The 57,671-nt window shown below is 57.6% G+C and carries 47 protein-coding genes, 1 tRNA gene, 1 other RNA gene and 1 pseudogene (1 of these 50 running past the window's edge); 17 read left to right on the plus strand and 33 right to left on the minus strand.

The window, feature by feature from the left end:
• A partial coding sequence (locus THISIDRAFT_RS03100) for a transposase family protein (protein WP_006787806.1) occupies positions 1-408 on the minus strand: 408 nt, incomplete at its 3' end.
• Positions 409-603: 195 nt separating this feature from the next.
• Here THISIDRAFT_RS03100 and THISIDRAFT_RS03105 point away from each other — a divergent pair.
• The 6 genes from THISIDRAFT_RS03105 (at position 604) to THISIDRAFT_RS03130 (ending at position 8,167) form a co-directional block, all read left to right on the plus strand.
• Positions 604-1,362 (plus strand): HesA/MoeB/ThiF family protein, encoded by a 759-nt coding sequence (locus THISIDRAFT_RS03105; RefSeq protein WP_040852578.1) that lies wholly within the window; start codon positions 604-606, stop codon positions 1,360-1,362.
• A gap of 285 nt (positions 1,363-1,647) precedes the next feature.
• Positions 1,648-2,571 (plus strand): ChaN family lipoprotein, encoded by a 924-nt coding sequence (locus tag THISIDRAFT_RS03110; protein ID WP_159098524.1) that lies wholly within the window; start codon positions 1,648-1,650, stop codon positions 2,569-2,571.
• Positions 2,561-3,160, plus strand: a complete 600-nt coding sequence (gene rdgB / locus THISIDRAFT_RS03115) for an RdgB/HAM1 family non-canonical purine NTP pyrophosphatase (protein WP_006787809.1) — start codon at positions 2,561-2,563, stop codon at positions 3,158-3,160. Before THISIDRAFT_RS03110 ends, rdgB begins: the two co-directional genes overlap by 11 nt.
• Complete coding sequence (locus tag THISIDRAFT_RS03120) at positions 3,157-3,780, plus strand: hypothetical protein (RefSeq protein WP_006787810.1); 624 nt, start codon at positions 3,157-3,159, stop codon at positions 3,778-3,780. The genes rdgB and THISIDRAFT_RS03120 overlap by 4 nt, the downstream gene beginning before the upstream one ends.
• A gap of 74 nt (positions 3,781-3,854) precedes the next feature.
• Positions 3,855-7,406, plus strand: a complete 3,552-nt coding sequence (gene mfd, locus THISIDRAFT_RS03125; protein WP_006787811.1) for a transcription-repair coupling factor — start codon at positions 3,855-3,857, stop codon at positions 7,404-7,406.
• 17 nt (positions 7,407-7,423) lie between these two features.
• Positions 7,424-8,167 carry a class I SAM-dependent methyltransferase gene (locus THISIDRAFT_RS03130; protein WP_006787812.1) on the plus strand — a complete coding sequence of 248 codons (744 nt, stop codon included), beginning with the start codon at positions 7,424-7,426 and terminating at the stop codon, positions 8,165-8,167.
• Positions 8,168-8,217: 50 nt separating this feature from the next.
• Here THISIDRAFT_RS03130 and THISIDRAFT_RS03135 read toward each other — a convergent pair whose 3' ends face one another.
• The 7 genes from THISIDRAFT_RS03135 to THISIDRAFT_RS03165 all read right to left on the minus strand — a co-directional run bounded on the left by THISIDRAFT_RS03135 (position 8,218) and on the right by THISIDRAFT_RS03165 (position 13,447).
• Complete coding sequence (locus THISIDRAFT_RS03135) at positions 8,218-8,934, minus strand: SPOR domain-containing protein (protein ID WP_159098525.1); 717 nt, start codon at positions 8,932-8,934, stop codon at positions 8,218-8,220.
• Entirely contained in the window at positions 8,927-9,688 is a 762-nt protein-coding gene (locus THISIDRAFT_RS03140; protein ID WP_006787814.1) for a type III pantothenate kinase, read from the minus strand. The genes THISIDRAFT_RS03135 and THISIDRAFT_RS03140 overlap by 8 nt, the downstream gene beginning before the upstream one ends.
• Before the next feature lie 17 nt (positions 9,689-9,705).
• Complete coding sequence (locus THISIDRAFT_RS03145) at positions 9,706-10,419, minus strand: cysteine hydrolase family protein (protein WP_006787815.1); 714 nt, start codon at positions 10,417-10,419, stop codon at positions 9,706-9,708.
• Positions 10,416-11,888 carry an NADH-quinone oxidoreductase subunit G gene (locus THISIDRAFT_RS03150; protein ID WP_006787816.1) on the minus strand — a complete coding sequence of 491 codons (1,473 nt, stop codon included), beginning with the start codon at positions 11,886-11,888 and terminating at the stop codon, positions 10,416-10,418. The genes THISIDRAFT_RS03145 and THISIDRAFT_RS03150 overlap by 4 nt, the downstream gene beginning before the upstream one ends.
• 17 nt (positions 11,889-11,905) lie before the next feature.
• Positions 11,906-12,328, minus strand: a complete 423-nt coding sequence (locus tag THISIDRAFT_RS03155; RefSeq protein WP_006787817.1) for a flagellar basal body-associated FliL family protein — start codon at positions 12,326-12,328, stop codon at positions 11,906-11,908.
• 81 nt (positions 12,329-12,409) lie between these two features.
• Positions 12,410-12,907 (minus strand): DUF2058 family protein, encoded by a 498-nt coding sequence (locus THISIDRAFT_RS03160; RefSeq protein WP_006787818.1) that lies wholly within the window; start codon positions 12,905-12,907, stop codon positions 12,410-12,412.
• Between the two features lie 39 nt (positions 12,908-12,946).
• Entirely contained in the window at positions 12,947-13,447 is a 501-nt protein-coding gene (locus THISIDRAFT_RS03165) for a hypothetical protein (protein WP_006787819.1), read from the minus strand.
• A 92-nt stretch (positions 13,448-13,539) separates the two neighbouring features.
• On the opposite strand from THISIDRAFT_RS03165, the gene THISIDRAFT_RS03170 reads away from it, so the two are divergent.
• Positions 13,540-13,616, plus strand: a tRNA-Pro gene (locus THISIDRAFT_RS03170).
• A gap of 34 nt (positions 13,617-13,650) precedes the next feature.
• Here the strand turns inward: THISIDRAFT_RS03170 and THISIDRAFT_RS03175 are convergent.
• Entirely contained in the window at positions 13,651-14,793 is a 1,143-nt protein-coding gene (locus THISIDRAFT_RS03175) for a hypothetical protein (RefSeq protein ID WP_217159237.1), read from the minus strand.
• Positions 14,794-15,073: 280 nt separating this feature from the next.
• Between THISIDRAFT_RS03175 and THISIDRAFT_RS03180 the strand changes: the two genes are divergently transcribed.
• The 3 genes from THISIDRAFT_RS03180 (at position 15,074) to THISIDRAFT_RS03190 (ending at position 18,125) form a co-directional block, all read left to right on the plus strand.
• Entirely contained in the window at positions 15,074-16,246 is a 1,173-nt protein-coding gene (locus THISIDRAFT_RS03180; protein WP_221914034.1) for an IS3 family transposase, read from the plus strand.
• Between the two features lie 98 nt (positions 16,247-16,344).
• Positions 16,345-16,584 (plus strand): Uma2 family endonuclease, encoded by a 240-nt coding sequence (locus tag THISIDRAFT_RS15285; protein WP_006787823.1) that lies wholly within the window; start codon positions 16,345-16,347, stop codon positions 16,582-16,584.
• Positions 16,585-16,595: 11 nt separating this feature from the next.
• Positions 16,596-18,125, plus strand: coding sequence for a dynamin family protein (locus THISIDRAFT_RS03190; protein WP_006787824.1), 1,530 nt, complete (start codon positions 16,596-16,598; stop codon positions 18,123-18,125).
• 326 nt (positions 18,126-18,451) lie between these two features.
• Here the strand turns inward: THISIDRAFT_RS03190 and THISIDRAFT_RS03195 are convergent, their stop codons facing one another.
• The gene (locus tag THISIDRAFT_RS03195) at positions 18,452-19,546 is read right to left on the minus strand and encodes a transposase (protein ID WP_246585313.1); all 1,095 of its coding nucleotides are present in this window, start codon (positions 19,544-19,546) and stop codon (positions 18,452-18,454) included.
• Positions 19,547-19,698: 152 nt separating this feature from the next.
• Here THISIDRAFT_RS03195 and THISIDRAFT_RS03200 point away from each other — a divergent pair, with 152 nt between their 5' ends.
• Positions 19,699-20,157, plus strand: a complete 459-nt coding sequence (locus THISIDRAFT_RS03200) for a hypothetical protein (protein ID WP_139064038.1) — start codon at positions 19,699-19,701, stop codon at positions 20,155-20,157.
• The gene (locus tag THISIDRAFT_RS03205; RefSeq protein WP_006787828.1) at positions 20,154-23,075 is read left to right on the plus strand and encodes a hypothetical protein; all 2,922 of its coding nucleotides are present in this window, start codon (positions 20,154-20,156) and stop codon (positions 23,073-23,075) included. Before THISIDRAFT_RS03200 ends, THISIDRAFT_RS03205 begins: the two co-directional genes overlap by 4 nt.
• Before the next feature lie 100 nt (positions 23,076-23,175).
• On the opposite strand, the gene THISIDRAFT_RS03210 is transcribed toward THISIDRAFT_RS03205, so the two are convergent.
• The 20 genes and pseudogenes from THISIDRAFT_RS03210 to THISIDRAFT_RS03305 form a co-directional block, all read right to left on the minus strand.
• Positions 23,176-23,454 (minus strand): heavy-metal-associated domain-containing protein, encoded by a 279-nt coding sequence (locus THISIDRAFT_RS03210; protein ID WP_006787829.1) that lies wholly within the window; start codon positions 23,452-23,454, stop codon positions 23,176-23,178.
• Positions 23,455-23,507: 53 nt separating this feature from the next.
• Entirely contained in the window at positions 23,508-24,953 is a 1,446-nt protein-coding gene (gene tldD, locus THISIDRAFT_RS03215) for a metalloprotease TldD (protein WP_006787830.1), read from the minus strand.
• Between the two features lie 94 nt (positions 24,954-25,047).
• Positions 25,048-25,872: a carbon-nitrogen hydrolase family protein gene (locus THISIDRAFT_RS03220; RefSeq protein WP_006787831.1), complete on the minus strand. Its 825-nt coding sequence runs from the start codon at positions 25,870-25,872 to the stop codon at positions 25,048-25,050.
• Between the two features lie 20 nt (positions 25,873-25,892).
• Positions 25,893-29,321, minus strand: coding sequence for a YhdP family protein (locus THISIDRAFT_RS03225; RefSeq protein ID WP_006787832.1), 3,429 nt, complete (start codon positions 29,319-29,321; stop codon positions 25,893-25,895).
• 60 nt (positions 29,322-29,381) lie between these two features.
• Positions 29,382-32,837, minus strand: coding sequence for a transporter substrate-binding domain-containing protein (locus THISIDRAFT_RS03230; protein ID WP_139064039.1), 3,456 nt, complete (start codon positions 32,835-32,837; stop codon positions 29,382-29,384).
• Positions 32,838-32,887: 50 nt separating this feature from the next.
• Positions 32,888-34,402: a response regulator gene (locus tag THISIDRAFT_RS03235; protein WP_006787834.1), complete on the minus strand. Its 1,515-nt coding sequence runs from the start codon at positions 34,400-34,402 to the stop codon at positions 32,888-32,890.
• 187 nt (positions 34,403-34,589) lie between these two features.
• Entirely contained in the window at positions 34,590-36,488 is a 1,899-nt protein-coding gene (gene mutL / locus THISIDRAFT_RS03240) for a DNA mismatch repair endonuclease MutL (RefSeq protein ID WP_336245394.1), read from the minus strand.
• Positions 36,489-36,503: 15 nt separating this feature from the next.
• On the minus strand, positions 36,504-36,716 hold the full coding sequence (locus THISIDRAFT_RS03245; RefSeq protein ID WP_139064040.1) for a hypothetical protein: 213 nt from the start codon (positions 36,714-36,716) through the stop codon (positions 36,504-36,506).
• Positions 36,717-36,987: 271 nt separating this feature from the next.
• Positions 36,988-38,082, minus strand: a complete 1,095-nt coding sequence (locus tag THISIDRAFT_RS03250; RefSeq protein WP_246585313.1) for a transposase — start codon at positions 38,080-38,082, stop codon at positions 36,988-36,990.
• A gap of 433 nt (positions 38,083-38,515) precedes the next feature.
• A pseudogene (locus THISIDRAFT_RS03255) lies at positions 38,516-40,165 on the minus strand (Rne/Rng family ribonuclease); the annotation flags it as partial.
• Between the two features lie 619 nt (positions 40,166-40,784).
• Positions 40,785-41,573: a sulfite exporter TauE/SafE family protein gene (locus THISIDRAFT_RS03260; RefSeq protein ID WP_006788365.1), complete on the minus strand. Its 789-nt coding sequence runs from the start codon at positions 41,571-41,573 to the stop codon at positions 40,785-40,787.
• Positions 41,574-41,580: 7 nt separating this feature from the next.
• On the minus strand, positions 41,581-42,864 hold the full coding sequence (gene hemL, locus THISIDRAFT_RS03265) for a glutamate-1-semialdehyde 2,1-aminomutase (protein WP_006788366.1): 1,284 nt from the start codon (positions 42,862-42,864) through the stop codon (positions 41,581-41,583).
• A gap of 94 nt (positions 42,865-42,958) precedes the next feature.
• The gene (locus THISIDRAFT_RS03270; protein WP_006788367.1) at positions 42,959-43,423 is read right to left on the minus strand and encodes a PTS sugar transporter subunit IIA; all 465 of its coding nucleotides are present in this window, start codon (positions 43,421-43,423) and stop codon (positions 42,959-42,961) included.
• A 142-nt stretch (positions 43,424-43,565) separates the two neighbouring features.
• Positions 43,566-43,898, minus strand: a complete 333-nt coding sequence (gene hpf / locus THISIDRAFT_RS03275) for a ribosome hibernation-promoting factor, HPF/YfiA family (protein WP_006788368.1) — start codon at positions 43,896-43,898, stop codon at positions 43,566-43,568.
• Positions 43,899-44,071: 173 nt separating this feature from the next.
• On the minus strand, positions 44,072-45,607 hold the full coding sequence (locus THISIDRAFT_RS03280) for an RNA polymerase factor sigma-54 (RefSeq protein WP_040853014.1): 1,536 nt from the start codon (positions 45,605-45,607) through the stop codon (positions 44,072-44,074).
• 199 nt (positions 45,608-45,806) lie between these two features.
• Positions 45,807-46,532 (minus strand): LPS export ABC transporter ATP-binding protein, encoded by a 726-nt coding sequence (gene lptB, locus THISIDRAFT_RS03285; RefSeq protein WP_006788370.1) that lies wholly within the window; start codon positions 46,530-46,532, stop codon positions 45,807-45,809.
• Positions 46,529-46,999: a lipopolysaccharide transport periplasmic protein LptA gene (lptA, locus tag THISIDRAFT_RS03290; protein ID WP_246585314.1), complete on the minus strand. Its 471-nt coding sequence runs from the start codon at positions 46,997-46,999 to the stop codon at positions 46,529-46,531. The genes lptB and lptA overlap by 4 nt, the downstream gene beginning before the upstream one ends.
• Positions 47,000-47,018: 19 nt before the next feature.
• Positions 47,019-47,582, minus strand: coding sequence for an LPS export ABC transporter periplasmic protein LptC (gene lptC / locus THISIDRAFT_RS03295; protein WP_006788372.1), 564 nt, complete (start codon positions 47,580-47,582; stop codon positions 47,019-47,021).
• A gap of 11 nt (positions 47,583-47,593) precedes the next feature.
• Positions 47,594-48,133 (minus strand): KdsC family phosphatase, encoded by a 540-nt coding sequence (locus THISIDRAFT_RS03300; protein ID WP_006788373.1) that lies wholly within the window; start codon positions 48,131-48,133, stop codon positions 47,594-47,596.
• A gap of 2 nt (positions 48,134-48,135) precedes the next feature.
• The gene (locus THISIDRAFT_RS03305) at positions 48,136-48,639 is read right to left on the minus strand and encodes a hypothetical protein (RefSeq protein WP_006788374.1); all 504 of its coding nucleotides are present in this window, start codon (positions 48,637-48,639) and stop codon (positions 48,136-48,138) included.
• A 191-nt stretch (positions 48,640-48,830) separates the two neighbouring features.
• On the opposite strand from THISIDRAFT_RS03305, the gene THISIDRAFT_RS03310 reads away from it, so the two are divergent.
• The 4 genes from THISIDRAFT_RS03310 to phoU all read left to right on the plus strand — a co-directional run bounded on the left by THISIDRAFT_RS03310 (position 48,831) and on the right by phoU (position 54,723).
• Positions 48,831-51,131: an ABC transporter permease subunit gene (locus THISIDRAFT_RS03310; protein ID WP_006788375.1), complete on the plus strand. Its 2,301-nt coding sequence runs from the start codon at positions 48,831-48,833 to the stop codon at positions 51,129-51,131.
• A 39-nt stretch (positions 51,132-51,170) separates the two neighbouring features.
• A complete protein-coding gene (gene pstA / locus THISIDRAFT_RS03315) occupies positions 51,171-52,835 on the plus strand; it encodes a phosphate ABC transporter permease PstA (RefSeq protein WP_040853021.1) in 1,665 nt (554 codons plus the stop codon).
• A gap of 175 nt (positions 52,836-53,010) precedes the next feature.
• The gene (gene pstB, locus THISIDRAFT_RS03320; protein WP_006788377.1) at positions 53,011-53,865 is read left to right on the plus strand and encodes a phosphate ABC transporter ATP-binding protein PstB; all 855 of its coding nucleotides are present in this window, start codon (positions 53,011-53,013) and stop codon (positions 53,863-53,865) included.
• A 96-nt stretch (positions 53,866-53,961) separates the two neighbouring features.
• Positions 53,962-54,723: a phosphate signaling complex protein PhoU gene (gene phoU / locus THISIDRAFT_RS03325; RefSeq protein ID WP_006788378.1), complete on the plus strand. Its 762-nt coding sequence runs from the start codon at positions 53,962-53,964 to the stop codon at positions 54,721-54,723.
• A gap of 59 nt (positions 54,724-54,782) precedes the next feature.
• Here the strand turns inward: phoU and THISIDRAFT_RS03330 are convergent, their stop codons facing one another.
• The 3 genes from THISIDRAFT_RS03330 to rnpB all read right to left on the minus strand — a co-directional run bounded on the left by THISIDRAFT_RS03330 (position 54,783) and on the right by rnpB (position 57,440).
• Positions 54,783-55,034, minus strand: coding sequence for a hypothetical protein (locus THISIDRAFT_RS03330; protein ID WP_006788379.1), 252 nt, complete (start codon positions 55,032-55,034; stop codon positions 54,783-54,785).
• Positions 55,035-55,094: 60 nt separating this feature from the next.
• Positions 55,095-56,933: a Na/Pi cotransporter family protein gene (locus tag THISIDRAFT_RS03335; RefSeq protein ID WP_006788380.1), complete on the minus strand. Its 1,839-nt coding sequence runs from the start codon at positions 56,931-56,933 to the stop codon at positions 55,095-55,097.
• Positions 56,934-57,080: 147 nt separating this feature from the next.
• Positions 57,081-57,440, minus strand: an RNA gene (rnpB, locus tag THISIDRAFT_RS03340) — RNase P RNA component class A.
• Positions 57,441-57,568: 128 nt separating this feature from the next.
• Between rnpB and THISIDRAFT_RS03345 the strand changes: the two genes are divergently transcribed.
• Positions 57,569-57,671, plus strand: partial view of an ISNCY family transposase gene (locus THISIDRAFT_RS03345; RefSeq protein ID WP_246585315.1) — the start only. It continues 1,199 nt past the right edge of the window; only the first 103 of its 1,302 coding nucleotides appear in the window; it begins with the start codon at positions 57,569-57,571; its stop codon lies off the right edge, out of view.

Consider the following 57,671-nt stretch of genomic DNA (forward strand, 5'->3'; position numbering starts at 1 on the left):
GGGGGGGGGGGGGGTTTCAAAACAACCACCACAACCACCCCGGCGCTGCGCGCCACCCCTCCTTGAAAAGGAGGGGAGTTTTTCGTGTCCCAGGGCAATCGCATGAATCTTATCCAAGACCGAGGACTTCAGCGCGATAGGCATCGGATGTTGTGGCGATGAGTTGTTGAACCTTGTGGCCGCCCTTGCATCGGGAGTCGGCATCAATGCCAGCAAAGACCCGGCCAACCCCGTCCAGTTTCTCCTTCCCCACGCCTCAATCTGCACAAAATCGTCAGCACCCGCCAGCACCGCGCTCACGGCAGCAACCAACAACTCCACCAGTTCGTGCTCAACTTTCTTCGCCTGCCTCGGGTCGTGGATCCCAACAAAAACGTCAGCCAGGTACAGCTTGCCTTGCGTCCCCATGGATCGTTCCAAAAAGACACAAAACTACACAGATCAACGCGCTGTGAATGCCCCCTATAAACTATTTATCGTAAAAGCTTATTTCTTGAAGAGGATATGGGCATTCATGCGATTGCCCTGGCCATCGGGTGTTCTCGCCAAGAATTATCCTTTAAACTTGGCGATTTATGCCTTTGCGGCCGTAGGGTGACGCGCTTGAATGATCAGCAATTACTTCGTTATAGCCGCCAGATTCTTTTGCCTCAGATCGGTATTGAGGGGCAGGAGCGCTTGTTTGCCGCCAAGGTGCTGATTATTGGCTTGGGGGGCTTGGGTTCGCCGGTGGCCTTGTATCTTGCAGCGGCGGGGGTGGGGGAGCTGCTGCTGGCGGATTTTGATTGCGTGGATGTGTCCAATCTGCAGCGTCAGATCATCCACAGCAGTCAGGATCATGGCAAGCTTAAGGTGGATTCTGCCGCAGATACGCTAAGACAGCTTAACCCTGAGGTTAAGGTTGAGCGCATTGCGCAGGCGATGGCGGGGACGCAGTTGCAGCAGGCGGTGGCGCACGCGGATCTGGTGATGGATTGCAGCGATAATTTTGCCACGCGCTTTGCGGTCAATCAGGCCTGTGCGCTGGCGCAAAAGCCGTTGATTTCTGCGGCGGTCATCCGCATGGAAGGCCAGCTTGGCGTGTTCTGGCCGGGGCGCAGCGATAGTCCGTGTTATCGCTGTCTGTATCCGGAGGGCGAGGAAGGCGGCGAAAGTTGCAGCCAGACCGGGATTTTGGCCAGTTTGCCCGGCGTGTTGGGGTGTTTGCAGGCCACCGAGGCGCTCAAATTGTTAGCTGGCCTGGCCGTGCCGATAGGGCAGGTGGTGTTGTTTGATGCCTTGAGTTCGCAATGGCGTATGGTTCGTTTGCCCAAAGACCCCGCCTGTCCGATCTGCTCTGATCATGCCTGGTCTGCTCCTTAAATAAATGGAGAATTGAGAATGATCAGAAGTATTAACAGTAGTTACGCCGTTGGAGACGCGAAACATATAAAAAATCATGCTTCATCCTTCGCGGCTTCGCGTGACTGATTAAAGACTGAACACTGAAAACTGCGCCGCAGCCGCCTCTGAAGGGCTGATCTCACGCGAAGACGCGAAAAATATAAAATCGAATCTGGCAAAACCAATCCGCCAGACGCTAACGGCGTAACGCCTAGTATTCATTTTCCATTATTCCTGTCCATGTCAATCATACCGATGAATCTCATGACTTTATTATTACTTTTGCTAATGTCGCCAAGCCTGGCGGCAGCGCCGCCGCACCCTTTGCTGGATACCTTATGGGAGGGTGCATCCAGGCAGCCATTGGTACAGGCGCATTTGCAGCAGCGCGTTTTAGAATCCCGATGGATTTTGCTGGGCGAGGTGCATGGTAATCCGGTGCATCATGCCCGTCAGCTTGAGGTGCTTCAATGGTTACGCGCCAGCGGCCAAACGCCGACGGTGGCTTTTGAGATCTTTGATCAGACGGATCAAGCCGCCATGACTCAGTTTATCGAGACAGGCTCAGGGGATGCGGCGGCGTTGGGTCAGCAACTGGACATGGAGGCACGCGGCTGGCCTTTTGCCAGTTATCAGCCGTTGGTGCAATATGCCCTGGATGAGGGCCTGCCGATTCTGGCGGTGAACCTGTCGCGGGCGCAGGCACAACGGGTTGCCCGCGAAGGGCCGGACGGGCTGGAATCTGTACCGGTGCGCCAGTTGCTGCAACAGCATCCTTTGGCGACCGAGGTACAGGAGGCTTTGTATGCGCATATTTTCGCCGCCCATTGCGAATATCTGCCCAAGGCGCATGTGCCTGCGGTGGCGCTGGCCCAGCAGGCCCGCGATGCCACCATTGCCTGGTTTTTGCAGCAGGCCAGCTCATCTGGCCCGGTGGTATTGATCAGCGGCGCAGGCCATGTGCGCAAGGATTACGGAGTGCCTTTTTATCTGCAGGCCCTGGATCCGGAACATGCGCCACTGAGCGTGGGCTTTATCGAGATTCATTCAGAACGCAGCACGCTTGAGGCCTATCTACACGGCCCGGAAGGCGCGCCCTACGATGTGCTGTGGTTCAGCGCCCGCACCTCACCCGAGGACCCGTGCGTCGCCTTTCGTGAACAGCTGGAGCAAATGCGTGGTGAATAAACTGGTCTTGGCAACCCAAAATCCGGGTAAATTGCGTGAATTATCCGCGCTGCTGGCAGAGATGCCGTGGGAGGTTCAGGCGCTGCCGGCGGATGCCCCCGCCGTGGAAGAGCACGGGCTGACCTTTGTGGAAAATGCCATTCTTAAAGCGCGCAGTGCTGCCGCGTTGATGGGCTGTGCGGCGATTGCAGATGATTCGGGGATTGAGGTGGATGCGCTTAACGGGGCGCCGGGGGTGCATTCCGCGCGGTATGCCGGAAGCCATGGCAATGATGCGGCGAATCTGCGCCGTTTGCTTGATGCGCTTGAGGGGGTCGCCCTGGCGCAGCGCACGGCCCGTTTTCGCTGTGTGATGGTGTATTTGCGCCATGCGCATGACCCCGCGCCGATCATTGCCCAAGGGGTGTGGGAGGGTTTTATTACCACCGCGCCGCTAGGCTCCGGGGGCTTTGGGTATGATCCGGTTTTTGCCTCGGACCTCGACGGCCCGACGGCGGCCCAATTATCCCCTGAGCAGAAAAACACCTTAAGCCATCGAGCCAAGGCTCTGCACGCGCTGGTTGCGCAACTGCAGGCCCAAGCGCAATGAGCTGGCTGCGGCTTCCTGCTTTGGCGAGGCTATTTTGTGGGCTGTGGCTGTTGTGGCTCGGGGTCAGTATATCCACGCTGGCGGCGGCGCAAGGCATTGAGGTTCGCTTTGATGCAGAGCGCATCGAGATCAATCTGGATGTGGTGGTGAATGCTCCCGAACCGCTGGTCTCGCAGATCGTGTATGACTATGATCACTTGGGCAAGGTGTTTCCCTTGGTCTCACGCAGTCATCTGATCCGGGAAATGGGCGATGGGCGGGCGCGGGTGCGGGCTGATCTTAAAGGTTGCATTCTGGGCATCTGTCGCGAGATGCTGCATGTGATGGACGTGGTGCGTACCAACACGGGCTGGAATCAGGGCCGCACAGTGCCCGCTCAGAGCCATGTCCGTGCCAGTGAGATTCAATGGCGCATTGATGGGGTCAACCCGACCCAGACCCGTTTACAATTATCCGGCTGGGTGGAACTGGGCCGGCGTATTCCGCCGTTGATCGGTCGCCCCTTGATGCGCCGCGAGATCCGCCAGCAATTGGCCACCTCCGCTGCCCGCCTGGAAAAGGCCGCGCAGCCGCTCAGACCCCTTTTAATGGAGAATGGAGAATTGCGCGTTGAACATTGAGAATAATCAGACGTTTTATTGCTTTACTTCTCAATTTTCCATTCTCCCTGCATAGACCACTGATTGATTCGTTGATGTCTCACACATATTCCCCCTTTCATCCGCCCTCGACCGCTCAAGCCAAGGCTTTGCAATGCTGGCAGGGGCTGTCGGATACGGCGCTGGCCTTAAGCCTTGCCCGCTCCTTGCAGCTAGCGCCCCGGCCCATGTTGATCATCACCGCTGATGTGCAACGCGCCCAAAGCCTGCAAGAGGCCATGCAATTTTTTCTGGCTGACGATGAAAGCCTGCCCATTGAGCGCCTGGCGGATTGGGAAACCCTCCCCTATGACGTGTTTTCTCCGCATGAAAACATCGTCTCCCAACGTCTGCAATGCCTCTCCCAACTGCGTCATTTTGTCGCCGGGGCCTTGATTGTGCCGGTGAGTACCTTGATGCAGCGCCTGTGTCCGCAGGATTGGCTGCTGGGGCAATGTTTTGCCCTGCACTGTGGTCAGCGACTGGATCAGGGCCGTTTTCGCCATACCCTTACGCAGGCGGGCTATCGCCTGGTGCAGGAGGTCATCGAGCACGGCGAATTTGCGGTGCGGGGCGGGATCTGGGATATCTTTCCGATGGGCTCAGAGCAACCCTTGCGCATTGAATGGCTGGATGATCAGATCGACTCGATGCGCTTTTTTGATCCCCAGACGCAGCGCTCACAGGCACAGACTGCGGGCGCTGGGTCCGCGACGATTGACTCGATCCAATTACTTCCGGCGCATGAGTTTCCGCTCAATAAGGACGCGATTGAGGGCTTTAAGCAGCGTTATCGCCAGCAATTTCCGGGCACTGTACGCGACTGCGTGATCTATCGCGAGGTCAGCGAAGGGCGCGCACCCGCCGGGATTGAATACTATCTGCCCTTGTTTTTTGAGGGGCTGGAGACGCTGTTTGATTATTTGTCGGCGCAGACCGAGATGATCCGCATTGGCGACATCCCCACGGCGGCCCAGGCCTTTGCCGATGAAATCGTGCGGCGCTATGAACAGCGCGCCCATGATCGGCTGCGTCCCCTGCTGGCCCCGGAACAGCTCTACCTCAGCCCCGAGGAACTCAGCAAGGCCCTGCACACGCAGCGAGGTATCTGGATCGAGGCCCCCTCCCCGCCGGGGGATGCCAAGGTTTGCACATTCACGCGCAGTCCTGCCCCAGCGGTGCGCCTGGATCAGCGCCTTAAAAACCCGGCGCAGGCCCTGCATGAATTCCTTGCGCAGACGCCAGGGCGTGTGCTGTTTTGTGCCGCATCCATGGGGCGGCGCGAACAACTGCACATGCTGCTCTCTGGCACCGGCATTGCGACTCAAACCGTTGCCAACTGGCCCGAGTTTCTGCGTGGCTCCGTGCGCTATGGGCTGACCATCGCCCCGCTGGAACAGGCCCTGTCCGTGGCGGCATCTTGCAGAGGCCGCGATGTTGAAGCAACACCTGAAAGGTGTCGCCACGACGCAGACGAAGAAACGCTGACCATTATCACCGAAACCTGCCTGTCCGGTGAGCGGGTCAGCCAGCAACGGCGGCGCTCCCGTCATACCCCCGATGCCGACGCCCTGATCCGCAATCTCAATGACCTGCATCTGCAAGACCCGGTGGTGCATGAGGAATATGGGGTAGGTCGCTATCTGGGCTTGCAAACGCTGGCCATTGGCGGCCAGACCCAGGAATTTCTCACCCTCGCCTATGCCGGGGGTGACAAGATTTATGTGCCGGTCGCTTCGCTGCACCTGATCAGTCGCTACAGCGGCGCCGATCCGGCCCAGGCTCCGCTGCACAAACTCGGCACTGAGCAATGGGTACGCGCCAAACGCAAGGCGGCGGAAAAAGCCTACGATGTGGCTGCTGAACTATTGGCCATCCATGCCAAACGGGCGGCCACTCCGGGCCAAGCCTGCGTACTGGATGCGGATGCTTATCAGCGCTTTGCAGCGGCCTTTCCCTTTGAAGAAACCGCCGATCAACAGCAGGCCATTGAGGCGGTGATGGCCGACCTGACAGCCAAACAACCGATGGATCGAGTGATTTGCGGCGATGTCGGCTTTGGCAAAACCGAGGTGGCGATGCGAGCGGCCTTTATTGCCGTACATGCCGGTCGCCAGGTCGCCGTTTTGGTGCCCACCACCCTGCTGGCAGAACAGCATCAGCAAAATTTTCAGGATCGCTTTGCCGATTGGCCGGTGCGCATTGAGGCCCTGTCGCGTTTTCGCTCCCCCAAACAGCAGCAAAGCATCCTCCAGGCCGTGCAGGAAGGACAGGTTGACATTCTCATCGGTACCCACCGCTTGCTGCAAAAAGATGTGCGCTTCAAACAACTGGGGCTGGTGATTGTCGATGAAGAGCAACGCTTCGGCGTGCGCGACAAAGAGCGTCTTAAAGCGCTGCGTGCCGAGGTCGATATGCTCACCCTGACCGCCACGCCGATCCCCCGCACCCTGAACATGGCGCTGGCGGGGCTGCGCGATTTATCCATTATTGCCACGCCCCCCACCGAACGCCTCGCCATCAAAACCTTTATCAGCGAGTGGAACGATGCACTGATTGAAGAGGCGATTTTGCGCGAGCTGCGGCGCGGCGGACAGGTGTACTTTCTGCACAACAGCGTACAAACCATCAACACCATGGCCGAACGTCTGCGCCAGATGATCCCGGCGGCCAGCATCGGCATCGCCCACGGCCAGCTCAGTGAGCGCGAACTTGAGCGGGTGATGCTGGATTTCCATCATCGCCGCTACAATCTCTTAGTGTGTACTACCATCATTGAAAGCGGCATTGACATCCCCACCGCCAACACCATCATCATCCACCGTGCCGACAAGTTGGGGCTGGCCCAACTGCACCAGCTGCGTGGCCGGGTCGGGCGCTCCCACCACCGTGCCTATGCCTACCTGCTCACCCCCGCCCCCAAGGCCATGACCCCTGATGCGGTCAAACGGCTTGAAGCGCTGGCCGCACTCGAAGATTTAGGCATCGGCTTTACCTTGGCCAGTCATGATCTGGAAATCCGGGGCGCAGGAGAATTACTTGGGGATGAGCAAAGCGGCCAGATGCACGAAATTGGCTTCAGCCTCTATCATGAACTGCTGGAGCGGGCCGTGCGCACCCTCAAGGCCGGCGGTGAACTCGACACCATGCTGGATGCCCCCACGCAGCAGGCCACCGAGGTGGACCTGGGCATTCCCGCCTTATTGCCCGATACCTATGTCGCGGACGTACACACCCGCCTGATTCTGTATAAGCGCCTGGCCAGCTGCGCAGATGAAGCCGCCTTGCGCGAGATGCAGGTGGAAATGATCGACCGCTTCGGACTGCTCCCCGAGCCCGCCAAACATCTGATCGAGGTCACCCGGATCAAATTGCTGGCAAAAACCTTAGGCATCCGTAAGCTGGAAACCGGGCCACACTCTGGACGCCTGGTATTCATCCCCCAACCGCCCGTTGACCCGCTCAAAATCATCCAGCTGGTGCAAAAAGACCCCAGCCGCTACCGCCTGGATGGCCAGGATACCCTGCGCTTTACCCGGCCCATGCCTGAAGCGCACAACCGCATCCAGACCGTGATCACCCTGCTGAGTGAGTTAACAAATCATTGAATCTAAAATAAAAATTTATGAATAACACGCGCCGTCTGTATACCGATCTGGCGTGGCTATGGCCCCTGTGGGGCGATGCTACCACCGAATACGCCCAGTATTGCCAATACCTCACCGGCCTGATTCAGCAGTACACCCGGCGTCCTGTGGCGAGCTTGCTGAACATCGGCTGTGGCGGTGGCAAAAACGTCCTCAATCTAAAACAGCACTTCGCGGTCACCGGCATTGATCTAAGCCCGGTCATGCTTGCACAGGCGCAGAGCTTGAATCCAGAATGCACCTTCATCCAGGCCGATATGCGCACCTTTGACCTGGGGCAGACCTTCGACGCCATCCTCATGGATGATGCCATCTCATACATGACCCGCCGGGAAGATTTCAGCGCCGCCATGCGCGCAGCGTATAACCACCTAAAGCCCGGCGGGGTAATGATTACCACCCCGGATACCACCTGCGAAACATTTCAGCAAAACGCCACCCACAGCACCCACGCCAGCCGGGACGGATTAGAGGTCGTGTTTATCGAAAACGGCTATGATCCCGACCCCACCGACACACACTACGAAGCCACCATCCTCTATCTCATTCGCCAGCATGGCACGCTACGCATGGAAACCGACCACTGGCGCCTGGGAATATTCCCCCTGGACACATGGCGGCATGTCCTCACGGAAACCGGCTTTGATATCCACGAAACCGCATATCGTCAGGAAGAAGATCAATACACCGTGTTTGCGTGTATCAAGCGCGCTGCCGATTGAACGCCCTCAGTCGAACGCGCGTGCATAACATCCGGGGCGGCTGAGGCCGTTTAGCGTGGTTCAGTGTCTGAAGGGCGGCAGTGCGGTGCTTGCAGCAGATTGAGTTGTGTCGGCAGTTCGGCTTTCACGGTGTGCGCCTGTTCGGGCAGGGCCTTGAAATCAATCCAGTACATGGTGAGTGTCAGGGTGCGGGTTTCAATCTCGGCAAAATGGCCCAGACGCTTGAGTTCTTCGACCCGCCGTTGCGCCCTGGCGTGTTGGGAGAAAACGCCAAGCGCCAAGGCGTTGTTTTTCTCCCCTTCGGTGATGACATACAGATCCTCAATGCCTTGTTCGCTGAGTCGGCTGACCAGCTTGCGCGCCTGTTCACGCGTAGGTTGTGGCGGCAAATAGACACGATAGCCCAGGGTTTCCTGTTTTTCCACGGTGCGTAGCTCGGCCTCCAGGCCACGCGTTCTGAGGTGCGTCAAGGCATGTTGGGCGCTGGCCTGAAAACGAAAGGGGCCGATGGCATGGCAGATCAGTACCGGCGGGCGTTCATGCAAGAGCCACAGTGTTCTCAGCTGGGTTTCGCTTGAAGATGGCGGATTCTGCACGGTCGTGGGGACAGCGGGGGGATGGATTTGGGTATGCCACAAGGCATAGACAATATTGAGCAGGAGCAACAGGAAAAACAGCACCCGCATAAAAACTGCATGGCGTGGTGTCATGCGGTGTGCGTGTGGGCCTTGGGACTCCCAGGCAGATGCTTCGGCATGATTAGCCACGGCGATGTTCGCCCGCAAGCACAGCCAATCCCTCCAGCACCAGATCATCCACACAGGCATAGTCCCCGTGCAGCCAGGGCTGCAGCATGCTGGCATCGCCCCCCGTCAGGAGGGTGTGCGCCGGGGTGGGCACGGTGTTGCTGATCTGGGCACACAAGCCTTCAATGGCGGCGGCCAGGCCCAGCAAGGTGCCACTATGAATGCCATCGGCGGTGTTGCAGGCCAGCGGCGTGATGGTGTTTCCTTCGGTCGGGGGCAGTGCCGCCAATTCGCTGCTCAATGCCCGGCGCATCAGCCCCACGCCCGGCAAGATCAGGCCGCCCCGGTGAAGATTATCAGCATCCAGATAATCCAGGGTCAAGGCAGAACCGGCATCTATCACCAGCAGGGCGCCATCGGGGTAATGGTGGCGGGCGCCCAGCATGGCCAGATAGCGATCAATCCCCAGTCGTTGCGGCTCGCTGTAGGCGCTGCGTAGCCCCAATGCCAGGATGTCGGCGGCGCTGACCGTGTAGGGCATCGGCCAGGCGTGTTGTTGACACCATGCGCGGAAGTCATTGCAAAAATCCTCTGCCAGTACGCTGGCAAGGTAGATGCCCTGATCAGGCCGTGGGAGCTTGCCAAGGTGCGCAAATAACCGCGCCCTGGCGTGGGCGGCATAGGGCAGGGCGGTGCTGTGACTTGGGTGGTGCAGATCATCAAGCCAGCGCCATTTCAGGCGGGTATTGCCCGCATCGAGCAATAAAAAAGCCATGATGTCGAGGAGCGGGGTTATGCTGCCTTGGCCAGTTCGGCGAGGATTTCCTCGGTACACATCACGCGGGCATAGCGGTCTTTCATGGTGGTAATGGTGGCCTGTTGTAATTCGGGGGTGACGGTGGCGCAGCCATCTTCCACCAGGGTGACATAAAAGCCTAAGTCGCAGGCGTCGCGAATGGCAGTGGAGACGCATTCATTGCTATACACGCCGACCATAAACAAGGCCGTGATGCCGAGATTGCGCAGCACATATTCGATATTGGTTGAGGTAAACACACCGCTGGCGGTTTTGTTGATGACGATCTCATCCCCAATGGGGGCCACCATCTCTAAAAACTCAGCCTCTTTGGAGTCAGGCGCGGCGTGTAATCCCAGGCGTTTATGCCCTGGGCCACGGTCACGCCCATCGCGGGTCAGGGACTGGATGCGGGTATGGATGACTTCCTGTTCCATCGCCCTAAAGGCATCTTGCAGGCGGCGTACATTGGGTAAAACCAGGGTTTCCAGGCGATTGAAGTAATAATCCTGCGCCTCGGGGGCAACGCCAGAGCGTTCGCAATCGGCAAAGACGCCATAGCCGCGTGCAGCATCAAGATATTGCAGGTCGATACACAGCAGGGCGGCATGATGGTCGCCGATGACCCGGTTAAGAAAGCGGTTGGTGATCAGCTGACCGCGATATTGCTCGCGCAGCGGATCGATATTGTCGTAATCAATAGCGTTCAAGGTGTTTGATTCTTTGGTATAGGTGTTGAGGATGGCTGGAGCGCTTTGCGCAAGGCCAGGTGTTGAAAAACATCCACCGCATCCAGCACCCCGTCGGGTTTGGCAAAACAGGGCTCAAAGGCCCCCACTTGACCCTGTTGATTGGTGTAATGTCCCGCCCGCTCGGTCTGCAGGCTCAGCGGTATCACCAGGTCGGCACGGCTCAGCCATGCGGAATCGCTGTCTTCATAGGCATTGAGCCAGATTACGCGGGCCGTGGCCGGGCAGTCTTCGACCTTAAGCCCCTCGCCCCAGAGCAACAGCAGGTCCGTGGCCGGGTCAATCTGCGGCGGTGTCGAACCGAACAGGGCCTGCGCTTGCGTCAGGTTGGGGTTTTTATCCGCCACAATCAGCCAGTCATCGGCGATCACCTCACCCGGCGCGGGCTGTTGATCGGCCTTGCAAAAGGTATGAAACACGCCGCCGAGGGTATCCTGAAAGGTCTGTAATTCCTCATTGGAAGCCCAGCTGGATACCACCGCGACCCGATGCTGGGCCTTGATCATCCAGTCATAGGCCTGTGCCAGCGCCGCTTCGTGGCTCACTGGCGCACCGGCCAAACGGGCACTGAGCAGGCGCGGACGCTCGAAGATATCCGCCAGATCACGCCCTTTATTGCAGATGAAATGGCCGTTGATTTCGGGGTTAAGACGCGGGGTGATACGTTCAATGCGCCGCTGGTGAGCGGCATCCAGCGATTTAAGCTGCCATTGCGGTTTGCGATGCCAGATGTGGATATGACACCCCCGCGCACATCCGGGGCAGATGGAAGGCGTGGCCTGTAGATACCAGACCCGGGCGCGATAGAAAAAGCGCCGTGACAGCAGGGCGCCGACCGGGCACAGGTCAATGATATTGTCGGCGTAGGCGTCCTGTTCAAGGGCCTGCGGATCGGCTGGGCGCAACAGGGCATGATCGGCGCGCTGCACAAACCCCAGCGCCCTGGATTTGGAGATTTCATGGGTAAAACGCACACAGCGCGAACACAGCACACAACGCTCATTGTCCAGCAGGATGCGTGAGGACAGCGCAAAAAACTTGCTGCGCTGCAGTTTGGGATCATGCGACAGCGAGGGCTCACCGTTGTATTGGTAGTGATAATCCTGCAACAGGCATTCGCCGGATTTATCACAAATCCCGCAATCCACCGGATGATTCAGCGTAAAAAATTGCAGCATGGCCTGGCGCGCATCCTGCACCGCTGGCGATGCGGTCAGAATGCGCATTCCCTCTTGCACCGGCATTTTACAGGCGATGTCTATGCCGCGTCCTTCCTGCTCCACCAGGCACAAACGGCAATTGCCCGCCACCGACAGCGCCGGGTGGTAACAAAAGCCCGGAATCGTGATGCCATGAGCGCGCGCGGCTTCCATCACCGTTTGGGTTTTCTCGGCGTTGAGGGCCTGTCCGTCAATCATGATTTCGGGCATGCTGACAACCTGTGCAATTACTGAATGATAAAGCTGGTGAAATACAGCCCTGAAATGCCGGGCCGCCCGGCACGCTCGCTCAGCGCTTGGCGCACGGTATCCAGGGCCCCCTGACGCAGCACCTCTCGATTATCCACTGCGCCGACCTCATCGGCTGCCCGTCCACCAAAAAACATGATCAGACGGTCACGGATCAGGGGCATGTGGTGAGTGACCACCTCGGCATCCTGCGGGGTTTCCACATACAGCTCGGCGCGAATCTGTAAAAACTGCGCCCGGCGCTCATTGGCAATATTGACCACCAAGGGCGGATCGAGCGTCATATAATTGGAAAAAGCCGGTGCTTTGCTCGGTGCGGCCTGCACCGCCCCGCTAAAACCCAGCGCGGTGAGTAGCGCCAAGATCAGGGCCAGAAAGGGAAGGTATTTGCTGTATTGCATGGTAAGGCTCCTTCGAATCAGAGGGATGAGACGGCGACTTGCGGGCGCACACCGCTGAGCGCATCTTAACAGTCTCAAGGGTTAATCGACAGGCGGGGACGGCGAAGGTTCTTGCAGATTCGACATCTCATCAGCGGCAGGCTCAATAAAAATGACGATGCGCGCGGGATCCATCGCCAAAAACTGTTTAGCCTGTTCGCGGGGCAATAAGTTGCGCCGACCATCGAGCAAGGCAATGGCCAGTTCCCCGTGTGCCAGGGCCTGCTGCTGCTCGGCGGTGACATACAGATGCTTGATTTTGTCACCTTGCTGAAAATAAAAGGCGATCTCGGCGTTTGGATCATTACAGCGATGTTTGGCAATAAACTCGCGCAGTTGCGCCTTGTCCGCCCGCACCAGCACAGGCGGGCTCACCGGCTCGGTTGCAGATGAAGATATGGAGGCCAAAGGGGCAGCCGGGCGCGCTTTATGCTGTTTTTGCTGAGGGCGCCCTCGCCGCCTGGCCTCGGTTGAGGGCAGGTCGGCATGGGGTTTTGCCAGCCCGGCTTTAATTAACTGCTCACGCAAACTTTCGGTCATCAGACGTAAACCACTTCTACTGGGATGAGCGCATCCTGCCTATTCGCTGGGCTGTCCTGCAGATTCAGAATCCTGCAAGGCCTCTCTGAACGATGCATAGGCCCCGGAAAAACCCTGTTTCAGCTGCGCCCAGGCATCCGTTGAACCGCTTTGCAGTTTTTCCTGCCACACGCGCAATTCACGCTGTTGTACTTCCAGGGTTGCTAGGGCCGCCGTGGCCTGTTCACGCGCTGAGGCATCCATTTTATCCCAATTTTCTTCCATGCGTATCTTGAGTTGCTGAACCTGCTCATCGGCGATGGCCAGCGCCGCCCTGGCGTGTTCGATAGCCCGCTGCTGCTCGTGTTCACCGTAGCGCTGCAAAGCGCCGAGCCATTCTCCGGTTTCCTGTTTCAGCGCATCGAACTCTGTACGTTCCTGCTGAATGGTCGTCTCCTGCGAAGGCTCTTTGGGTGCTTCACCGCATGCCATCAAAAGCCATGCACCCGCCAGACTGGCCGCAAGCAGCGGCCACCGTGGATTACCTTGTCTAAAAAACATAGCCATACCACCTTATGGTTTGAGGTTTGCCTTGCTGAATGCGTGCATGCGTCTAGGCAAAGCACGCAAAGCACGTTATAATAGTCGTTTATCGGGGCGTAGCGCAGCCTGGTAGCGCACCTGAATGGGGTTCAGGTGGTCGGAGGTTCAAATCCTCTCGCCCCGACCAGTTTTTCTCTCCTGCGACGTTTGAGTTTCATCGCTCAAAACTTCAATTCCATCCCAAAGCCAATCGCTAATGCCTGCTGACGCTCTTCATCCGTTTCCTTTTGCGGCCAGAAATAACCCACGCTGACCCGCCCTAACAGCCAATCTTCATGCAAGCTTTGGTTCCAGGTGGTACGCAGCCCGTATTCCGCCACATCCACCCGCGAATCGGTTTCCCCATTGATCAACGCTTCTACAGCCAACAGACGAAAATCGCCAAAGCTTTTGAAAAAACCCACGCTGCTTGCCCAAGCCAGACCATTGCTTTTTTCTGAAACGGTGCCGGTATTGCGCCATTGCAAAGACACCGTCGGCGAATAGGCATGCTCATAGCTCAGCGCGGTCGTTGAACCGAAGCGGTCATCCAGCGTCCAGAAAATAGTCTCACGAAAATCAATCTGATCCTGGTCAGACAACCACCAAACCTTGCGATAACGTGCCTGAGTATAAATCTTATACCCCCCCCGCACCCCGGCACGCAGGTCAATATTTTCCCGTAGACCGTAGCCCAGTCCGGCAAAGCGGGTCTGGTCCTGTTTGCGATTTTCTTCGAGCAACTGATCCTGACGGGTAAAGGATTCCGGACGATCCGTGACCAATTCCTCTTCGTTATCCAGACCAAAAAACAGATATGTGCTGTCTTTGAGGTTAGGCAAATCCATGCGCGCCCGCAAGCGCAGGTTAGTATTGAGCGAGCGGTCTTCACGCCACAGCGTATTCAAACCCAGACTGCCGGACACGCCTTTGCCTTCTTCAAAAGGATCATCGCCAAAACGACCATCAATTGCGCGGGCCACCCACTCCGTGGAAGCGTGCAGGCCGCTGCGGGTGCGCTCTAACAGATGAATCATCTTGCTGCCGGGCTGGGCCACCCAATCAGCCAGCCGTGAGGGATCTTCAACCGGCACCTCAGCCGCCTCGGGCAAGATCAGCGCACCGGCGTCGTTATCATCCAGCGGTGGTGCAAAAGCTTCCTCGTCCGCCTCACTGGGTAGCACTGCCTCAGCAGCGGGTGGTGCATCCACGGTCACCTGATCCGGAATCGCCTGATCCTGCGGCGCATCCAAAGCCAAAGCCTTAAGCCCAGCGGGCGCAAAACCCAACCCCGTCAATAAGCAAAAAATAAGCGCACGTTGCACCGTCGGTAAATCCTGCAAAATGGAGCGTGAATAAGCGAAGACCATCGTCGTGGCTTCTGTCTGAACAACCGGACGTTAATTTACCAAGGTGCACGGAAAAATCCCACTGTGGGGATCTGCTATTTTTAGGGCACTTCGAATAACCCGAGTTTTTCAATGAACCTGACCGCCAAATGATGGCCATGACCAAATTCGGTTTAATTTCCCCGGTATAGTGGACCCCGAAATCTGGACAACAGCTTAAGCGATGACAAAGCCTCCAGCATGGGGTAGCGAAGAGATGAGCGAGAAGAGGAAGCGGAACACATACAACGCCGAGTTCAAGGCCAAGGTCGGGCGTGAGGCGATCCATGGGGTCAAGACCGTCAACGAGATGGGTCAAGCCTACGGGGTTCACCCGGTGCAGGTCAGCAAGTGGAAGAAGGCAATCGTTGAGCAGGCAGGGACGCGCTTTGAGGGCAAGCGTGGTCCGAAACCGGCAGCGGAGCAGGACTCGCCGGATCGGCTCTACAGCGAGATGGGCCGCCTGAAGATGGAGCTGGACGGGGACTGGCTCAAAAAAAACAGGGATCACCCTGCCATGAGCCGCCAGGGCTGGATTGAGGCGGAGGGTGCGCGCTCCATCGTGCGGCAGTGTGAGCGGGCGGAGGTAGCTCGAGCGACCGTATACGCGCATCGCCATCCATCACAGGAGAACGCGACGGCGCTGCTGCTGTGCCGTCTGCTCGACGAAATCTATACGCGGCGACCGCTCTACGGGAGCCGCCGGATAGTAGCCGAGCGGCGGGCACAGGGCCATGAAGTCAACCGCAAGTGCGTGCAGCGACTGATGCGCCGGATGGGACTGGCGGCGATCGCGCCGGGCCCTCACACCCGCCGCCCGCACCCGCAGCACAAAGTCTATCCGTACCGGTTGCGTGGCATTCAGGTCATTCGGCCCAACCAGGGCTGCAGCACTGACATCACGTACGTGCGGCTAGCGCGAGGCTTTTGCGACCGGGTCGCGATCATCGACGGGTACAGCCGAAAGGTCTTGAGTGAGCGGCTCAGCAACACCATCGATGCGAGCTTTTGCCTCGACTGTCTTGAGGAAGCCCTGCGGCTGAACCGCCCTCCTGAAGTCTTCAACAGCGACCAAGGCGCTCAGAACACGGCGGAGCCATTCACCAGCGTGCTCAAGCGTGAAGGCATGACGATCAGCATCGATGGCCGAGGGCGAGCCTTTCACAACATCTTCGTAGAGCGGCTCTGGCGAACGGTGAAGCATGAGGACACCGACCTCAAAGGCGACGCTGACCTGCGTGAGGTGACTCTTGGGCTACTGGAAGACTTCTCATTTTACAACGAAGAGCGCCCGCACCAAGCACAGGCCGACGAGACGCCAGCAACGGTCTACAGGACCCGGCAGGGAGGAGGTGCATTGATCGTAGACAAATACGGCCCAGGGCGGTGACGCCTACCGACGGTGAATCTGCGGCATCAGGGCAGCGCTGTGCAGCTGCGAGTGAGGGGCAGGCGATAACTTTAACTCGGCCACCTTTTGTCTTGACAATGGGGTCCACCTCAGTTGCGGACAGCAGTCTGCAGACTGATCGCGACATCAAGATTCCGTTGTATGCGTTTCACGCTATTCCCGAGGTTTGGATTGTGGCAATACCTGAGCGTCAGGTATTGCGTTTTGCTCATCCTTTGCAGGGTGTTTACCAACGCGGCGACATAGTCTCGCTGAATCAACCCACTCAACTGCCAGGATTGCCGGGTTATGCCGTAGATCTGGCGGGACTTTTTTGATGAATTAAGCCATGCCAATCGTTAGTCATTATCCCAGTCCTCACGCATCACCGGATGGAGCAACAGCGACGATCCACCGCACCCTGCACCTTTTGATTGAGCGCCTGGGCTGTTCGGCAGCTCCGCCGGATGGCCTGCTGACAGCGCGGGTGATTGGTGAATTTTCTGCAGGCAAGACGCGTCTGTTGCGTGAATTGTTGGGCGAGCAGATTCCGCCAGCGCTGTTTCCAGTCAGTTCGCTGGAGCGTCAAACCCGCTTGCCGCTTGAAATTACCTACGGTGATCCGGCCATACTGGAGTTGATAGAACGCGCCAACGATTACGACCCGGCAACGGTAATCAAGCCTTTGGACGCTTTCCCGCAGCGTGAACAACTGGCTGATTATGATCCGCAACGCTATCGCTTGCGCCTGGCGATTCCTGAGCTTCGGTTATTTTTACCGACGGGTGATCATTATGGCGAGGACGATCAGGCACCTAAACGCCTGCTGTTGATCGATATGCCAGGCTGGAATTCAGGTGATGACAAAATTGCCGAAGGGGATGCTGCCGATATGCTGGCGGGCTATCACAATCTGGCGCTTGTTTTTGTCGTTAATGCCACGCGCCTTGACGGACAGGATAACCACGAGCGTTTGCGTGATTTTCTCAATGCCTTGGTTGATGCCGATTTTGTAGGACAACCAACGTTGCTGGTTGTGATCACACACTGCCCGCCCGCTGACGCCGAGCGACTCCGTGCACGCATGCACAAACACATTATGTCTTTGTGGGCGGAGCTGGATCAGGATCTTGCATCACTGCAACTGCAGCTGCTAACCGTTGATTTTCCGGTATTGACTGCCGATGAACGTGCCACCTTTCGCGAAACTTTCTGGAGGCATCTGCTGGCCCCGATACAGCAAACCTCCGCTGCAGTGCCCATGCCCCCCTGGATTGTGGCCATGCGTCATTGGTCTGGCGATGCTAATCCCTGTTCACACCTACCCCAAGCGGCTGAGTGCATTGCCCGAGCGCGGGCACTGCTCGAACGCGCCTGCCAGAACGGGGATTTTCTGCCCGGCATGAATATGCACCGCCTGTTGGGGCTTGATGCTAAAGGCATTCATACACGTTTACTGGAAACCTGGCGGCGTCAGTTAAAATATGCTGATCTGGAGCAACTTGCGCATTATCTCGCCGTGCCGGCATCCCTTGCAGACGAGCATCCCCTCGCGCCTTGGTGGAATGACTACTGGCAAGCCAATCTGGAGCGGCTGCTTATGCCCACGCGCCGCTTTATGGTATTGGCTGAGCGTGTGCTCTGTGAAGTGCAGCCAGATACTGAGGATCTGCGTGCCCATTTAGCCGCACGCTTGACCAATCCGCACCGTCAGGCCATGCAAGCACTGGATTGCAGCTTTAGCTGTCTGGTCGAGACGGCGCAGATGCTGCTTGAGAACACACAGCCTCCACAAGCCATTGCCACACTCTTAAGCCTGTCTCTGATGGAGGCGCGCTATGCGGATCATTACGCCTGGGCGATGGATGATTTTTTGTAAGCGGCTGATTATGTCACGGGGCAGCCTCTTGCAAATGTTGCCACGACAATCGAACGCTCCTGCTGCATAGATTTAACAAAAAAGTTGCTTCATCTATGAACGAAAAACAGCAAAAACGCTGGCGCGAACTCCAACGGGACGCCCAAAAAGATGTTGGCGATTATTTGTGTGAAAAACTCACCTATCCAGACATCGTACTCTTACTTCAACAGGATCTGCAGATTCGCACGCTGATACGTGAAATCCTTGAGTGTTCACATCAAGAGGAGGTTGTATCAGATGATAAATCCACGTCAACCGATTTACCGGTGTATGCTTACCACCTATCAGTTACTCGCGGGCATAAAAAGCGGGTAACGGGCTGTTGTTTTGGAGACAGCGCTGTAGATAGCGCAGACCGCGTTTAAACCAGGACAGCAGGCTGCGGGAGGCTTTTTTGAAGGTCCAATGCTCAGGGTCGTGTTGGGTCTGGAGTTTTTTTCAAGGGGTGTTGGGGAGGCGAGTGCCTCGGCGCGCCCCGCACGCACGCACCAATACATGGCCAGGGCCATGATCAGGACAAGGCGCTCCAGACGGTCGGCGTGCTGGAGTTGGGAGTGCTGGAGGTTGAAGCCCCGGCTCTTGAGGTCCGAGAACATCGGCTCGATGCACCAGCGTGCGGCATAATCCAGAACGCGCGTGCGTGTGGGCAGGGCGTCCATTGCGATGATCCAGGGCTGTGGATGCCCGGGGTCGTGCAGGATCCCGAGATGGGTTCGCACCCCGCAGGCAAACAGGCCGACCTCGGTGAGATAGCGCTCGCGCACGCCTTGGGCCAGTGCCCCGGTGGTCGTCTCCTCGCTCTGCCCACTGTCGACGCGCAGGTTGCCTTTGAGCCGCAGCCGGTAGCTCCAGCCCTGGGCCTGGAGCCACTCCAACAGCGCCACGCTGGGATAGAACCGATCGGCGCAGAGCAACACCGCCACCCCGGGCGGTACCCAAGAGCGAACCCGCTCCAACAGCCCCCGTTGCGCCTCCCAGCCGAGATTGGCCGCCCCCTCCTCGGCGCACCAGGCTAGGGGTAACGCCCGATCACCCACGCGCAGCGCCACCATCAGCACCGCCATTCGATCTCCCAGGTCGCTTTGATCCAGACTCAACAACACCGTTTGATCGCCACTGGCCGCCTTGGCCAGCTCCGAACGTGCCCAGGGCTCCAAGATCGTCGCCGAATCGATCAGCCGATTCTTCAGCAACCGCCTCAACCACTGCTCGCGCATGTCTTGCCGCGGCGTCTCCAGTGGCAGCAGGTTGGCCAACTCCGCCGTGTTCGGCGTTTGCCCCTCCAGCATCGCTCCAACGGCCAGCGCCAGTTTGTCGACCACCGTCTTACGCAACCCTGGATGCGCTTCGCGCAGTCCTCGGGCCACTTCTTCTGCCAAGCGTTTGACACTTCCCATGCTCACCCCTATGACCTCAGTTCAGCTATTCCTCAAAGTTTGCCATAAAAGTGATAGGTGGCAAGCCGGTGTATGATCGGCATGAGCGGACTGAATCTTGTGTGGGCCCGTTGGCTGCAACGCCGCCTAAAGAGGTGCTTTTTGCATCCAGCAACCGTTCAGAGGCGCTGCGCGAGCAGCTTGCTCCAGAATTGGCGCTTCTGGCGCGATTTCGCTCCGATACCGAGCTGGTTGCACTGTGGCTACTCAATGATAACGAGCCAGAGGGGCGGCAACTGCTTCGCCTGGTTGCGCTATTGGCGCAATGGGATCAGATACTGCAACTCTGGGATCATTTGGCCCAACGCTGTAAAGCAGCACAACGCCCAGCAAGCGAGGACGAGCGGCAGATCCTTGCTGCAGCCTTGGATATTCATAACCTCATCTGGCACGGTCGAGCGGCACGCCTGCAGTCCGTTGTACCCGGTACGGCCTTTCATTTCAAACAGCATGAGCGTGGCGTACAAACGGGTGAAATCATCCGTGCGCAATGGCTTCCTGGGCTGCTCAATGCCGCCGGTCAATTACAAAAAAAACCACTGGTCGAGACATGAGCACGCACTCCACCAATCAAATGTTGCGCGAGGTGATCGCGACATTGGATGCACTCAGTCAGCGACTGCCTCGGCGTGCCCTGCTTGCAAGACTCCAGGCCCATGCGCGTCAATACCATTTACAGATTGATCTCATTACGATGAACATGGATATCCCTTCTTATCTCAAAGACTTTTATTATTCCGAACAGATCGCGCCGCTTGCCCAAAAGCTTGCCGCTCAACCATTCTGGTGGGTTGGTACGCTTACTCAAAAAGCGCTCATGCTTTACGACAGCCAAAGCCGCCTGCTTTGGGAAGCAAAACCGGATCAGCAAACCACGGTATCGCTACGAGAAAGCCAGCAACGTATCAAGCAACTTACCTCAAAATCGCTGGGTGAGTGGCGTCTACCTTCCAAAGATGAGTTAGTCCAATTCGCAACCCGGCAAACCAATCCGTTACGCGGCGGCGGTAGTGATCGCTTGTTGCGCCAAGACTATTGGCTCTGCAAGGGGGGACGGATTGACCTGGATTCTGCCGCCTCGACATCCATCAATACAAATGGCCCTGGCGCTATCATTGCCTGCAATGCATTTTTTGCCGACACCCCCGCAGAGGCTTTCATTGAAGCCGCTATTCAGCAGCGTTGGACACTTAAACCGTGCACTCCAACTGGGGCTGAAAACCTACTGGCGTCGCTTCAAGGATGTCCCGATCTGCCCACGCTCTACCAGCCGATTGACTGGCTTTGCGCCCGTTTACCCCTACTTGAGGCGGTGCAGTTTTCCGACCCCAACAAAGGTCTGTGGGAATTTTGGGGACAAGATGCAGAAACGCTGCGTGAAGCCGGGATACGTGCCCGTAATCCTACCGATGACCTCAAAGATTGGAATATCGCCATCGACTTTGGCACCAGCAGCACGGTGGTGGCCTATGATGACAACGGTCAATCCAAACTGCTGCGCATCGGCGTTCAAGACTTCTGGGGCAAGGAAGAACCCAGCGATTATGAAAACCCAACCGTGCTCGAATTTATTGATTTGGCTGCGTTGTTTGATGCCTGGCGCAGTGAGGCTTATCGCCCTGGGGTTTTGTGGGATCAAGTACGCTGCTCACACGAGGCACTCCACAACTTGCGTCACAACGAGACCAATCCGTGCGTGGTGGCGAGTATGCTGGCCAAGCTCAAACAATGGGCCTTGCGCGAGGAGCTTGATGCTCCGCTGCGTATTACCGATCAGGCCAAAGGATTTGAGCATACGCTTCACTCGCTGACCCTGCGTATGCCCGTCAAAGGCCAGACGCTCACGGTTGGCCCGGACGATCCTTTTGATCCAATCGAGCTTTATGCCTGGTTTCTGGGCTTGACCATCAATTGGCGCGGACGCGGCCTTTTTTTGCGCTATTACATGACTTTCCCGGTGGCCTATCCACGCAAAGTCAAGGACAAAATCCTTGCGTCTTTCCAGCGTGGTTTGCAGCGCAGCCTGCCAAAGGCGCTCATTGATCAGCCTGTTTTTGCAGATTTCACGGTTGCGGAATTGGCCAGTGAACCCGCAGCCTATGCAGCGGCTGCCTTGCCCTTGTTAGGTATTGAGCCGACGACGCAGGGCGTGGCCTATGCGGTGTTTGATTTTGGAGGCGGCACTACCGATTTTGATTTTGGGCGTTATCGTCTGCCAAATGCCGGCGAGGAGGATGAAGGCTGGGAAGCGGTTTTTGAACATTTTGGAGCGGCGGGCGATCGGTTCTTGGGCGGCGAAAATCTTCTGGAAAATTTGGCCTACCTGACCTTCCTGCATAATCGGGAACTTTGTCGCCAGCATCGAATCGCCTTTACGCGCCCGCTGGATGCCGATGACTTTCCTGGCGCGGAAATGTTTCTTGAGCGCACTCAGGCCGCACAAACCAATACCTTGATGCTGATGGCACGGCTACGCCCGTTTTGGGAACAGGGACAATTACCCAATAGCAGCGGGGTAGAAAAAATCGAACTGTTAAATCGTGACGGCGGCAAAGTAAGCTGTGAACTTGCCATCCCCGAGACAGCGCTAACCGAATATCTGGAAATGCGTATCGAACAGGGCGTGCATAATTTTCTGGTGGCCATGCATCAAGCGTTTGCTGACCAACCGCCCGAACAGATTCATGTTTTACTCGGGGGAAATGCCAGTCGTTCGCAGATTGTAGGACGGTTATTGCTTGGATTGGGAGGCAAGCTGTTTGAGGGAAATAATCGCTGGGGGGAGTGGGGAGACGCCAGCCAAGCCGCAGAAACCCTGCGTCAATACATCAAGCAGAGCATCCAGTCTGCACGGAACGCAGAGTCTAAGCTGGATATTATGGTCAGCTCGCCGGAGACTTCCACGGAGGAATCAACCGCTGATCCGCTACAACGTGGCGTTCAGGAAAGACTGCAGGCGTTGTTTGGTCAGCGCGCTCCCGATCTGTACCCCTACCCACCCTTAACGATTGACCCCTCGGATATCTACCGCCCTACCGCTAAAACCGGCGTGGCGCTCGGACTGCTGCGGCTGTGCCCTGGTGGCGTGGTTAAGGTCGTCAACCATGCCATCATCAATAGCGGCGGCGAAGCGCCGTTTGCCTTTCATGTCGGACGCGAACGTCTGGGACGCTTCCAGGTTGGTCTGCATCAGGGCAGTCCTTACGGCGAATGGCATGAACTGGGTGCGCCGCGTGATGGGGTTTTCAACCTGTATTACAGCCAACTACCGCGTGCGCAAACCGGTGAACTGCGCATCGGCGAACCGGGGCTTTACAAGCGCCGCATAGACCTAAGCGGAGAGTTATCCAGTCGCAAGGTTTTTGCACGGGCCATCGGACCCGATCAAATAGAGATCTGCACGGCTACATCCAGCACAGCCATCGCCAACGCCGAGACCGAAAACACCCGCACCGTGATACTGGATTATTAGCGCTATTAAGCCTCAGATAATCAGGACAGCCGGTGGCATAATGCGGGAGCGCACGGCTCCCGCTGTACTCAGGTCACTGTGCGCTTACCTAAAAGAGGGGCTATTTCGTGTTTTGATCCATCCGCCCAACGGCGCAGCTGACAAAGGATTTGGCTTTGGCGTGTAGGGCTTTGAGGCCTTCGATGGAGCCGCGTTCGGGGTAGCCGAGGGTTTGCAGTTTGCTGATCAATTCGGGGCGCAGTGTGTCGGGGGCCTGGATTTCTATCAGGCCGGCGTCTATGTCGATGTCGACGGCGCTGACCCGCGCATCGGCCAGTAGGGCTTTGCGGATGCTGTTGGCGCAGCCGCCGCATTTGATGTTTTCTACGCTAATCTGCATCGCGGGTTCCTCGCTTGTGTTTGCTGAAATATAAAGATAGCGGTTCGGCGGGGTTATGCGGCCTGGGTGCCACCGACGGTGATGCCGTCGATGCGCAGGGTCGGTTGGCCCACGCCCACGGGTAGGGATTGGCCTTCCTTGCCGCAGGTGCCCACGCCTTCGTCGAGTTGCAGGTCATTGCCGATGCGGCTGATGCGCTGCATGACCTCGGGGCCGTTGCCGATCAAGGTAGCGCCTTTGACCGGGCGGGTGATTTTGCCGTCTTCAATCAGGTAGGCCTCGGAGGCGGAGAAGACGAATTTGCCGGAGGTGATGTCCACCTGCCCACCGCCAAAGTTGACGGCATAGAGTCCGCGTTTGACGGAGGCCAGAATGTCTTCCGGAGGTTCTTCACCGGCCAGCATGTAGGTATTGGTCATGCGCGGCAGGGGCAAATGGGCGTAGGATTCGCGTCGTCCGTTGCCGGTGGCGGCAACACCCATCAGCCCGGCATTGAGGCGGTCTTGCATGTAGCCGCGCAAAATCCCGTCTTCGATCAGGACAGTACGCTGGGTGAGGGTGCCTTCATCGTCAATATTCAAAGACCCGCGTCGGCCCGACAGGGTTCCATCATCCACGACTGTGACGCCTTTGGCGGCGACCTGTTGCCCCATACGCTGGCTAAAGGCCGAGGTGCCTTTGCGGTTAAAGTCGCCCTCCAGGCCATGTCCGACCGCTTCGTGCAGCAAAACGCCCGGCCAGCCCGGCCCCAGGACGACGGTCATGCTGCCTGCCGGGGCATCTACGGCCTCAAGATTTAACAGCGCCTGACGCACGGCCTCGCGCACATAGCCCAAGGCGCGGTCTTCTTCGATGAAAAAGCCATAGCCGGTACGGGCGCCGCCGCCGGCTGAGCCTTGCTCGCGCCGCGTTCCCTGTTCGGCGATCACATGGACGTTCAGACGCACCAAGGGCCGTATATCACCAGCCAGGGTGCCGTCGCTGTTTGCCACCATGATGACCTCGTGCACCCCGGCCATGCTGACCATCACCTGGGTGATGCGCGGGTCAAGGCGGCGGGCCTCGCTGTCAAGCTTTTGCAGCAGGTCGATCTTGTCTTGCTCGCACAGGCTTTCGAGGGGATCAAGCGGGGCGTAGATATGATGGCCGTTTTGTTTGCGCGGGATTTGCAGCTGCCTATCCTGGCCTTGTTTGGCAATCGCCCGGGCGGCTTTGGTCGCGGTGTGCAAGGCCGGCAGACTGATGTCGTCAGTATAGGCAAAGCCGGTTTTTTCGCCACTGATGGCGCGTATCCCGACACCCCGGTCGATGTTGTAACTGGCGTCTTTGACGAGACTATCTTCCAGTGACCAGGATTCGCTGCGCTGGAGTTGAAAATAAATATCGCCACGATCAATGCCATGACCGAGCAGACTGCCTAAGGTCTGCTCCAGATCTTTTTCTGCCAGCCCGACGGGCTCCAGAAAACATTGACGGGCAAAATCAAGGGGATGAGTCATAAGCGTTTGGGTTCCTGTAGCTGGGGATGGAGTCGTGCATCTGTAGCGCGAAAGGGTTTGTAACTGCTTGCGTATCCGCTGTATGGCGCAGATGCTAGGGAATGGCGCAGATAAGACGGCGATGGCTATTGACAGGAAAGGTGCGTCGGACCTGTGCCTGACGTTCCCGATCAAGGGTAGCGGTGATGATCCCGGAGCCGCGTGCCAGGCGGTCAAGCACCGTGCCCCACGGGTCAACGATCATGCTTTCGCCGTGCGTCTCGCGTCCATTGACATGATAGCCCCCTTGGGCCGCACTGATCAGATAGACCTGATTTTCAATGGCACGCGCACGGATCAGGGGCTCCCAGTGCGCCTTGCCGGTAATGGCGGTGAAGGCCGCCGGCAGGGTGATGATGTCTACCGCACGATCCAGCATGCCGCGAAATAGCTCCGGAAAGCGCAGATCGTAGCACACCGCCAATCCCAGACGCCCAAAGGGCGTATCCAGCACCACCACCTCATCGCCGTGGGCAATGGTTTCAGATTCCGTGTAGCGTTCGCCGGTGTCGGGCAGGTCCACATCAAAGAGGTGAATTTTATCATAGCGGGCGACCCGCTTGCCCTGATCGTCATAGACCAGACAACTGGCAAAGACCTTATTGGGATCTGGACAGGCCAAAGGAACCGTGCCGCCCACCAGCCAGATGCCATGCTGCTGTGCCTTGTGGGCGAGAAAATCCTGCATCAGGCCACTGCCGTCAGCCTCGCGCACCTTGACTTTATCATGCTCAGACAGACCCATCAGGGCAAAGTTTTCGGGTAAAACCACAAGGCGTGCGCCGGCATCGGCTGCTTTGCTGATCAAACGGCCTGTTTCCAGCAAATTGGCTTGAACATAGGGTCCGGAGGCCATTTGAATGGCGGCAACAATGGTCATGCAGTTTCCTTATAAGCTTATCAGGGTTGATAATTAAAATCAGACGGTGCCAATAATGAGTCTTTTTTTTGCTCTCGTCTAGCGCGCCAGCCCTTGGCCTGGATGATGGGGTTATCCCAGGCACCGGTGAGTCGGTAATCCACGCGGGCCACTTCATCAATGCGCTCGCCCAGACCGGCCACCTGATCAAACACAAACACGGTCAAACCGGCGACCGGCCCACCCAGCAGCGCTGTCGCCAGAGGCAGGGAGGCGGTGACATTGGGCGTCACCGAGATACTTTGATCATAATCTTGCGCCACGATGCCGGTACGCCCTTCGATGCGAAGCTGAGCCACCGGTCCTTGCACCTTTAGACCGGCGGTATACAGATCGCTCCCCGCCAATACAAAATCGCCCTGAATCCGGTCAAAGCTAAAGCCCCGATTGAACAGATCACGAAAATCCAGCGCCAGGCGGCGCGGAATCAGTTGCAGGCTGAACAGGCCCAGCAGACGCCCGGCCCCCGGTTCGACCTGTTTCAAGGCCCCATCGCGCAATTGAATCCGCCCATAGCCTTGCAGACCTTCCCAGGTGAAATGCGTGGGGGCATCGGGCCAGCTCAGGCGTAATTCAATCTCGCCGCTCCCCCGATCAAAGCTGTGCGCAAAGCCTGCCTTACTCAGACTTTGCCCCAGGTCAGCAGTTTCCAGACGCCCGCGCCCGCTGCTGTGATGGCGATCATCAGCCAATACGCGCCATTCCCCGGACATCTGAACCCGACTCTGGCCGGGCGCAAAACCAAAGGCAAATTCCTCAAGGTGCAGGCCGTCGCGCAGCGTTTGCGTGACCAGGCGCACATCCTCCCATTGCAGCGTATCGAGCAACACATACTCCGCGTGCAGATGCAGCGCGGGCAATTGGCGCGGATCGAGGCGGACGGATGTGTTAAGCGGCGCGCCGTGAGGCGCTTTCCATTGATTTAAATCCAGCCAGGCCGCCTGCAATATCAAGGCCGACTCCGCATGTCTCTGTGCCGGAAGGCTCAGTCGGCCGGTCAATAATGGCGAGGCAATTTCCATCTGCCATGCGGCCTGCGGGCTGTCCTGGCGCAGTGTCTGTAATTGAATATCCTCCACGGTACCACCGCGCCAGTGCAGTTGCTCAATCACCAGATCCACATCACGCAGCTGTTGTACCGTTTGCAGCGGATTCTCCGGCCGTGCCGTGTCCGTGGTGAATGCCTCCAGCAGCTGTTGCCAGCCATCCAGATCCAGCGCGGTGAGTACGCCGGAAAGCACAATCCCCGAGAGGTTGCGCATGGTTTGAGCGCCCGCGCCAAAATGCAGCTGGAGGTGGGGTATCTGCCCCGCATGATCAAAGGCCAGCCGGGCGGCCATCTGCGGCGCATAGTCAAGCTCCACGATCGCTCCGGGCGCGATGTCCAAGGGCAGTTGCAGCTTGAACTGTGCAGCCTCTTTGGCAGCTTTGTGCAAAGGCGCCGGCAGATCAACGCTGACGCCCTGCAAATCAGAACGCAGGGTGAGATGGCCCGTACCATCTGGCATCCACAGCAAATCGGCCTGCCAATCCGCAAGCCCTTGAATCCGCTCGACCAACGGCCTCATCTCGGAGGTGTTCAGCCAGACGGCTGGGTCTTGGCGGCTAAAGAGTTTAAGCTGCACACCTTGGCTGGCATCTACGGCCAGATCAAGCACGGCGGGCTGACCGTGAAGCTGGGCGCTGAGTCTGCGACCGTGGGCGCTTTGTTCATCAAAAAACACCGTCCCTTGCAGTGCCTCAAAGGTCAGCGGTACCTCCCCCCAGCGCAGCGGATTGCCCGGCAACTGCAAACGCCCCTGCAGGCGCAGACTGTCAATGTCTTCCTCCAGCGGCCACTGCAAGGCCAAGGCGAGCTGGGCGGGGCCTTGCAGCATCAAGGGCCTGAGTGCTTCCAGCAGCGCCGCCTGTTGCAGATACTCCTGCATAGCCGTTGCCGGACCGCTCAGATCGGCGCGAATTTCCAGTTGCGCTTGTTCCAGGTCTTTAATGAGCACCGCGCCATCGGTGATGCGCAGACCCTGCACAACGCCTTGAACCCCTCGCGCAAACAGGCTGCTGTTTTGGAAAATCAGCTCCCCGGAGAGTTGTTCAATGCGGGGCCAACCGGGCTGATAGTCCAGAATGCCCTGCGCAATGTCTGCCCGCACCTGAAACAAACCCTCCCCAGCGGCAAAAGGAAAGGCGTCCACATAGCCGCTCCACAGCAGTTCACCGGTGCGAATATCGGCGTCAATGATGCTGTCACATAACCATTGGTAGGTTGCCGGAGACAGATGTGCCTCGGGTAGATAAACCGCCACGCGGCTGCCGTTGCCCTGATAAAACTGCACCGCCAGATCGAGATAGGTGCGCGTCCCCAGACTCAGCAAAAATTGCCCGCTCAGGCCGATGTCGGCATTCTCCACACGCAGCTGCTCGGCCTGCACCAGCCACTGGCCGCCCTGCTGGCGCAATGTCAGCAGCGCGGATAGCTGCTGGATCGCCACCGGATCAGCTAGCATTGGCAATGCGAGGTGAGTCTGTTGCGCCTCCACGGCAATCTGTATGGCATCCGGCGTGCCGTGCAGCTGCAAATCCAGCGCCCCGATACCCGGCAGATCGCCTTGCGGTGCCAGATGCAAGGCTGCCACCTGCGCCTGCCATTGCTGCAGGTATCCGGCCTGCCATTCCGCCCACAGATGCAGCGCATCCGTTTGCACCGTGCCCAGGGCAGACCAGCCATCAGCGATGGCCGCCAGCGCGTGCAGGCTGTCTGTGTGCAACGCCGGAGTATGCAAATACCCACGCCCATGCCAGACACCTTGCGAATCAAAAAAGCCCTCAAGCGCCAGATGCAGCGTTTGTTTCGGCTGGCTTAACAGTGCCAGGTCTGCACCAAGCTGGAGTTTTCCCCGATGCAGGCGTCCATGCAGCTGCGGCAGATGCACGCCTGGCCAGCCGGAAAGCTGTAGATGCACATCCCGCAAATCCCATGCAACCCGACTGAATCGTTCCAGCAGGGCCATCGGAATAGGGGGCAGCGGATCAAGGACGGGGGGATCAATGCCATCCATCGCAGCTATGCCCAGCTGAATATCCGCCCCATGCAGACGGATATGACGTACCTGCCAGCGCCCGCTGCGCAGACTTTGTACGGGGTCAAGCCATAGCGTGACATGCTCAATCACCGCCTGCGCATGGGGGTGTTGTACCCGCTGTATGCGGATATCAGACATCTGAATGCGTGGCCAGAAGCCCCACCAGCTTGCGTTTAGCTGCGCCACCTCTACCTGGGCGTCACTGGCCTCGGATAAGATTTGAGCCAGTGCGCCTGCCATCTGTGGATTTTGACTCATCCACGGCAAGGCCACGCGCAGCAGGGTGATCAGCACCGCCAGAATCAGCAGAAAGAAGGTGAATACTTTCATCTTAATTTGGACAGAGTTTTTCGCGCTGCTCTCCCGCTGCTGGATACTCGCAGACGGAAGTTATTCCGTGCCCTCAACCTGCAGGCGGGTGCGCCATTGATCCAGTAAAGCAGCGGCCTGTGTGAATTGATAGCGGTCGATGTGGCGTGCCAGGGTGACGATGTCGTCGCTGGGGAGCTGGGTTTCAAGGTTTGCACGGTGGGCGGTGAAGTGGTCTTCCAGTGCGGTGTCGCAGGTGCTGGCGAGGGTATAAAGCACCTCCAGTTGTCTACTCAGCCACCGACGCATGGCCGGGTCAAGGACGGTCGGGGTGTTTGTCGATGAGGCGAGCGGTGCCGCTTTGGGGGGTTGGGCCGGCATAGCGGTCGGGGTCAACCAGCGGGCTATTTCCGCCAGTAATAAAGGCGGGTCAATGGGCTTGGCCAGGTGCGTATTCATGCCAGCCAGCAGGGCGTCATGGATATTGTCTTCGCGGGCATGAGCACTCAGGCCGATGATTGGAATCCAGGCTCCGTCCGGGCGGGCACGGATGCGTCGGGTGGTTTCCAGACCATCCAATTCCGGCATCTGAATATCCATCAAGATCAAATCCCAGCCATGCACACCTTGGACCTCAATGTGTGCCAGGGCCGCCATGCCATGTTCAGCAATGCTCACCATCATTCCCGCTTGCTCAAGCACGCGAAGGATAACAATTTGATTAACCTCATTATCCTCGACAAGCAATATCCGTCGCCCACTGAGCGCGCTGGGACGTGGTGCGCTGGACGGTGCGCGTATGTCTGGGGAATGCGTGTCTGTTGCCACGGCAAAGGGGAGCGTCAGGAAAAAAGCGCTGCCCTGTTGTGGTTGACTGCTGACCTCAATGCTGCCCTGCATCAGCTCAACCAAGCGCTTGCAAATCGACAGCCCCAGCCCGGTTCCCCCATAACGGCGAGTCATTGAGCTATCCGCCTGATGAAACGGCGTAAACAGTTGGGCAAGCTGCGACTTCTCCATGCCAATCCCGGTATCGCGTACCACAAAATGCACCCGCACCACCGCGCCACAATGGGTAAAACCCTCCAGGTGGACACTGAGGTCGATGCGTCCCTGTTCGGTGAATTTGACGGCGTTGTTGGTCAGATTGATGAAAATTTGCCCCAGCCGCAAGGGGTCGCCCAGCAAGACATCCGGGACTTGGGCATCACGCTGCACATGAAAGTCAAGCCCTTTGTCTCGCGCCTGGTTACCCAGCATGGTCTCCACATCACCGAGCACCGCAGACAGCTTGAAAGGGATGTGTTCAAGTTTAAGCTGCCCGGCTTCGACCTTGGAGAAATCCAGAATATCATTGAGCAGGCCCAGCAGGGCATTGGCGGAGCGCTGCGCCTGTTCAAGATAGCCGCGCTGGCGCGGATTTAAATGTGTTTCCAGCGCCAGATAGAGCATTCCCAGCACGGCATTCATCGGGGTGCGGATTTCATGGCTCATATTGGCCAGAAAGGCACTTTTGGCCTGATTGGCGATCTCTGCTGCTTCTTTTGTTTGTTGCAGGGCCATTTCTGCCTGTTTACGGGCGGTGATGTCGCGCACCACGACCGTGCTGCCGACCACATGATTCTCGGCATCATAGCGTGCCGAAACACTGGCATTCCACCAGCGTGTTTCCTGGGCCATCACCAACGGATATTCGAATTGCTGGGCACCGTTGTACGTGGCAAAGTGAATGGCCTGCTTAAGTTGTGCTGAGATCTCTGCTGAAAACACCTCCTCACAGGACTTGCCCAGAAACTGTGCCGGTGGCATCAGCAAACGGCTTACATCCGAGTAATAGCAATCAATAAAGCGTTGTTTGGTATCCAGCACAAAGACCAGATCATCAATGGAGGCCAGCACCGAGCGCAGCCGCTCGCTGGCTTCCTGTAACTGTCCTTCGGCGCGTCGCCGCTTGCTGATTTGGCGCTGGAGACTGTAATTCCACAGCAAAATGGCGAATAACAAAAGCCCCGCGCCTACCAAGACCTTCCACAGCCATTGATAATCAATCTGTATGTCATAGCGCAAGTGAATCCAGCGATGATAAATCGTGTCTTTTTCAGTCTGCGGAATGGCGTCCAGGGCTTTTTCCAAAATACCGTGCAACAGTGGCCAATCATTGCGCGATGCCAGCGCCAGATCAAAGGCCATCGGTAATTGACCGGATACCTTGAGATTTGACAGGCCACGCTCCCGGATCAAAAAACTCACTGAGGCCAGATTGTCCACCAGCGCAAAAGAATGCCCGGTGGCAACCTGCTCCAGCCCTTCGCTCGTGGTATCCACCACCTGCACATCCAGTTCAGGATAGGAGTGCCGAAGCCATTCATAAGCGCCGACAACGGCGACTGTTTGACCGCGCAGCCATGAAGGATCGGGCAAATAATCCACATCCAGCCGGGTGACGATGACCATCGGCGAACGAATATAGGGGCGGGTAAAATTGAGATACTGATCCCGCTCAGGGGTTTGTGCTGCCATCGCCAGCATGTCAAGTTCACGCGCCTTGATTTTGCGCATCACCTCGGTCCATGAGAGATCCGTCGTGACTTCAAACCGAACCCCTAACAGCGACTCAAGCAGCGCCAGATAATCTGCAGAAATTCCCGCGTGGCGACCCTGATCATCGACAAATTCCAAAGGATACCAGTCAGGATCAACCCCGACGCGAATCACCGGGTGTTTGGCCAGCCAGCGGCGTTCTTCCTCGCTCAATACCATGCCGGTGGCAACTTTACTATCGGATTGAATGATGATCCCCCAGCCTTGCATAATCGCCTGCACCTCGGAGAAATCAATGGCCGCCAGGGCTTTATTGATAATGCTATGTAATTCAGGATATTCACGCCCAATGGAATACACCAATGGCGCTTCCGTCTCCGGAATTGCAAAAGCGATTTTGATGTCATTCATCAAAGCTTGTTCGCGCAACAACTGCAAGGTATTCAAAGGACTGACGAAGGCATCAATCTGCCCATCAAGCAGTTGGGCAAGCATCTCCGTAGACGAGGCGAGGGGGGTTGCATGAATCTGTGGCCAACGTTGAAGGGTTTTTTGCTCACCGAGATTACCGACCAAAAATCCCACGGATTGACCGGCCAAATCCTCCATGCGCTGGATCTGTGCAGTATCAGCGGTGCGCACAAACAGATAATACCAAACGGAATACAGGCTACGGGTAAATAAAAAGCGTTGGGCACGCTCAGGATGGGCAATCGAATTCGCCAAGCCGTGCAATTCCCCGCGCTCGGCACGCTGGACCATCTCTGCCCAATCGCCGACTTCAAGTTGAATTCTTGCCCCGGTCAGTGCCTGAATACGCGCCATGATGTCCGGCTCAATGCCAACGACATAATCATTCTTGAGCACAATGACCGACGGAAACCAATCCCCGATGCCTAAACGGATCTCGGGATTGGCCTGCAGCCAGGCCTGTTCCTCGGGCGTGAGGGCAATGCTGGAGGCGGCACCGTTTAGTGGAATGAGCAGTATCAGCATCAGCCAAAAAAGCGCCCAGCATTGGGGCGTCGCTCGTGCCGCCTGCAGATTCACTGCGCCACCGACAGGGTCAGATAGATGCAGGTGTTGTTCTCTGTATCGGAGGTTTCCATGCGCAAATCCATGCCCATGGTGTCGGCCAGCAGTTTGGCAGAATAGGTCCCCAGACCGGTGCCACTGCGTTTACCGTAGGTGCAGTATTTTGCAAAAAAATGCTGGCGTATGCGCTCAGGCACAGTGCCTTGATTACGTAATGCCAGCACCACCGGGCCGGGGGTGGTCAACTCAATGACAATGTTTGCGCCATGTGGCGAGGCCTCCACCGCATTTGTCAGCAGGTTTGCCAATAGCGAAAACAGCAAACGCGCATCCGCACGAACCAACAGCATGGTTTCGGGGGCCAGCACCTCGCCATTCAAGCACATCTGTAGCTGCAGGTTTTTGCTTTGCATCTGGGTCGCTGCAATGCCTTGCAACTCATGTAATATCACGATTAAATTGACCGTCTGAGCCTCGTAGTGATATTGGCCCGTTTCCATTTTGAACAGATCCAGCGACAGATTGATCATATTGTGCATCTTTTGCCCGGATTCGCGGATCAGGGTGAGCGCCTCGCGCTGTTCTGTGCTTAGATTATCATCCAGCAACAACAAATCCGGGAAGCCAATCACCGGATTGAGCAGTGATTTGAGATCATGACGCATGATGTGCTCAACGTCTTCCTTGATCCGTTCCAGCTCTTTGCGATCACCGATATCTTCCTTGACAGCAACATAATGGGTGATCTGGCCCTGATCATCGAGAATCGGCGAAATCGCCACCGATTCGTAGAACAAGCTGCCCGCTTTATTTTGATTGATCAGCTCACCGCGCCAGATCTGGCCTTGGGTGATCGTCTCCCACAGATGTTGATACAGCGCTTTCTCCTGTTGGTCGGATTTCAATACCCGAGGATTCTGGCCGATGGCTTCTTCCTGCGTGTACCCGGTAATCTGTGAAAAATAGGGATTGACATAGGTGATTGTGCCATCACGATCCGTAATCACTATCGAAGCCGGGGCCTGTTCAACCGCTTTGGCCAGAATACGCAACTGCGCCTCAGCGCGCTCACGTTCGGCAATCTCATGGGTGAGTTTTTGTACCAGGCGCTGGATTTCATCGCGCTCTGCGGAAAGTTTTTTGCGTTGCGCCGCCAAGGCCAGATGCGCCGCCACGCGGGCGAGCAAGGCCGGAGGATGGATCGGCTTGGTCACATAATCCACCGCCCCCACCGCAAACCCACGGATTTCGCTATCGCTATCGGTCTTGGCCGTGAGAAAAATGATCGGGATATCTGCCGTTGCAGAACATGCCTTGATCCGCTGGCACAGCGTATAGCCATCCATCTCCGGCATCATGATATCCAGCAACAGCAAGTCCGGCGGGGCACCCTGCGCCAGCAACCCCAGCGCCTGCGCACCACGGGTCACCGCCTGCACCCGATACAGCGGCCTGAGCACATCAGACAATAGCTTCAGATTGTCGAGCTGATCATCAACAATCAAAATGGATTGGCTGTGCGACATGAAAACCCCTCAAAATTTACGAAGCAATTTACCCACTGGCGCAGGATTCGGCATAGCTTATGCACATCACGGAGAATTGCAAAGCGCAGCCCTGCACCGGGAAGCGCGGAGCACCGGCTTTGCATAAAAACGTGGCGGCCTTTTCCCGATGCTGCTGCAAAAAAGCGACGGCTAAACGCTGCCGCCATTAACGTCCGCGCAAAAACAGGCGGTCGAGTTCGGGCAGGCTGAGTTGAATCCAGGTGGGGCGACCGTGATTGCATTGATTGGCGCGGGGGGTGTTTTCCATGTCGCGCAGCAGGGCATTCATTTCGCGCAGGGTCAGTTGGCGCTGGGCGCGGACAGCGCCGTGACAGGCCATGGTGGCGAGGATGGCGTTTATGGCTTCTTCGATGCGCTGCGAGTGACCATGGGCGAGCAGTTCCGAGAGCACATCGCGCAGCAAGGTGGCGGCGTCAGCGTGTGCCAGCAGGCTGGGCAGGGCGCGGATGCAGGCACTGTCGGGGCTGCTTTGATCCACCTCAAAGCCTAAGGCATTGAGGTGCTCGCGGTGCTGTTGCAGTCCTTCCAGTTCACGCGGGCCCAGTGGCACGCTCACCGGCAAGAGGAGCTGCTGGGCGGTGATGGCACGATTGGCATGGGCCTGCTTGAGGCGTTCGTAGGTGATGCGCTCGTGTGCCGCGTGCATATCGACAATGACCAGGCCGTGGGCATTTTGCGCCAGAATATAGACGCCGTGTAGCTGGGCGAGCGCTTGCCCCAGATCCACCGCTGCCGAGTCATGCGTCACGGATTCACTGACCTGGGAAGAGAGTGCGGTGCTGGGGCTGGTGCTCTCAGGGGCAGTGCGCAGCGGGCGATAAAGCTCGGCATAGGCCGGGAGCAATGCCGCATGCAGATGTAATGTGTTTTGCTGTGGCGGTGCGACGGGCGATGTGACCGGGCGCGAGGTCGGTGCAGCGGGGTGAGGTGGGGTATCAGACGGTGCCGCAGGCGGCATCTGGCCGGCATTTTGATGCAAGCGGGCCAGGGATTGTTCTACGGTGTGCCGGACAAATTCATGGATTTGCCGGGCATTGCGAAAGCGTACCTCGTGCTTGGCGGGATGGGCGTTAACATCCACTTCCATCGGGTCCAGTTCGAGATAAAGCACACAGGCGGCCTGGCGTTGCTGGTGCAAGACATCCTGATAGGCTTGGCGGAGCGCATGGGTCAGGGTGCGATCCCGCACGCTGCGCCCATTGACATAAAAATACTGCAGGTCGGCCTGCCGCCGTTGATAACTCGGCAAGCCCAGCCAGCCCCATAGCCTGACATCCCCGACCCTTTGCTCAATAAACATCGCCTGCTGCACAAAGGTCTCGCCGCATAACTCGCCGACGCGCCGCTCCATGTGCTCTGGCGTGGTCGCTGGTGGCAGATGGAACAGGCGACGCTGGTTATGCGTCATCTGCACCCCCACATGAAAGCGTGATAAGGCGAGTCGGATGGCCAATTCCTGCAGGTGGCTGAATTCGGTGCGTTCGGTGCGCAGGAATTTCCGCCGCGCCGGGGTATTGAAAAACAGGTCACAGACTTCAATGCTGGTGCCTTGGGGATGCGGCGTGGGTTGCAAGGCCTGGGTGATGTCCCCGCCATCGACCTGAATGCTAAAGCCGTGGGCGTTGCCGGCCTGGGTCGAGCTCAGCCGCATCCGCGACACCGAGGCAATGCTGGGCAAGGCCTCCCCACGAAATCCCAGGCTAGTGACGCGCTCCAGATCATCCAGGCTGGCAATCTTGCTGGTGGCATGACGCGCCAGTGCAAGGCTCAGCTCGTCCGGGGCAATTCCCTGACCATCATCACGCACCAACAGGCGCTTGATCCCGGCGTTTTCCAGCTCAATCTGGATATGCTGCGCCTGGGCATCCAGACTGTTTTCCAGCAATTCCTTAAGCACCGAAGCCGGGCGTTCAATCACCTCACCGGCGGCAATTTGATTGATCAGGTGGGACGGCAACAGACGGATCGGCATGGATGGCGTATGGTGTGCAATGTTGATAAACCGCGCTGCGGCTGCGCCCCGCCAGATGACGGGGACAGCCACAGGGTTTAAGCCTTTTTAAGGCTGCGGGTCGGTGTTATGACTGGGCGCGGGCAAGGGCGGGCCAATCTCTGCCGGGGAGGGCAGGGCCTTGAGGGCTTGCGCGGGCGCGGATTCCTCAGTACGTGCCTCAGTACGCACCGGGGTATCGGTTTGCGCGGGCCCGTGTTCTGCGTTCGTCGGTGCGGCATCCTCTGGGGCTTTAGAAGTCTGCTCTGCATTAGGCCGCAAGGAGCGACTGCGGCGCAAGGTGTTAGGGCGGCGTGGCTCCGCTAAGGATGGGCTATTGTCACGCGAGTCACTGCCTGACGCATCCTGCAAGGCCGGGTTGGCATCCGTGCCAGTATCCCCTTGCTCATGCAGACTGCGGCTGCCATCGGTATTGCGCGGCGTGGAGCGGCGTTTACCACGCGTGGTACGCCGTGGGGTACGGGGGCGCTGAGGCGTGGTATCGCTGCTGCCATTGCTGTCAAGCTGTGGTGGTACCTCGGCTTACCACCTATCAGTTACTCGCGGGCATAAAAAGCGGGTAACGGGCTGTTGTTTTGGAGACAGCGCTGTAGATAGCGCAGACCGCGTTTAAACCAGGACAGCAGGCTGCGGGAGGCTTTTTTGAAGGTCCAATGCTCAGGGTCGTGTTGGGTCTGGAGTTTTTTTCAAGGGGTGTTGGGGAGGCGAGTGCCTCGGCGCGCCCCGCACGCACGCACCAATACATGGCCAGGGCCATGATCAGGACAAGGCGCTCCAGACGGTCGGCGTGCTGGAGTTGGGAGTGCTGGAGGTTGAAGCCCCGGCTCTTGAGGTCCGAGAACATCGGCTCGATGCACCAGCGTGCGGCATAATCCAGAACGCGCGTGCGTGTGGGCAGGGCGTCCATTGCGATGATCCAGGGCTGTGGATGCCCGGGGTCGTGCAGGATCCCGAGATGGGTTCGCACCCCGCAGGCAAACAGGCCGACCTCGGTGAGATAGCGCTCGCGCACGCCTTGGGCCAGTGCCCCGGTGGTCGTCTCCTCGCTCTGCCCACTGTCGACGCGCAGGTTGCCTTTGAGCCGCAGCCGGTAGCTCCAGCCCTGGGCCTGGAGCCACTCCAACAGCGCCACGCTGGGATAGAACCGATCGGCGCAGAGCAACACCGCCACCCCGGGCGGTACCCAAGAGCGAACCCGCTCCAACAGCCCCCGTTGCGCCTCCCAGCCGAGATTGGCCGCCCCCTCCTCGGCGCACCAGGCTAGGGGTAACGCCCGATCACCCACGCGCAGCGCCACCATCAGCACCGCCATTCGATCTCCCAGGTCGCTTTGATCCAGACTCAACAACACCGTTTGATCGCCACTGGCCGCCTTGGCCAGCTCCGAACGTGCCCAGGGCTCCAAGATCGTCGCCGAATCGATCAGCCGATTCTTCAGCAACCGCCTCAACCACTGCTCGCGCATGTCTTGCCGCGGCGTCTCCAGTGGCAGCAGGTTGGCCAACTCCGCCGTGTTCGGCGTTTGCCCCTCCAGCATCGCTCCAACGGCCAGCGCCAGTTTGTCGACCACCGTCTTACGCAACCCTGGATGCGCTTCGCGCAGTCCTCGGGCCACTTCTTCTGCCAAGCGTTTGACACTTCCCATGCTCACCCCTATGACCTCAGTTCAGCTATTCCTCAAAGTTTGCCATAAAAGTGATAGGTGGCAAGGGTACCTCGGTGGAACGCACGGGCCGGGAGATCCGCGTTTCACCGTTGTCTGGCTTGCTCGTGTTGCCGTTGCCGTTGCCATTACGCGGGGGATACTCACGCAGACCTTCAGAGCTTTGCACACGCCGACTGCGCAGCGTGGTGGTGCGCCGGGGCAGGCGTTCACGCGGGGCTGAGGCAGTGGAGTTGCTGGTCGTGTCTGCTGCATCAGTGTCCGGGCGCAGTCGGCTCGTGTTACTGCGCAGACTGCCGGGGACGCGCCCTGGTGTCTTGGCGGCGGGTTTTTCGACGCTGACGTTGCTGCGCCGGGAAAACAGGCTTTGCAATACGCGCTTGAGCAGCCCTGAGCGCGGGTTATCCGGGCGCTGTTTATCCACCGTCGGTGCCGGCGTGGCGGGTAAAACACTTTGCACCGCAGCGCGTTCCAGCGCCGGGCGACGGGTATTGGTGTTGCTGGTCGCGGCAGGCGTATCTACGGTTTCCTCGTTGAGCAAGGCATAGCTTGGCTGGCTTTGCTCGTCTTCACTCAGCGTATCGTTGCGTACCCGTTTCAGGCTGTAATGCGGCGTGACCAGGGTGGGATTGGGCACCAACAGAATGGAGACCTGATGGCGCGCTTCCAGTACCGTGATCACCTCGCGCTTTTCATTGAGCAAAAAGGTCGCCACATCCACCGGCAACTGCGCCACCACGCGCTCGGTTTTGGCCTTCATCGCCTCTTCCTCAATTAGCCGCAACACGGACAAAGAAAGCGACTCGACACTGCGAATATGTCCATGCCCGCTGCAACGCGGGCACACGATCTGACTGGATTCTCCCAGCGAAGGCCGCAGCCGCTGGCGCGACATCTCCAGAAGGCCAAAGCGGGAAATACGCCCGACTTGAACCCTGGCACGATCCATTTCCAGCGCGGCGCGCAGCCGACTTTCCACTTCGCGCTGATTGCGCGTCGCGCTCATGTCGATGAAATCAATGATGATCAGCCCGCCCAAATCGCGCAGTCGCAGCTGGCGGGCGATTTCGTCGGCGGCTTCCAGATTAGTCGTCAGCGCGGTTTCTTCAATATCGCTGCCGCGTGTCGCCCGGGCCGAGTTGACATCAATGGAAATCAATGCTTCGGTGTGATCAAAGACCACCGAACCGCCGGAGGGTAGCGAGATGACCCGCTCGAAGGCGGCTTCGATCTGGCTTTCGATCTGATAACGGTTAAACAAGGGAACATGATCTTCATACAGCTTGAGCTTGCGCAGGGTCTTGGGCATGACCTGCTGCATGAACTTCTGCGCCTGGGCATATACCGCCGGATCATCGACCACAATCTCGCCGATGTCATTGCGCAGGTGATCCCGCAGGGCACGGATGATGACGTTGCTTTCCTGATAGACCAAAAAGGGTGCCTTACGGCCTTGCGAGGCCTGCACAATGGATTCCCACAGGGTTTTGAGGTATTCCAGATCCCAGCTCAGTTCCTCAAAGGTGCGTCCGACCCCGGCGGTGCGCGCAATCACGCCCATGCCTGCCGGAACCTGCAACTGGCTTAAAATTTCGCGGATCTCGCTGCGCTCTTCGCCCTCAATGCGCCGCGATACGCCACCGGCGCGGGGGTTATTGGGCATCAAGACCAGATAGCGGCCGGCCAGGCTGATAAAGGTGGTCAGCGCCGCGCCTTTATTGCCCCGTTCTTCTTTTTCGACCTGTACCAAGACCTCCATGCCTTCCTTGATCACGGATTTGGCGCGTCCTAAATTGCCATGTTCATCCTCCCCAAGATATTCCGGGGAAATCTCTTTGAGTGGCAAAAACCCATGGCGCTCGCTGCCATAATTGATAAAGGCGGCCTCCAGGCTGGGTTCGACCCGGGTAATGATCCCCTTGTAAATATTGGCCTTTTTTTGTTCGCGGGAGGGCGTTTCGATATCGATGTCGTAAAGCTTTTGGCCATCGACCATCGCCACACGCAACTCTTCGGGCTGCGTGGCATTGATTAAAATTCTTTTCATGAGTGATGTCTCGAAAAAAACCTGCTGCCCCTCTAGTCGTCGCCATGCTGACAGGCCGCGTAGGAACAGCCCCCCAACGCAGAAAGATGGATGCAAAAAACGGATACCAAAGGCACATCATGGCGTCTACCCAAGGCTGCAGGAAAAGATCATGTAAAATATCGCTTAAAGACATATAGATATATCTTATTCGTTTTTAAGCGATGACCGCTGGGTTACGCATCACGCAACAAGCAAACGTCATACGTAGGGAATCGGGGTCACGGCGGAAATGGAAAAGAAAACCGGAGGGATCCAAAGACATGTGGGTACGGCTCCGAAGCTAAGGGCGGTTATCATCCCTAGGCCTTTCCTGGGTTATGAGGATTGTCCCTTGTGACCAAGCGCCAACATGCTAGATAAAACCAGGGATTAACCCGGCGGCGATGTATTGAGCTTTGCATACACCGCAAAACCCAAGGCGCTTGCAGGCCTCGTTGCCTGACAGGAGCGACCAGCGACTACCGAGCAAACATTTAAAGGGTCGTGATATCCCTTTCCTCGTGACAGTTAATCATACCAATTTGCTTAAATTCCTTCAAACTGCCGCGCAAATTCCCAATAATTCGGCGGGGTTCCATTAAAAAAACAGCATTTTCAGACCCAGTACACTGAGCAGGGCGGCAAACAGGGTGCGGATCAGCGGGATTGGCAGGCGGTGAGTCAGCCAGGCGCCCAGACGGGCGGTAAAGAAACTGGCCAGGGCGATACCGACAAACGCACTCCACAGCACATAGCCGCTGCTCCCCGCTGGTAAGTCGGGGTTATTCCAGCCATGCCAGATAAAACCGATCACTCCCCCCAGGGCAATCGGCAATCCCAGCGCGGAGGCGGTGCCGATGGCATGGCGTAAGGTGACGCCGTACCAGCTCAGCAATGGGACCATCAGCGTGCCCCCGCCAATGCCCAGCAACGCCGATATCGTGCCAATGCCGGCCCCGCCGCTGCTCAGCCAGCCGGGATGCGGTGTTGCCGGGCGCTGCGGTGGCTTGAGGTTGAGCAGCAGATACACGGCGATCAGCAGCTCAAAGATGCCAAAGACACGCCGCAACAAAAGCCCTCCCAGAAATTCGGCCAGGGCCGCGCCGAGTAAGGCCCCCAGCAGGGCGGCGGGCATCAGGTAGGCGAGCAGATCAATGCGCACCGCGCCATGACGGTGATGCGCCAGGGTGGCGGCCATCGCGGTGGGAATGATGGTGGCCAGGGAGGTGCCGATGGCCAGATGGGTGATGATGGCAGGGTTGAGCTGTTGCAGGGTAAAGAGCCAGACCAGCACGGGCACAATGATCAAGCCACCGCCGACACCCAGCATGCCGGCGATGACTCCGGTAAAGGCTCCCAGCAGCACATAGGCTGCAAAATACTCCACGTTCGGTTTAGCTCAGTTCAGCAAAAACCTTGGCGGCGGCATCCAGGGTGGCCTGAATATCTTCATCCGTGTGACTGTCGGACATAAAGCCGGCCTCATAGGCAGACGGGGCCAGATAAACGCCATGTTCCAGCATCTTGTGAAAGAATTGGCGGAAGCGCTCCAGGTTGCATTGGGTCACTTGGTAGAAGCTGCTGACGCGAGGCTGGTCGGTGAAGAAAATGCCAAACATGCTGCCGACCTGATTGGTGGTCATGGGGATGTTGGCGGTATCGGCGCGGGACTGCAGGCCCTGCATCAGTTGCTCGGTCTTGGCGGTGACGCGCTCATAAAAACCGGGACGCGAGAGGATTTCCAGCATCTTCAGGCCCGCTGCCATGGCAATCGGGTTGCCCGAGAGGGTACCCGCCTGATACACCGGACCCAGCGGGGAGAGTTTTTCCATCACATCGCGGCGTCCGCCAAAGGCCCCGACCGGCATTCCGCCACCGATGACCTTGCCCAGGGTGGTCAGATCGGGGGTGATGCCATACAGGCCCTGCGCGCCACCCAGGGCCACGCGAAAACCGGTCATGACCTCATCAAAAATCAGTAAGGCACCGTGTTCATCACACAACTCACGCAGACCTTCGAGGAAACCGGGCTTGGGGGGGATGCAGTTCATATTCCCCGCCACCGGTTCAACGATGATGCAGGCGATTTCGCGGCCTTTTTGGGCAAAGGTTTCCTTGACCTCGCCCAGATCGTTATAGGTCAGGGTGAGGGTATGCTGGGCCAGATCGGCAGGCACTCCCGGCGAGCTGGGTACGCCAAAGGTCAGGGCGCCGGAACCGGCCTTGACCAGCAGGGAATCCCCGTGGCCGTGATAGCAACCTTCAAATTTGACGATTTTATCGCGCCCGGTAAAGCCCCGTGCCAGACGAATCGCGCTCATGGTGGCCTCGGTGCCGGAGCTGACCATGCGCACCATCTCTATCGACGGCACCAGCTCACAGACCCGCTCGGCCATGGTGATCTCAATCTCGGTCGGCGCCCCAAAAGACAGGCCGTTCACCGCAGCTTCGCACACGGCGGCCAGCACTTCCGGGTTGGCATGACCGGCAATCATCGGCCCCCAGGAGCCTACATAGTCGATATAGCGTCGGCCATCGGCATCGTAGAGATAAGCCTGTTCAGCGCGACTGATAAAAATGGGATCACCGCCAACGCCTTTAAAGGCCCGTACCGGGGAATTGACGCCGCCGGGAATGCGCTGCTTGGCGTGTTCAAAAAGATCGTGCGATCGGGACATTGCAAATCCTTCAAGGTAGCTATAGTTGAGTGGGGATGTGCGCTCAGGATGCGCAAGGCACCGTCACCGCAAGGTCTGCGCACAGGTGCCGCATTTAATCATGCGCAATTTCCCAGCCCTGAAAGAGCTTGAGCAGGGCACTGGTTCCCGTGGTACTGCGCAATTGCGCCAAGGCATCGGTTTCGGAAAACATGCGTGCCAGGGTGGCCAGAATGCGCAGATGCTCATCGGTGGACTGGGCCGGGACAATCAGGGCGAACAGGATATCCACGGGTTCGCGATCCGGGGCATCGTAATCCACCCCCTGATCCAATTTTAACAAGGCTGCGCAGGCCTCGTTAATCCCCGCAAGCCGTCCGTGGGGAATGGCCACACCATGACCTAATCCGGTACTGCCCAGGCGCTCACGCGCAATCAGTGCATCAAAGATTTCACCCTCTGCCAGCAAGGGCAGATCGGCGCTGAGCATATCGCTAAGCAGTTCAATGGCGCGTTTTTTACTGCTGACTTCGGGGATGCAGCGCACCCGTTCAGGCGTAAGCAGATCGGCTATGTTCATCTGATATCGGCGCCCGCTCCCTAACACAGCAAGGGCGGGCGCGTTCCTCCGCTTAATATGGTCATCACCAGTAGCCGCAGCATCGTTGGCAGGACTGAATCAGTACCGTGCCCACCGATTCAGGCTAACCGGTTTGGGCACATCAATCGGCATCAATTTCGTGGTTGCGATGCGAGCTGGCGCCACGGTGATGATCTTTGAGCTTTTCTTTGTGCTTGACCACCTGGCGGTCGAGTTTATCCACCAGCGCATCAATGGCGGCATACATATCCTGGCTCACCGCATCGGCAAAGATGTTATTCCCGCTCATCTGCATCTTGGCCTCAGCCTTTTGTTCGAGCTTTTCCACGGTCAGAATCACATGAACATCAATCACATTATCGAAGTGACGCTCCAGGCGCTCGAATTTTTCATGGACGTAATTGCGCAGCGCAGGCGTCAGATCGACATGATGTCCGGTGAGATTGATATGCATAAAGGTAACTCCTGAAAAATCCAGTGAAGGATGGTTTTTATCGAAAAAATGGCGAAGGATAACACAAATGCCCTGTAGCGATAGCGGCACAGTGGCGACATCTTCACGGATGCCAAGCGCGTGCTCGGCGCTCCCGCAGGCGACACCTGAACGGTGTTGCCACGAAACAACGCTCAGGCAAGGCGTTTGCGCTCATTGGAAGGCGGAATAGACAGCGCCTCCCGATATTTTGCCACGGTGCGCCGGGCCACATGAATGCCGCGATCCACCAAAATGGCGGCAATTTTTTTATCACTCATCGGCTTGCCTGGGGGTTCCTCGGCAATGAGTTTTTTGATCATGGCACGAATGGCGGTGGCCGAACATTCGCCGCCATCCGCTGTACCGACATGACTGGAGAAGAAATATTTAAACTCAAACACCCCTTTGGGCGTATGCATGTATTTTTGCGTGGTCACCCGCGAGATGGTCGATTCGTGCATTTCCAGCTGTTCAGCAATATCGCGCAACACCAGCGGCTTCATCGCCTCATCGCCATGTTCCAGAAAACCGCGCTGATGTTCGACAATGGCGGTGGCCACCTTGAGCAGGGTTTCGTTGCGGCTCTGCAGGCTTTTGATGAACCAGCGCGCTTCTTGCAGGCTGTTGCGCAGGTAATTGTTGTCCTCACTGTTATCGGCGCGGCGAACCAGACTGGCATACAGGCTGTTGATGCGCAGGCGCGGGGCAATATCGGGATTGAGCTCCACCTGCCAGTAGCCTTCCTTGCGCCGCACAAACACATCGGGCACCACATATTCCGCCTGCGAGGTGCTTAAGATCCCACCGGGGCGGGGGTTGAGGGTCTGGATCAGATCAATCGCCTGCTGCAAGGTCGGTTCATCAACGCCCAGCGCCTTGAACAGGCCCTTGAAATCACGCGCTCCGAGTTGATCCAGATGATCTTTGACCAGCCGCTGCGCCAGGGCAAGACCGGGGGTTTGCGGGCCGCGTTGCGCCAATTGCAGCGCCAGACACTCGGCCAGATTACGCGCCCCCACACCGACCGGATCGAGCTGTTGCACCCAACGCAACATGGCCTCCAGCTCATCAAGCTCCAGATCCTCCAGGCTCTGCATCAGACCGGCGTGGATGTTCTCCAGGCTATCGCCCAGATAACCGTCTTCATTGATTGAATCAATCAGCGCATGGGCAATCAGGCGATCCCGCTCGGTGAGCTGGCTTAAATGCATCTGCCATAACAGATGCTCGGTCAGCGTGTCCTCGCCACTGCTGTGATTTTCATAGATATCGCGTCCGTCCATCTCGGGATTACCCGCACTCGGCGGAGCCAGATCATAAATATCATCCCAGTTGCTATCGACCGGCAATTCCTCGGGAATTACCTCATCGGCTTTTTCCTTGGACAACGGCTCTGGCGCTCCGGCCAGACCCTCAAAGTTATCCGCCTCGGCAAAGTCATCACGCTTGTTTTCGTGGGCCTCCAGCGTGGCCTGAGTCTGCACAAATTCGTCCAGATCCTCGTCATGATGCACGCCTTCGTTTTCGGCCTCCTCGGCCATTTCCAGCATGGGGTTACTTTCCAGGGTTTCCTGAATCTGCGCCTGCAATTCCAGGGTGGAAAGCTGCAACAGGCGAATCGCTTGCTGCAACTGCGGGGTCATGGTCAGCGTTTGTCCTAAACGCAGTTGAACGGTAGGCTTTAACATGCGCAAAAATCAGGGGTCAACATTCTGGCTGGATAGAAGATCGCAGGCACCTCACGCGGCGAACGCCAAGGGGCCTTTGGATACGGCCAAGGGCGGCAGCGGTTGGTCGATGGATGAGCAATCAAGTGTGACATATTTTTGAAATTATAATCGAGATTGCATGAAATGGGAGATTCCCTGTGTTGACGATGCCCGGCGTTCACAGGCTGAAATGCTCCCCCAGATAGACACGCCGGGTGTGAGGGTCCTGGACGATGGCCTCGGGCAGCCCTTCTGCAATCACCCGCCCTTCGCTGAGGATATAGGCCCGCGAGCAAATCCCCAGGGTTTCACGCACGCTGTGATCGGTGATCAACACGCCAATATTGCGCGCCATCAGTTGGCGGATGATGCGCTGAATTTCCATCACTGACAAGGGATCGACCCCGGCAAAGGGCTCATCAAGCAAGATAAAGGCGGGCTCAAAGGCCAGCGCACGGGCAATTTCCACCCGCCGCCGTTCTCCCCCCGACAGACTCAGGCCCAGAACATCGTGCAGATGGCTGATCTGAAACTCCTCCAGCAAGGCGGCCATTTTATCGCGGCGCTGGACCTTGTTCAGATCACGCCGCATCTCCAGCACCGCCAGCAGGTTATCCGCCACGGATAGTTTGCGAAATACCGAGGCTTCCTGCGGCAGATAGCCCACGCCCAGCGCCGCACGGGCGTGCATCGGCAGGCGCGTGATGTCGCGCTCATTGAGCGCAATCTGGCCGCCATCGCAGGGCACCAGCCCCACCACCATATAAAAGCAGGTGGTCTTGCCGGCCCCATTGGGACCCAGCAGCCCCACCACCTCGCCGCTGTGTACGCGTAAAGATACCCCGTTGACCGGCGTGCGGCCCTTATAGCGTTTCACCAGATCGGTGGCGCTAAGCACGCTCATGGCTGGCCCGCCTGCTCTTGTGTCTGCGGCGAGAGAATCACCTCCACCCGCGAGCCTTGGCCACTGCCGGCGGCATCCAGGGTTTCCCGCGCCAGATCATACACAATGCGATTCCCGCGAAACTCATCCTCACCCTGCCAAAGACGCGCCTGTTCCAGCAACTCAGCACGGCGCTCCCGGACAAAATAGCGCATCTTGCGCGCCTCGGCGTTGAGTTCACGGCCATCCTTACCCACGCTGCGTAAATGCACCGGCGAACCCTCCGCCTCCAGACGCTCAACGCGACGATTGGGGGCATGTACGGTGACCTTGGCCGCCGTAATCACGGTTTCACCCTGAGCAATGCGCACATGGCCGCTGTACACACTGATCCCGGTCTGATCATTAAACACCGCGCTATCGGCCTGAATATGAATCGGCAGAGTGCGACCATCGGCCAGCGCAAGGCCCCAACACAGCAGGGCCAAACACCCCAGGCTCAGCGCCCTAAGGAACATAAACCCCCCGTGTCTGGGCGTGTAATTCCACGATATCGTTGAGTAAATCCGCTTTCATGCCAATGCCTTCCAGAGAATAATGCGGCCCCTCAATGCGTGCCGGGGCGAGGGTGCTGGCCTGCTTGAGCTGCGGCCAGATGGTGACATCGTGGGTGTGAATCTGTAGCGGCGCGTGCGTCTCTGAGCCTGACTGAATCACCTGCACCGCCCCCAACAGCTGCAAGGTCTGTTGATCCGGAGACAGCCAGCCGCGTTCGGCATAGACAATCCAGTCCGTGTGCGGGTTATCCTGAAAGCTCACCACCGGGGCAATGATTTCGGCACTGTCATCGTGATAAAAGCGCGTCAAGCGCTCTCCACGCAGGCGGTAATGCACCTGCCCCTGGGGATTGGTGACCAGGGCCTGAAAATTCACCAGATAATCATTGGCGCTTTCATCATGCAGGCGTATTTCATCCGCCTCGCGCCGTTCCAGCGCATCATGACCAAACCAAAAGCCCAAGGCCGCCAGCACGGTCAGACTCAGCAGAAAAATAAAACCACGCAGGCGCATCACGCTGATCCTTATACCAGATAGGGCGCAATGGCCTGCTCAAAGGTGCCCTGCGCCTGCATCATCGCCTCACAGATCTCACGCGCCGCGCCCTTGCCGCCGGGCGCCTCCGTCACCCAATGGGCATGCTGCCTGACCAGCGGGTGCGCATCGGCCACCGCAATCGCCAGCGCCACACTGCGCATCGCCGGCAAATCCACCAGATCATCCCCGACAAAGGCGGTGTGTTGCGGCGAGACATCCAGTTGCGCCAGCAGACTCAACAGCGCGGTTTTTTTATCGTGCTGTCCCTGCACCACCAAGGCAATCCCCAGCTCGCGCATCCGGTGCGACACCACCCGGGAATTGCGCGCCGTCACAATCGCAATCTTGATCCCGGTTTTCAGCAGCAGACTCATGCCCAGGCCATCCTTGGAATTAAAGGCCTTGTACTGACGGCCATCATCGTCTAGCAGCAGCGCCCCATCGGTGAGAACGCCATCGACATCAAACACCAGCAGGCGCACGCCCTGAAGCTGCGGCGTTAGGGTATCGCAAAGCAGGTCTGGCATATCTAAAGATTCTTCTTTTTCAGATGGGAAAGATGCAACAGCTTGCGCATGGGCTTGGGCAGACTCACCAGCAAGCGCGCCCGCTCCAGCAAGGTGCGCATCAGATCCGGCATATTATCCGAGACGCGCTCCAAAAAGGCGGCAATCGCCTCACGCGAGCCTTCCCACCATGTGGGTCTGCGCGTGCGAATATCGTGCTCCACCTCATGCAGGCGATCACGCACATTCGCCCGCTCGCTGTAATACGCCCCGCGCCCCACCTCGGAAATCTCCCCCACTTTGTACCAATGCTCGGCATCATCGCCGATCTTGCGGGTGAGTGCATTGATCTTGTGATGATGGGGCGAACGCAACAACTCCTCCAGGCTATACACATGGCTTTTAAAGATCAGCCAGCCATCCTTAAGATGCACCTTGTCCTGCAAGGCGCGAATCTCATGGTGAACAGGCTTGAATTTACGATGAAAAACAGCCGCTTCATCGTCATGCGCATCATCATTTAGCATTACCGTGCCAACTCAATAGAGTGTGTTGAGAGTTAAGGATCCATAAAATCCTCAAGCCAAATGAGTATAACAGCCCAACACGCCCCCGATAAGCACGTCGCGTTTGTCATAAAGCTGTCATACGTTCTCCCTAGACTAGGCGCCTTTAAAATATTAGCCCGCCTATTGTCTTGGTTAAACCTGAGGATTTCATGAACAGCCGCGTTGATTCTATCACTAGGCCTGACCCCCATCCCCCATCACCCTCCCTCCTTCCCACCGGCGCCAAGCGTGAACGACTGCGTAAATGGCGCTATTTCAAGGATCGTTTCTCGCGCTATGGGGTGGCGGCCAGTGGGCTGGGTGTGGTGTTTGCGCTGGCATTGATCTTCATTTATCTGTTTTCCGAGGTGATGCCGGTCTTAAAGCCGGTGACGATCACCCCGCTGCACAGCTATGCACTTTCGCCAGAGCATGGCCAAGGCACGGTGCATCTGACGGTGGAGCGTTATCAGGAAGTCGGCGCACAATGGAGCGATACCGGCGAGGTACGTTTTTTTAATACCCACGATGGCAGTCTGCGCAAGGCCTTAAGTCTGCCGCTTGCGCCGGATGATCAGATCACCGCTTTTGGGCGCGGAGACAGCCGTGATGGTCTGGTGGCTTACGGACTGGCGGATGGGCGGGTGATGCTGGCGCGGGTGAAATACCAGCTCACCTACCCCGATGATCAACGCTATATTGATCCGCAACTGGAATACCCGCTGGGCGAGGCTCCGCTGGTGCTGGATCCGCAGGGGATGGCGCTGCAAAACATCACGATCCAGCAAAGTGGACAGAGTTTTGCGGTCGCGGCGCACACAGAGGATGGGCGCATCGTGCTGGCGCGCTTTGCTGCCACGGTCTCCTTTATGACCGGCGAGGTGCAGATCAACCGCCTCAGCTATGAACTGCCCCCGCTGGCCGTCCATAGTCAGGCCATGCTCATGGATAAGTCGCTGCGTACCTTGCTGATTGCGGATCAGCAGGGGCTGGTGCATTACTACGATGTCTCGGTGCCTGCGCAGGCAAGTCTGGTGCAATCCCAGCGCGTGGTTCCTGAAGACGTGGCAATTACCGCCTTTGAGTATCTGGCGGGCACGGTGTCGGTGATTATCGGCGCCTCGGATGGTTCCTTGCGCCAGTGGTTTTTGGTGCGCGATGAGCAAAATGTGCATCATTTCACCCATATCCGCCAGTTTCAGTCACATCCCGCCGCGATTGTCCATATTGCGCCCGAATACACCCGCAAAGGATTTTATGTCGTCGATGCGGCGGGCCATCTGGGTGTGCATTACGCCACCTCGCATCGCAGCCTCGCCATCGAATCCATGGGGCACGGTCCGTTGCAGTTTGTCGCGGTTTCGCCGATCAATCAGGCCCTGCTGGTGCAGGACGCAGATGGTCAGCTGCATTTCAACACCTTGTTCAATGCCCATCCACAGGTTTCTTTCAAGGCCCTGTGGCATCGGGTGTGGTACGAAGGCCGCGCCCAGGAGGAATATGTCTGGCAGTCTTCCTCGGCCTCGGATGATTTTGAGTCCAAATTCAGTCTGATACCGTTGACCATCGGCACCCTTAAAGCGGCCTTGTTTGCCATGCTGTTTGCCATGCCGCTGGCCATCATGGGGGCGATTTATACCGCCTATTTCATGACCCCACGCCTGCGCGGCCTGGTAAAGCCTTCCATTGAAATCATGGAGGCGCTGCCGACGGTGATTCTGGGCTTTCTGGCCGGGTTGTGGCTGGCGCCCTTTGTGGAAAATAACCTGCCGGCGGTGTTTTCCATCCTGATGTTAATGCCGCTGTTTATGCTGCTGTTTGGCTTTTTCTGGCTGCGCTTGCCCAATCAGGTGCGTTTGCGCATTCCGCCGGGCTGGGAAGCGGCGCTGCTGGTGCCGGTAGTGCTGATTGTCGGCTGGCTCAGCGTGGTGATGAGTCCGCTGCTGGAGATCTGGCTGTTTGACGGCAGTATGCGTCAATGGCTGACCGATATCGGCATCAATTATGACCAGCGCAATGCCCTGGTGGTGGGGATTGCCATGGGCTTTGCGGTGATTCCGACGATTTTTTCTATTGCCGAGGATGCGGTGTTTAATGTGCCCAAGCATCTGACCCAAGGCTCTCTTGCCTTGGGCGCCACCGCCTGGCAGACCGTGGTCGGGGTGGTCTTGCCCACGGCCAGTCCGGGGATTTTTGCGGCGGTAATGATGGGCTTTGGGCGTGCGGTGGGTGAGACCATGATTGTGTTGATGGCCACCGGCAACAGCCCTGTGGTGAATTTCAACATCTTTGAGGGGATGCGTACCTTATCGGCCAATATCGCGGTGGAATTGCCCGAAACGGCGGTGGGCAGCTCGCATTATCGCATTTTGTTTTTGGCGGCACTGGTGCTGTTTGTGCTGACCTTCATCGTCAATACGCTCGCCGAGGTGATCCGCCAACGGCTGCGCAAGCGCTACAGTAACCTTTAATCCGGCGGCTCGATCGGCGACAGGAACACATAAATGACTTTGCGAGAATGGTTTAAAAGCGGCGCCCCATGGGTGTGGCTCAATGCCGGGGCAGTGACCCTGAGCATGGTAATGGTGGTGGGTCTGTTGGTATTGATTGCGGTGCGCGGCTTTGGGCATTTTTGGCCTGCCGCCGTGGTGGAAACCACCATTACCCAGCCCGATGGCTCACAGATCACCGTGCTGGGACAGGTTACCCGCAGCCAGACCCTGCCCGCCAGCGTGATCCGTGATGCGGGCATTGAGGTTGCGCCGGAGGTCACCTTTGTCACGCGTCACCTGTTTAAGCAGGGTAACCGCGATGTGACCGGGCGTGATTTTGTCTGGTATCTGCAAGATGGCATGGATGCCTGGCGCTATCCGGCGGAGGTGATCATGCTGGAGCGGCGCGAATGGGGCAATTTCTACGGCTATCCGGTGAGCCTGCTCGAAGACGGTCGCGTGGTCACGCAAGGAGATGAGGTATTCAGCGAATTGCGGACGCGGGTCAAACGGGCCAATGATTTGCATGAACGCATCCATCACATTGAGCGCTATGAGATTGGTGCGGTCAATTTCCGCATGGAGCGGGTGCGGCTGGGAGAACGGCGCCTGGATCTGGATGATCGCATCGGTGACACGGAGCGGGCCAATCGTCTTGCCGCCTTTGCCGAACAGCGCGAGGCGCTCAATCAGGAATACCGCAGCTACCAGCAAAACCTGGATGCGCTGTATCGTGATCTGCGCAGAGATGTTTTAGTCGCCCGTACCATGGATGATCGCGAGATTCAGATCCCGGTTGGTCATATTGTGCGCGCCAGCCAGCCCAATAATATGAACGTGCTGCAAAAAAGCGCCTATTATCTGGATCGTTTCTGGGAGTTTTTCAGCGGCTATCCGCGTGAGGCCAACACTGAGGGCGGTATTTTCCCCGCCATTTTCGGCACGGTCACGATGGTGCTGGTGATGTCGATCATCGTCACCCCCTTTGGCGTACTGGCGGCCATTTATCTGCGCGAGTATGCCAAACAAGGGCCACTGTTGCGGATGATCCGCGTCTCCGTTTATAACCTCGCGGGGGTGCCGTCGATTGTTTTCGGGGTCTTTGGTCTGGGCTTTTTTGTCTATGTCATGGGCGGCAGCATCGACCGCATGTTTTATCCCGAGGCCCTGCCCGCGCCCACCTTTGGCACACCGGGTCTGATGTGGGCCTCACTCACCCTGGCTCTGCTGACCTTGCCGGTGGTGATTGTTGCGACCGAGGAGGGCTTGGCGCGCATCCCCAGCACCATTCGCCAGGGCAGTCTGGCGCTCGGCGCCACCAAGGCCGAAACCCTGTGGCGGGTCGTGGTGCCGCTGGCCACCCCGGCGATGATGACCGGCCTGATTCTGGCGATTGCCCGTGCGGCGGGTGAAGTTGCTCCGCTGATGCTGGTGGGCGTGGTCAAACTGGCCCCCAACCTGCCCATTGATGGCAATTTCCCGTTCATTCATCTGGAACGCAAAATCATGCATCTGGGCTTTCATATCTATGATGTCGGCTTCCAAAGCCCGAATGTGGAGGCGGCCAGACCGTTGGTGTATGCCACCGCGCTAACCCTGGTCATGCTGATCATCGTCCTGAATTTGACCGCGATCGGCATCCGCAACCATCTGCGGGAAAAATACCGTGGCGAATCTGATTAAGGCGATGGCCGCAAATAAATGTATTCGAGGTGCCCGGAGGGCGGTTCGCCTGCGCGGCATGTTCAGGCAAACATCGCTGAACACGGCAGGTGGGCAACAGCACTCGCACCTCGGGTATTTTTGTTGACAGATGCCGCTCCAAGCTTAGCCCCTGCATATGAAGAGAACCGAATTGATGGAAGACAACACCATGACCCTGCAAAACCCCATGACACACAGTGTCAGTGCGAATCTGTTTGAAGGTGAGCAGCGGAAAAAACTCGATATCCGCAAAGAAACCATCACCATTGAGGTCAACAACCTCAATCTGTACTATGATCAGACCCCGGCGCTCAAAAATATCCAACTGCGCATCCCCAACCACCGGGTCACCGCCTTTATCGGCCCCTCGGGCTGTGGCAAATCCACCCTGCTGCGCTGTTTTAATCGCATGAACGACTTGGTGGATGCCTGCCGGATTGAAGGTCAGATCCTGCTGGAAGGAAACAATATCTATGCGCGCGGCATTGATGTAGCCGAACTGCGCCGCCGCGTGGGTATGGTCTTTCAAAAACCCAATCCCTTCCCCAAAAGTATCTATGAAAATGTCGCCTACGGCTTGCGTCTGCAGGGCGTCAATGATCGCAAACTGCTCAATGAAGTAGTGGAGCGCTCGCTGCGCGCAGCGGCCTTATGGGATGAGGTCAAGGATCGTCTGAATGAAAATGCCTTTGGGCTCTCCGGCGGCCAGCAACAGCGCCTGGTGATTGCGCGGGCGATTGCCATTGAGCCGGAGGTGATCTTGCTGGATGAACCGGCCTCGGCGCTTGATCCCATTTCCACCGCCAAGATCGAAGAGCTGATTTATGAGCTTAAGGAACGCTATACGATTGTGATCGTGACGCATAATATGCAACAAGCGGCGCGTGTGTCGGACTACACTGCATATATGTATCTGGGCGAGTTGATTGAGTTTAACGACACCCTGACCGTGTTTACCAACCCGGCGAAAAAAGCCACCGAGGACTACATCACCGGGCGGTATGGTTGATCCCCTCACGTGGCGGCATCTTCGAGATGCCGCTTCAACTCTTGAATCTTTGTTTGCGATGCACGCCCATTTAGCGGTCTGTGCTGGAGTCTGTCAATGGAAAAAATGCGTTTAAGCGGTCATTACCTGGAACATTATGACGAAGAGCTGGAAGGGGTGCGCAATCGGGTACTGGCGATGGGCGGCCTGGTGGAAAAACAGATTGCCGACGCCATTGCTGCTCTGGGCGATAACGACATCTACCTGGCCGAGCAGGTGGTCAAGCAGGATGCCCGCGTCAACGGCTTTGAGGTCATGATTGACGAGCATTGCTCACAAATTCTGGCGCGCCATCAGCCCACTGCCAGCGACCTGCGCTTTGTCATTGCGGTGATCAAAACCATCACCGACCTGGAGCGCATCGGCGATCAGGCCAAACACATTGCCAGCATGGCTTTGCATCTGGCAGAAAAAGACCGTCCCAAAAATGGTTATTCTGATGTGCTGGCGCTGGGTGAGCAGGCCCTGCATCTGGTGCATGATGCCCTGGACGCCTTTGCCCGCATGGATGTAGGCACCGCGCTGCAAGTGGTGCGCGAAGATGTCAACGTCGATCGGGCCTATGAATCCATCGTGCGCCAACACATTACCTTCATGATGGAAGACCCGCGTACCATCACCCGGGCGCTGGATGTGATCTGGGCACTGCGCTCCATCGAACGCATCGGCGATCACGCCCGTAATATGTGCGAATATGTGATCTATCTCGTCAAAGGCAAAGACGTGCGTCACGTCACTTTGGAAGAAATGCAGCAAGCCGTACTAGGCGAAGGCCACACCCTGGAAAATCCTGAAAACACCCCTGATCCCAAGAATTAACCCGTCCCTCTGGCCTGCTCTCAAAAAAACACCCCTCCTGTGCAAGGAGGGGCTGGCCTTCAGTTCGCTTTGCCTAACTCACGCAGGCGTTTTATGCCTTTGGTGCGTTGGGCGTAGATGATTTCAAGCTTGCTGCTGATTTCTTCGCGTTCGCTGGGGATGTGTGTTCGGGCAAGGTCTGCACGTAATTCACGTTCCTTTTTCTTGAGTTTTTTGAGCAGTTTTTTGATGGATTTGCACTCTTCTTGCTGGGTTTTGAGGTCAGCATTGAGTAGTGCGCCGAGTTTGGCCAGAAGTTGTTTCGTTTTCATCTGTGCGTTCTCTCCAGAACCATGCCTCGCTGCTGTACGCGCCAGCGGGATAATGTTGGTTTAGTGTTTATCGGCAAGATGGCTTGGGATGGATGCCGGGGTGCCGGCGATTTCATTGATTTCCTGCTCGCTGAGGCTCAGTGAGGCGGCCGCTACCTGTTCGGTGCGGCTGTCTGATAGCAACAGACCCTGGGCGGCATCAATCAGATTTTCCCCAATCCACTGCGCATAGCCTTCGTCATTCATCAGCGAGGTGGCGATATGCGGCGAGATACGCCGGGTGCGAATCATTTCGTCAATGGCGCTCACGTCGGTGCGGGTGGCTTTTTGCAAGGTAAGTTTAAGCGCATCTAATGACAAACTGGTGACTTCGTCGCGTTCCTGCAGCCGCAGTTGTTCGATTTCGCGCAACAGCTTGGCCAGCTGCAGGCGGATAGCGTCATAGCGTTCGCGCACCGCTAAATTGCTCGACAGACCATAGCGTGCCAGGTTTTTATGCAGGTGTTTCATGCCCTTGACCGCATCGACAATATCCTGGCTGGCCTGGCGCAGGGTGTAGAGTTCGTTGGCAATGTGTTCTGGCAAGGCCATGCCCTGGGCCTCGCTGATGTAGGCGATGATGTCGCTGTGCAGGCTTTTGATCTTGGTTTCATAGACATCATCCAGATCCAGCGGCATGATGCGGCGCGTGTTTTTAACCGCCTCTGCCAGCGACTGATCCGAGGTGATCACCGCCCGGCGCAGACTTAAGCCGTGGGCCAGCAGGCCATAGGCATTATCATACAGCCGCGCCACTTCCTTTTTCACCGCGCCCACCGCCGTGGCTGCCGTGCCCAGGGTTTGCGGGTTGAGGTAGCGGGGTTGCTCTGCCGGGGAAGGCAGACCTTTGAGATAACGCAGCAGCAGGGTTTCGAGCTGCTTGACGAAAGGCATCAGCAACAGCACGCCCAGCAGATTAAACAGGGTATGAAACAAGGCCAGCTTGAGCAAAAGATTATCCGCGCCAATCCCCAATAGCCCGCTCAAGGCATCCACCGCCCACATCATCTGCTCGATCAGAGCAATCGCCACGCTGGCCGTCATTACGTTAAACAAGACATGCGCCACCGCCAGGCGTTTACCACCCAGATTAGAGGTCATGCCGCCCAGAGCAGTGGTTATCGCGCTGCCTAAATTGGCCCCGATGGCCAGTGCAAGCGCATTTTCATAACTCACCTGCCCGGTAGACAGGGCGGTAATGATGATCAACAAAGTGGCATGGCTGGATTGCATCACCACCGTGATCAACATGCCAATCACGGTAAATAACAACACCCCCGGCAGACCGGAGACGGCATAGGCCGCCAGATCAAAGCGGCCCTGAAAGGCTTCAAAGCCCTCTTTCATATAATGAATGCCGAGAAACAAAAAACCCGCCCCCAGACACACATAGCCGATGCCCTTGAGCGTCTGGCTTTTTTGCAGCAGCAAAACCACCCCAAACACCAGCATCGGCATGGCATACGCGGCAATATCCACCCGCAGCCCCAGGCCGGCAATCAGCCACGCCCCGCTGGTGGTGCCCAGATTGGCCCCCATGATGATGCCAATCCCCGCCGCCAGCGTGATCATTTCCGCACTGACAAAGGAGATGGTAATCAGCGACACCAGGGTGCTTGACTGCATCAAGGTGGTGGAGCTGATGCCAAAGACGATGCTCTTCCACAGCCGATTGGTGGAATGCCGCAACAAGGCTTCCAAGGTGCCGCCGGTAAAGGATTTAAAGCCGTCTTCAAGACACATCATGCCAAACAGGAACAAGGCGACTCCGGCCGCGATCTCCTTAAAGTCAGGACTGATCCAAAAGCCGTAAGCCAGCAGGCACAAGGCCGCCAACAATACAATGCGTCGCGCTGTCATTGGGGGTGCGTACCTCGTATGTGCAGTGCCTTGAAATGGCATTAAAAAAGGGGCCGTCACGGCACGCCCCTCAATGTGGCAGGGGTGGCGTTTGGCGTGTTGCGGTCGTTGGGAAGGCTGGCTTGGCCTGAGAATAGCAGGAAAAAAGAGTGGAGTCAGCCGATAAGCCGGGTTCTGTCGTGGGCAATCATTCATCTGGGATCGGCGTCACCGCCGACCTCAAGCGGCCTACCCTGGTGCGATGCGGGCCACACCATACACCTCTATTTGGCCTTGCTCCGGGGGGGTTTTCCGTGCCGCACGGTGTTACCACCGGCGCGGTGCGCTCTTACCGCACCTTTTCACCCTTACCTGTGATGCCGCACGCGACACCCATCGGCGGTTTATTTTCTGTGGCACTGTCCGTTGGCTCACGCCACCCAGGGGTTACCTGGCACCCTGCCCTATGGAGCCCGGACTTTCCTCCATGCCTGCGGATGCAAACACAGCGATTGCCTGGCCAACTCCACCTGACAGCATAGAGCAAACACGCACTGTTGACCAGCCCCCGTGGCTGTTCTGTTAGCCCAAAGCAGTAATGTCCCCTTCGTCCAATTCTAAAATGTCCCCTTTATATTTAAGCGGGAGGGGCACGCATGACGAAGGAGCACATTACGATGAGTCACAAAGAAATTGACCGACTAGAGATGATTCAGGCGGTGGCGAACAAGCATCTGCGGCAGGCCGAGGCGGCCCAGC

This window comes from Thiorhodospira sibirica ATCC 700588, from assembly GCF_000227725.2.
Taxonomy (GTDB): domain Bacteria; phylum Pseudomonadota; class Gammaproteobacteria; order Ectothiorhodospirales; family Ectothiorhodospiraceae; genus Thiorhodospira; species Thiorhodospira sibirica.

Coding starts and splice junctions, on each gene's coding strand:
- THISIDRAFT_RS03110 (WP_159098524.1), top strand. CDS start 1,648: ATGACTTTATTATTACTTTTGCTAATGTCGCCAAGCCTGGCGGCAGCG.
- THISIDRAFT_RS03120 (WP_006787810.1), top strand. CDS start 3,157: ATGAGCTGGCTGCGGCTTCCTGCTTTGGCGAGGCTATTTTGTGGGCTG.
- mfd (WP_006787811.1), top strand. CDS start 3,855: ATGTCTCACACATATTCCCCCTTTCATCCGCCCTCGACCGCTCAAGCC.
- THISIDRAFT_RS03130 (WP_006787812.1), top strand. CDS start 7,424: ATGAATAACACGCGCCGTCTGTATACCGATCTGGCGTGGCTATGGCCC.
- THISIDRAFT_RS03140 (WP_006787814.1), bottom strand. CDS start 9,688: ATGGCTTTTTTATTGCTCGATGCGGGCAATACCCGCCTGAAATGGCGC.
- THISIDRAFT_RS03150 (WP_006787816.1), bottom strand. CDS start 11,888: ATGCCCGAAATCATGATTGACGGACAGGCCCTCAACGCCGAGAAAACC.
- THISIDRAFT_RS03155 (WP_006787817.1), bottom strand. CDS start 12,328: ATGCAATACAGCAAATACCTTCCCTTTCTGGCCCTGATCTTGGCGCTA.
- THISIDRAFT_RS03160 (WP_006787818.1), bottom strand. CDS start 12,907: ATGACCGAAAGTTTGCGTGAGCAGTTAATTAAAGCCGGGCTGGCAAAA.
- THISIDRAFT_RS03165 (WP_006787819.1), bottom strand. CDS start 13,447: ATGTTTTTTAGACAAGGTAATCCACGGTGGCCGCTGCTTGCGGCCAGT.
- THISIDRAFT_RS03180 (WP_221914034.1), top strand. CDS start 15,074: ATGAGCGAGAAGAGGAAGCGGAACACATACAACGCCGAGTTCAAGGCC.
- THISIDRAFT_RS15285 (WP_006787823.1), top strand. CDS start 16,345: ATGGGGTCCACCTCAGTTGCGGACAGCAGTCTGCAGACTGATCGCGAC.
- THISIDRAFT_RS03190 (WP_006787824.1), top strand. CDS start 16,596: ATGCCAATCGTTAGTCATTATCCCAGTCCTCACGCATCACCGGATGGA.
- THISIDRAFT_RS03205 (WP_006787828.1), top strand. CDS start 20,154: ATGAGCACGCACTCCACCAATCAAATGTTGCGCGAGGTGATCGCGACA.
- THISIDRAFT_RS03210 (WP_006787829.1), bottom strand. CDS start 23,454: ATGCAGATTAGCGTAGAAAACATCAAATGCGGCGGCTGCGCCAACAGC.
- tldD (WP_006787830.1), bottom strand. CDS start 24,953: ATGACTCATCCCCTTGATTTTGCCCGTCAATGTTTTCTGGAGCCCGTC.
- THISIDRAFT_RS03220 (WP_006787831.1), bottom strand. CDS start 25,872: ATGACCATTGTTGCCGCCATTCAAATGGCCTCCGGACCCTATGTTCAA.
- THISIDRAFT_RS03225 (WP_006787832.1), bottom strand. CDS start 29,321: ATGAAAGTATTCACCTTCTTTCTGCTGATTCTGGCGGTGCTGATCACC.
- THISIDRAFT_RS03230 (WP_139064039.1), bottom strand. CDS start 32,837: ATGCTGATACTGCTCATTCCACTAAACGGTGCCGCCTCCAGCATTGCC.
- THISIDRAFT_RS03235 (WP_006787834.1), bottom strand. CDS start 34,402: ATGTCGCACAGCCAATCCATTTTGATTGTTGATGATCAGCTCGACAAT.
- hemL (WP_006788366.1), bottom strand. CDS start 42,864: ATGTCCCGATCGCACGATCTTTTTGAACACGCCAAGCAGCGCATTCCC.
- THISIDRAFT_RS03270 (WP_006788367.1), bottom strand. CDS start 43,423: ATGAACATAGCCGATCTGCTTACGCCTGAACGGGTGCGCTGCATCCCC.
- hpf (WP_006788368.1), bottom strand. CDS start 43,898: ATGCATATCAATCTCACCGGACATCATGTCGATCTGACGCCTGCGCTG.
- THISIDRAFT_RS03280 (WP_040853014.1), bottom strand. CDS start 45,607: ATGTTAAAGCCTACCGTTCAACTGCGTTTAGGACAAACGCTGACCATG.
- lptB (WP_006788370.1), bottom strand. CDS start 46,532: ATGAGCGTGCTTAGCGCCACCGATCTGGTGAAACGCTATAAGGGCCGC.
- lptC (WP_006788372.1), bottom strand. CDS start 47,582: ATGCGCCTGCGTGGTTTTATTTTTCTGCTGAGTCTGACCGTGCTGGCG.
- THISIDRAFT_RS03300 (WP_006788373.1), bottom strand. CDS start 48,133: ATGCCAGACCTGCTTTGCGATACCCTAACGCCGCAGCTTCAGGGCGTG.
- THISIDRAFT_RS03305 (WP_006788374.1), bottom strand. CDS start 48,639: ATGCTAAATGATGATGCGCATGACGATGAAGCGGCTGTTTTTCATCGT.
- THISIDRAFT_RS03310 (WP_006788375.1), top strand. CDS start 48,831: ATGAACAGCCGCGTTGATTCTATCACTAGGCCTGACCCCCATCCCCCA.
- pstB (WP_006788377.1), top strand. CDS start 53,011: ATGGAAGACAACACCATGACCCTGCAAAACCCCATGACACACAGTGTC.
- phoU (WP_006788378.1), top strand. CDS start 53,962: ATGGAAAAAATGCGTTTAAGCGGTCATTACCTGGAACATTATGACGAA.
- THISIDRAFT_RS03330 (WP_006788379.1), bottom strand. CDS start 55,034: ATGAAAACGAAACAACTTCTGGCCAAACTCGGCGCACTACTCAATGCT.
- THISIDRAFT_RS03335 (WP_006788380.1), bottom strand. CDS start 56,933: ATGACAGCGCGACGCATTGTATTGTTGGCGGCCTTGTGCCTGCTGGCT.